The organism is Hoylesella shahii, from assembly GCF_937990675.1.
In the GTDB taxonomy this organism is placed as follows: Bacteria; Bacteroidota; Bacteroidia; order Bacteroidales; family Bacteroidaceae; genus Prevotella; species Prevotella shahii.
In genome coordinates this window covers 1-52,802 of record NZ_CALKQY010000062.1, presented here as the reverse complement: position 1 = coordinate 52,802, position 52,802 = coordinate 1, and the positions used below count along the sequence as shown (strand labels likewise).

General features: G+C 45.6%; 35 protein-coding genes, 1 tRNA gene and 1 pseudogene. 9 read left to right on the top strand and 28 right to left on the bottom strand.

Features of this window, described 5'->3' with window-relative positions; all coding sequences use genetic code 11:
• From QME03_RS11860 to QME03_RS09095, 9 genes and pseudogenes are all read right to left on the bottom strand, one after another.
• Positions 1–101, bottom strand: a pseudogene (locus QME03_RS11860) (IS982 family transposase); the annotation flags it as partial.
• Between the two features lie 162 nt (positions 102–263).
• On the bottom strand, positions 264–587 hold the full coding sequence (locus tag QME03_RS09130; protein WP_274947570.1) for a hypothetical protein: 324 nt from the start codon (positions 585–587) through the stop codon (positions 264–266).
• Between the two features lie 65 nt (positions 588–652).
• A complete protein-coding gene (locus QME03_RS09125; protein ID WP_274947569.1) occupies positions 653–1,594 on the bottom strand; it encodes an IS30 family transposase in 942 nt (313 codons plus the stop codon).
• Positions 1,595–3,153: 1,559 nt separating this feature from the next.
• Positions 3,154–4,512: a dihydrolipoyl dehydrogenase gene (lpdA, locus tag QME03_RS09120; protein ID WP_281724174.1), complete on the bottom strand. Its 1,359-nt coding sequence runs from the start codon at positions 4,510–4,512 to the stop codon at positions 3,154–3,156.
• Positions 4,499–5,980 (bottom strand): aminomethyl-transferring glycine dehydrogenase subunit GcvPB, encoded by a 1,482-nt coding sequence (gene gcvPB / locus QME03_RS09115; RefSeq protein ID WP_281724173.1) that lies wholly within the window; start codon positions 5,978–5,980, stop codon positions 4,499–4,501. The genes lpdA and gcvPB overlap by 14 nt, the downstream gene beginning before the upstream one ends.
• Before the next feature lie 13 nt (positions 5,981–5,993).
• Positions 5,994–7,316, bottom strand: coding sequence for an aminomethyl-transferring glycine dehydrogenase subunit GcvPA (gcvPA, locus tag QME03_RS09110; protein WP_273148229.1), 1,323 nt, complete (start codon positions 7,314–7,316; stop codon positions 5,994–5,996).
• Positions 7,317–7,337: 21 nt separating this feature from the next.
• Positions 7,338–7,718: a glycine cleavage system protein GcvH gene (gene gcvH / locus QME03_RS09105; protein ID WP_070721380.1), complete on the bottom strand. Its 381-nt coding sequence runs from the start codon at positions 7,716–7,718 to the stop codon at positions 7,338–7,340.
• A gap of 335 nt (positions 7,719–8,053) precedes the next feature.
• The gene (gcvT, locus tag QME03_RS09100; RefSeq protein ID WP_025815556.1) at positions 8,054–9,145 is read right to left on the bottom strand and encodes a glycine cleavage system aminomethyltransferase GcvT; all 1,092 of its coding nucleotides are present in this window, start codon (positions 9,143–9,145) and stop codon (positions 8,054–8,056) included.
• Positions 9,146–9,159: 14 nt separating this feature from the next.
• Positions 9,160–10,128 carry a lipoate--protein ligase gene (locus QME03_RS09095; protein ID WP_281724172.1) on the bottom strand — a complete coding sequence of 323 codons (969 nt, stop codon included), beginning with the start codon at positions 10,126–10,128 and terminating at the stop codon, positions 9,160–9,162.
• 717 nt (positions 10,129–10,845) lie between these two features.
• Here QME03_RS09095 and QME03_RS09090 point away from each other — a divergent pair.
• Both QME03_RS09090 and QME03_RS09085 read left to right on the top strand, forming a co-directional pair.
• A complete protein-coding gene (locus tag QME03_RS09090; protein WP_281724171.1) occupies positions 10,846–12,081 on the top strand; it encodes an anaerobic sulfatase-maturation protein in 1,236 nt (411 codons plus the stop codon).
• A 65-nt stretch (positions 12,082–12,146) separates the two neighbouring features.
• On the top strand, positions 12,147–12,923 hold the full coding sequence (locus QME03_RS09085; RefSeq protein WP_025815554.1) for a hypothetical protein: 777 nt from the start codon (positions 12,147–12,149) through the stop codon (positions 12,921–12,923).
• 394 nt (positions 12,924–13,317) lie between these two features.
• On the opposite strand, the gene QME03_RS09080 is transcribed toward QME03_RS09085, so the two are convergent.
• From QME03_RS09080 to QME03_RS09010, 15 genes are all read right to left on the bottom strand, one after another.
• Positions 13,318–15,252 carry a family 20 glycosylhydrolase gene (locus QME03_RS09080; protein WP_281724170.1) on the bottom strand — a complete coding sequence of 645 codons (1,935 nt, stop codon included), beginning with the start codon at positions 15,250–15,252 and terminating at the stop codon, positions 13,318–13,320.
• A 557-nt stretch (positions 15,253–15,809) separates the two neighbouring features.
• Positions 15,810–16,463: a DUF3823 domain-containing protein gene (locus tag QME03_RS09075; protein ID WP_273112388.1), complete on the bottom strand. Its 654-nt coding sequence runs from the start codon at positions 16,461–16,463 to the stop codon at positions 15,810–15,812.
• A 12-nt stretch (positions 16,464–16,475) separates the two neighbouring features.
• On the bottom strand, positions 16,476–18,260 hold the full coding sequence (locus QME03_RS09070; RefSeq protein ID WP_281724169.1) for a RagB/SusD family nutrient uptake outer membrane protein: 1,785 nt from the start codon (positions 18,258–18,260) through the stop codon (positions 16,476–16,478).
• A gap of 27 nt (positions 18,261–18,287) precedes the next feature.
• Complete coding sequence (locus QME03_RS09065) at positions 18,288–21,626, bottom strand: TonB-dependent receptor (RefSeq protein ID WP_281724168.1); 3,339 nt, start codon at positions 21,624–21,626, stop codon at positions 18,288–18,290.
• 68 nt (positions 21,627–21,694) lie between these two features.
• On the bottom strand, positions 21,695–22,699 hold the full coding sequence (locus QME03_RS09060) for a FecR family protein (protein ID WP_281724167.1): 1,005 nt from the start codon (positions 22,697–22,699) through the stop codon (positions 21,695–21,697).
• Between the two features lie 217 nt (positions 22,700–22,916).
• A complete protein-coding gene (locus QME03_RS09055; protein WP_273112395.1) occupies positions 22,917–23,504 on the bottom strand; it encodes an RNA polymerase sigma-70 factor in 588 nt (195 codons plus the stop codon).
• Positions 23,505–24,901: 1,397 nt separating this feature from the next.
• A complete protein-coding gene (trpS, locus tag QME03_RS09050; RefSeq protein ID WP_025815538.1) occupies positions 24,902–25,885 on the bottom strand; it encodes a tryptophan--tRNA ligase in 984 nt (327 codons plus the stop codon).
• A gap of 115 nt (positions 25,886–26,000) precedes the next feature.
• Positions 26,001–26,075: transfer RNA gene (locus QME03_RS09045), tRNA-Val, on the bottom strand.
• 212 nt (positions 26,076–26,287) lie between these two features.
• Positions 26,288–28,477, bottom strand: a complete 2,190-nt coding sequence (locus QME03_RS09040; protein WP_281724175.1) for a peptidase domain-containing ABC transporter — start codon at positions 28,475–28,477, stop codon at positions 26,288–26,290.
• A gap of 4 nt (positions 28,478–28,481) precedes the next feature.
• Positions 28,482–29,789, bottom strand: coding sequence for an HlyD family efflux transporter periplasmic adaptor subunit (locus QME03_RS09035; RefSeq protein ID WP_281724166.1), 1,308 nt, complete (start codon positions 29,787–29,789; stop codon positions 28,482–28,484).
• On the bottom strand, positions 29,761–30,438 hold the full coding sequence (locus QME03_RS09030) for a glycosyltransferase family 25 protein (RefSeq protein WP_281724165.1): 678 nt from the start codon (positions 30,436–30,438) through the stop codon (positions 29,761–29,763). Before QME03_RS09030 ends, QME03_RS09035 begins: the two co-directional genes overlap by 29 nt.
• The gene (locus tag QME03_RS09025) at positions 30,425–31,243 is read right to left on the bottom strand and encodes a glycosyltransferase family 4 protein (protein ID WP_281724164.1); all 819 of its coding nucleotides are present in this window, start codon (positions 31,241–31,243) and stop codon (positions 30,425–30,427) included. The genes QME03_RS09030 and QME03_RS09025 overlap by 14 nt, the downstream gene beginning before the upstream one ends.
• A gap of 300 nt (positions 31,244–31,543) precedes the next feature.
• A complete protein-coding gene (locus tag QME03_RS09020; RefSeq protein WP_281724163.1) occupies positions 31,544–33,259 on the bottom strand; it encodes an erythromycin esterase family protein in 1,716 nt (571 codons plus the stop codon).
• Positions 33,260–33,716: 457 nt separating this feature from the next.
• Positions 33,717–34,508 carry a glycosyltransferase family 2 protein gene (locus QME03_RS09015; protein WP_281724162.1) on the bottom strand — a complete coding sequence of 264 codons (792 nt, stop codon included), beginning with the start codon at positions 34,506–34,508 and terminating at the stop codon, positions 33,717–33,719.
• Positions 34,505–35,779 (bottom strand): glycosyltransferase, encoded by a 1,275-nt coding sequence (locus tag QME03_RS09010; RefSeq protein ID WP_281724161.1) that lies wholly within the window; start codon positions 35,777–35,779, stop codon positions 34,505–34,507. The genes QME03_RS09015 and QME03_RS09010 overlap by 4 nt, the downstream gene beginning before the upstream one ends.
• Positions 35,780–36,564: 785 nt before the next feature.
• Here QME03_RS09010 and QME03_RS09005 point away from each other — a divergent pair.
• Complete coding sequence (locus tag QME03_RS09005) at positions 36,565–37,683, top strand: PCMD domain-containing protein (RefSeq protein WP_281724160.1); 1,119 nt, start codon at positions 36,565–36,567, stop codon at positions 37,681–37,683.
• A 6-nt stretch (positions 37,684–37,689) separates the two neighbouring features.
• Positions 37,690–38,478: a porin family protein gene (locus QME03_RS09000; RefSeq protein WP_281724159.1), complete on the top strand. Its 789-nt coding sequence runs from the start codon at positions 37,690–37,692 to the stop codon at positions 38,476–38,478.
• Between the two features lie 344 nt (positions 38,479–38,822).
• On the opposite strand, the gene QME03_RS08995 is transcribed toward QME03_RS09000, so the two are convergent.
• The 4 genes from QME03_RS08995 to QME03_RS08980 all read right to left on the bottom strand — a co-directional run bounded on the left by QME03_RS08995 (position 38,823) and on the right by QME03_RS08980 (position 46,354).
• Positions 38,823–39,200, bottom strand: coding sequence for a hypothetical protein (locus QME03_RS08995; protein ID WP_281724158.1), 378 nt, complete (start codon positions 39,198–39,200; stop codon positions 38,823–38,825).
• A gap of 81 nt (positions 39,201–39,281) precedes the next feature.
• The gene (locus QME03_RS08990) at positions 39,282–44,177 is read right to left on the bottom strand and encodes a RecQ family ATP-dependent DNA helicase (protein ID WP_281724157.1); all 4,896 of its coding nucleotides are present in this window, start codon (positions 44,175–44,177) and stop codon (positions 39,282–39,284) included.
• Positions 44,178–44,390: 213 nt separating this feature from the next.
• Positions 44,391–45,515 carry an acyltransferase family protein gene (locus QME03_RS08985; RefSeq protein ID WP_281724156.1) on the bottom strand — a complete coding sequence of 375 codons (1,125 nt, stop codon included), beginning with the start codon at positions 45,513–45,515 and terminating at the stop codon, positions 44,391–44,393.
• 194 nt (positions 45,516–45,709) lie between these two features.
• Positions 45,710–46,354 carry an NAD(P)H-binding protein gene (locus tag QME03_RS08980; RefSeq protein ID WP_281724155.1) on the bottom strand — a complete coding sequence of 215 codons (645 nt, stop codon included), beginning with the start codon at positions 46,352–46,354 and terminating at the stop codon, positions 45,710–45,712.
• Between the two features lie 285 nt (positions 46,355–46,639).
• Here QME03_RS08980 and QME03_RS08975 point away from each other — a divergent pair, with 285 nt between their 5' ends.
• From QME03_RS08975 to QME03_RS08955, 5 genes are all read left to right on the top strand, one after another.
• Positions 46,640–49,843 carry a SusC/RagA family TonB-linked outer membrane protein gene (locus tag QME03_RS08975; protein ID WP_281724154.1) on the top strand — a complete coding sequence of 1,068 codons (3,204 nt, stop codon included), beginning with the start codon at positions 46,640–46,642 and terminating at the stop codon, positions 49,841–49,843.
• Between the two features lie 28 nt (positions 49,844–49,871).
• On the top strand, positions 49,872–51,635 hold the full coding sequence (locus tag QME03_RS08970) for a RagB/SusD family nutrient uptake outer membrane protein (protein ID WP_273148455.1): 1,764 nt from the start codon (positions 49,872–49,874) through the stop codon (positions 51,633–51,635).
• Positions 51,636–51,904: 269 nt separating this feature from the next.
• Complete coding sequence (locus QME03_RS08965; protein WP_281724153.1) at positions 51,905–52,123, top strand: SGNH/GDSL hydrolase N-terminal domain-containing protein; 219 nt, start codon at positions 51,905–51,907, stop codon at positions 52,121–52,123.
• Positions 52,124–52,382: 259 nt separating this feature from the next.
• Entirely contained in the window at positions 52,383–52,544 is a 162-nt protein-coding gene (locus QME03_RS08960; protein ID WP_273264334.1) for a helix-turn-helix domain-containing protein, read from the top strand.
• Between the two features lie 51 nt (positions 52,545–52,595).
• A partial coding sequence (locus tag QME03_RS08955; protein ID WP_281724152.1) for a hypothetical protein occupies positions 52,596–52,802 on the top strand: 207 nt, incomplete at its 3' end.

Genomic DNA, 52,802 nt, shown 5'->3' with positions numbered 1-52,802 from the left:
AATTTTGTGTATAAGTTGCACATACGAGGATTTGTACTTAATGGTTTTGACTTCAATAAGTTGCTAAAAATCAACGATATGTGCAACTTTTTGTATATCATTATAGCTACATTTTAATTCCGCCAACGGGTATACCTAAAATTCTACAAGTCTGCATTACTTGAAATCCATCTTGATAGGGGAAAAGCGCTATCATGTATTCCAAATTCCGCTAAGGCATAATAATTGTATATATGAGCTTCTCGTATATAATCAATCATAGCTCATTTAACGGGTACAAAACAATTAACCTCGCCCAACTTATTTTTCATAACGAGCGTATCCTTGCGAAATGAAATGTGTTGTACGATAGTGTTCCCCCAATAGTCTAGGGACATACTATCGCCTGCAAACTGATAAGATATCGCCACAATAGGATCTTCATCAATATAATACAAACTATCCTTATCGATTTGGAACACAGCAACCTCATCACCACATGCCGCCCAAGTACCAAATAATCGGGACTGCAGACTCTGTTGAGGCGAAGAGGCCATGCAAGACAGCATAATAAAAGCTGCTATTGAAATAAAACATTTTTTTTCCATATTTGGATACTTTATATAATATATATAATGCAATTATTACGTGAATTCAACAAGCAAGTGCAAATTTACTTAATTTGTTCGTAAAAGCACTTCTGTGGTGTTTTAAATTCTAATTTCTTTTTTGGTCTCATGTTATTTTTCTTTGTATACTTTGTAATTTGTTGATGGCTGACATGTTCAAATGTTTCTGTTTTTGACACGTATTGTCTAATCAGTCCGTTAGTATTTTCTATAGCGCCCTTCTGCCATGAAGCGTATGGATCGGTAAAATAGATGTTGACACCAAGGCTTTTGCCTATCATTTCGTGGCAAGCAAATTCAGTACCGTTGTCCGTTGTAATAGACTTGATATGCTCTTTGAATGGAGACAGCAAATGTATTACAGTGCGTGCCAGCTCTTTGGCATTCTTCCCCTTTTTGAGTTTTCTCATAAATAGCATGTTTGTGCTGCGCTCAATCTGTGTCACAATGACCCCATGATTTCCTTTTCCAACAATCGTGTACATCTCGAAGTCGCCAAAGCGCTTTCCGTCAACTTCAGTAGGTCTCTCACTGATGCTTGTTCTATTGGGTATGGATATGCGTCTGCCACCAACAAGCCTGGCGCGATGCTTTAGCTTGTGACGACAGTGTTTGTATAGTGTTCCACCTTCAGCCTTGTCCTTACGTATCATACGGTATATGGTTTCATGACTAATATGCTTGCCGTTCTTGGCCAACACACCAGATATTTGTTCAGGAGACCATTGCTCGGTAACAAGAAGGCGCTTTGCCTCTTCCAGGACATCCTTGTTGATTGAATGATTGCCTGGCTTTTTACGCTTTGTTTGTACTGCATTTGTTTGGGCTGTTTCCCAATTATAGCGTCCTCTGACTCCACTATTACGTCTTATCTCACGAGACACTCTACTTGCATTTATCGCTTTGGCAATCTCTTTTTGTTTCGTTCTGTTTTGGAGTAGTACAGAAATTGTGTACCTTTGCTCCGAGGTTAATTGTTTGTACATTGCAATGCAAAATTAATTAATCTTTGGGAGACGGAGGTCTCCCTTTTTTATTTTTAAGCATTGCTTGTTGATTTTCCACTCATGGGGGCTGCTCGCCCCCAAACCCCTCGGTGTTTTCTGGTATAGATTATTAAGCTAAACCTACACTCAGAATTGCAGTTCTATGTTGAACTTGCGGTATGTTTTATAAGCTCTATATCGTTCTTTTGATGTTCGTTTTCTACTTGATAATAGTTTGTATTCCGTCTTTCAAAAGCCTTTGAAAGGGATTTTTACGATTCAGTCCCTTACCTGCGATCTGTTTATCATGTTATTTGCTTACGTGGAATATAATATTATCTTTGCTGCTTTTTGTGAGGTGTTTAAATCCATGGAATTATGAAAAAGACACTTCCTACCTTGATCGTTCTTGCATTGTGTATTATTGTCGAGCAGATTGCCTGTGTTTGTAACGCAGGTATAGCGGGCTACACAAAGTTGTAAAGACACACAAGATGCCGACAAGAAAATAAAACATGGTAGGAAACAACTCTAAAACAAGAATTCTGGAAACATGGTGTGGACTTATTGACAATGCACTATACACAACCTCTATTTGCTTATCAAGTAATTATTCTTTACAAAACACACATTCCACAACCACTCCTTTTAGACGAGCAAACGGCAAAAACCGATATAAAACACACTAAAAAGAGAAATTTCAGGGTTCGTACAAGGGCATATTTCGAGCCTTATTTTGCAAAATACTATGAGTTTGCTTCTCTATTTATTGAAATTCTTCGGCGGATTGGTGTTTTCAACGATGCAAAAACGAGAACTTAAATGTGCGAAACTGTCGATAAAATGCAGCAAAACATCTCGCAATATGCAGCAAAACGCAGTGCTAAGTGGTGCTAAACGCAGTGCTATTTGCTGCGAAACGCGAGGTAAAATGCTGCAAAACGCAATTTTTAAAGCAGGAAAAGACATACCTAGCGCGTTGTTAATCGAATAAAACTACTGACTTACAGCGTGTTATCTAAATTTCAACAAAATATAATTCAAAGCAGTTTGATGTGCGTTTATTTATGCACAGCACTTCCTGTTATTCGGAAATTAAAGAGTATTTATACTGTTTATAATATAAACATCGGTAAATCAGCCTTTTACAGACTTAAGAAATACGCGCATTTATTCGCCCATCGCCCAGATTTTTTGCAACGAAGGCACTCACAATGTTAAAATTCAGTACAAATATTTTACACTTCATAGCGTTAACCATACAATAGCTGTACCCAAACGAGCGAATAAGCCAAGTTGTACGCCCCTCAGAGGTTAGACTGTTTACACCGATTTATAGTGCTTTTCATCGCCCACAGTTCGTCTTTCGTTGATTTGGTGGTTTATAACCAGTAGATTTCTCTTGTCGTAGAAAGTTAAGTTGCCCCCGCAAACATCGCAGCAGATTTCAGCAGACATAAAAAAGGCGGACTTTATAAGCCTGCAACAAGTGCAAGTTATAAAATCCGCCTTTGATAGAAAAGGTATGGTGATGCGAACACAATGGTTCGCCATCACTATTAAGGCATAAAAGCCATGTCTTGTAATATCTCGCTAAGTGTGGGATGCGTGTGAACAATTTCGCCCAACTGTGAAAGTGTTGCGCCAAAGTTCATCAGTACAGCCACCTCTTGTGCGATAAACGCAGCGTTCTCGCCATAGAGATGACAACCCAGGATGCGGTCGTTCTCGTCGGTCATCAACTTAATCATGCCTTCGGTGGCGTTGCCTGCATGGGCTTTACCATTAGAGCGATAATATCCCTTGCGGCATTTGTAAGCAATGCCCTGCTCCTTGCATTGGTCTTCGCTCAATCCCACGCTGCCCACTTCGGGATGCGTGAAGATGGCCGCAGGCACAATGTTGAACAAAATGCGGTCGGCATGTCCCACAATGTGGTTAACAGCCCTGAAACCTTGGAACGTAGCTGCATGCGCCAACATCTGTTTACCGTTCACATCGCCAATGGCATACACGCCAGGAACATTTGTTTGCATGTTCTCGTCAACGGTTATGCCAGCCTTAGTGTTGGCAATTTCGGTGTTTTCTAAGCCCAGCGAGCCTACATTTGCCGCACGTCCCGTGGCCATGAGCACCAGTTCGGCATCGGCAAAGGCGTCTTTGCCTTTCTTTTGATAGTGCACGCGCAGGACGTTGCCCTCCAGTTGTTCAATCTTGGTTACGCCCGATTGCAGCGCAAACTGCACACCGCGCTGTTCTAACTGCTTGCGAAGACGTTTAGCAATGTCGCTATCAAGGGCAGGAAGGCATTCTTTAAGAAATTCAACCACCGTTACTTCGCAACCAAAACTGCGATAGATGCTGGCAAATTCCATACCAATAACACCCGCACCAATGATGCACAGACTGTGTGGAACATGGTCAAGGCAGAGCAGTTCGGTAGAAGTTATCACGCCCTTGAGTTGCGCGCCCTCAACCGGCAGCACCTTAGCCGACGAGCCAGAAGCGATAATAATATTATCGGCCGTGTATTCTTCGCCGTTGCACACCACCGTTTTGTTGGCAGTAAAGCGAGCTTCGCCCCTTACAAAGGTGATACCAGGCATAGCCATGAGCTGCTCAATGCCTTGGCGCAACTTCTCGGTAACTTCCTCTTTACGAGCAACAACAGCCTGCATATCAATATCAAAGGCAGCATTTTCAAGTTTTACGCCATATTGAGCAGCCTCTCTCACGGTGTCGGCCACTTCAGCATGTTTGCAAAGCGTCTTAGTAGGGATGCATCCGCTGTTAAGACAAGTACCTCCCGGCTGGTCTTTCTCAAACACAGCCACAGTTAGGCCCTTGCGTGCTGCATGTTCGGCAGTGCGATAGCCACCTGGTCCACTACCGATAATCAAGATATCAAACTTGTTCATCTAGGCTTTGTTTATAGGTGGTTATAGGTTGTTTGGCAGCCAGCACATCGTCAACGCGCCCGATAGGCGTGTTCAAAGGAGCATCTTTGAGACGTTGTGGGTCGGTTTCTGCATATTTAGCAATGAGCCTCATCACCTCAATAAAGCTGTCGATAGTGGTTTTGCTTTCGGTTTCTGTGGGTTCTATCATCATTGCCTCGTGGAAAAGCAAGGGGAAATAGATGGTTGGGGCATGATAGCCAAAGTCTAACAGAGCCTTAGCCACGTCCATTGTGCGTATGCCAGTATCTTTGTTTTTAAGACCATCAAACACAAATTCGTGTTTGCAGAGTACATCGATGGGCAGGTCGTACACATCTTTGAGCGACTCTTTGATGTAGTTGGCGTTCAAGGTAGCCAGTTTTCCCACATTCTTAAGATTTTCTTTACCCAGCGTTAGGATGTAAGTTAGGGCACGCATCAGCACGGCAAAGTTGCCGAAGAAGGTGCCCACATTCATCGTTGGCGCATCGGGTGCAAAGCCAAAAGCATTTTCTACAATCTCGTAGCGTTCGCCATTGCGCACCACATGTGGCGAGGGCAGGAATTGTTCCAAGCCTTTACGCACGCCAACAGGGCCTGCACCAGGACCGCCACCGCCGTGAGGCGTTGAGAAAGTTTTGTGTAGATTGATGTGCATCACGTCGAAACCCATGTCGCCAGGGCGGCATTCGCCCAGCAAGGGGTTAAGGTTAGCCCCATCGTAGTACATCAGTCCGCCACAATCGTGTACCATTTTGGTAATGGCGGGTATGTCTTTCTCGAACAATCCCAAGGTATTGGGGTTGGTCATCATCATGGCAGCCACGTCGTCGCCCAGCAATTGTTTCAGATGTTCGGTGTCGACAGTGCCCTCGGGGGTGCTTTTCACCTCCACAACATCCAGTCCGCACACGGCGGCCGAAGCAGGATTGGTACCATGAGCCGAGTCGGGAACAATCACTTTGATGCGTTTCGTATCGTTGTTTGCCTGATGATAGGCGCGTATAACCATCAAACCCGTGAACTCACCCTGTGCGCCAGCAAAGGGATTGAGGGTAAACTCGTGCAAACCCGATATTTCGGAGAGTGCCCTTTGCAGTTGATACAGTGCGGCCAACGCGCCTTGGCAGGTGTCGGCAGGCTGTGCAGGGTGCAAACCAGCGAAGGCTGGCATACCCGCAACCTCTTCGTTGATAACGGGATTATACTTCATTGTGCAGCTACCCAAGGGATAGAAGCCGTTGTCTACGCCGAAGTTGTTGCCACTGTGGTTGGTGTAATGTCTCACAACGGTTACTTCGTCGCATTCGGGCAGTTGCGCATCGTTGGCCCTTTTCAGTTCATTAGTTATAGGATAGTTCCCGAAAGGGTTGTCTGGCAAGTGAAAGCCGCGGCATCCAGGTCGCGAAAGCTCGAATATCAGTTTGCCATATAGTTTGTTATTCATCTTGTTTTCGGGTTTATTGGGTTACTAAACTTACCAGAAGGTCAACCTCTTCTTTGGTTCTTTTCTCTGTTACGGCCAGCATCAGCATATCATCGGCCATCTTAATTCCGCCCAAAATGCCGTTGTCGAGCAAACGTTGTTGCAGTTGGTCGAGGTCTCCGCCAACATATTTTACGCAGAATTCGTTGAAGAAAGGCTGACTGAATGCAGGTTTAAACTTACCCGATTGGATGAGTTTGTCGTATAGATAGTGTGCACCATCCACCGACCTTTGCGCGGCTTCTTTCACACCCTCTTTACCCATCACGCTGAGATAGATGGTTGCCCACAATGCCATCAAGCTTTGGTTAGAACAGATATTCGACGTAGCTTTTTCGCGGCGGATGTGCTGTTCGCGTGCTTGCAAGGTGAGAACGAAGACGCGTTGTCCGCGGTTGTCTCGTGTTTGGCCCACAATTCGTCCTGGCATTTTGCGCATAAGCTTCTCGGTACAGCATAGATAGCCCACCGAAGGACCGCCGAATTGCATGGGCAAGCCCAGCGACTGGCCATCTCCCACAGCTATATCGGCCCCCAATTCGCCCGGCGATTTAAGCAAAGCGAGGTCGGCCGCAACACTGTTCATAACGAAGAGCGCCTTTTGTTGGTGGCAGTCATCAGCAAAGCCATCATAGTTTTCAATGATGCCGTACTTATTAGGTTGCTGCACAATCATGCCAGCCACGCCCCCTTGTTGCAATTTTTCTTGCATGGCGGTGCGCGATGTGATGCCGTCTTCGGCAGGAACCACCTCAATTTGCACGCCTTGAAAATGGGTATAGGTGCGTATTACGGCCAAAATTTTGTCGTCGACGGTTTCGGAAACCAACACCTTATTGGCTTTTTTGCCCGATGCAACAGCCATAATAGCCGCTTCGGCAGTGGCAGTGCTACCATCGTACATCGACGCATTGGCAATGGGAAGGCCAGTAAGTTCGGCCATCATGCTTTGAAATTCGAAGATGTAATGCAGTGTGCCTTGCGATATTTCGGCCTGATAAGGCGTGTAGCTAGTGAGAAACTCGGAGCGCGAAACGAGGTATGGCACGATAGACGGCGTGTAATGGTCGTACACACCGCCACCAGCAAACACCGTTAGCTGCTTGTTTTGTTTACCCAAGTTACCAAAGAGATTTCTTATTTCTATTTCGCTCTTTGCACTGGGCAGGTCGTAGTCGCGTCGGAAGCGTATTTCTTCGGGTACCTCAGCAAAGAGTGCATCTAGCGAAGGCACACCAATTTTATCAAGCATCAGCTTGATATCTTCTTCCGTATGCGGAAAAAACTTATATTGCATAGCGTTAGGATTATTGGGGGCTTACTTGTTGCAGAACGCCTCGTAAGCTTTGGCGTCCATCAGATTGTCCAATTCGGTTGTGTCGGCCAGTTTCACCTTCATAATCCAGTTTGCAAATGCGTCCTTATTAATCAGTTCGGGTTCGTCTTCGAGCGCCTCATTGGTTTCTACCACCACACCGCTAACAGGCGAAGTGAGGTCGCTAGCAGCCTTAACGCTTTCTACTGCGCCGAAATCTTCGCCAGCTTCAATCTCGTCGTCCACTTCGGGAAGGTCAACATATACCACATTTCCCAATGCGTTTTGCGCATAGTCGGTGATGCCAATGTATGCAAATTCTCCCTCTACACGTACATATTCGTGCGACTCGCTATAATAGAGTCCTTCAATAAATTTTGCCATAGTGTTGTATTTTAAGTTTTTTAGTTATTGAGTTTTTGGAAAGGAGTTGAGGGGGATGATAAAGGAGTTTAAGGAGTTAAGCCAAATGCTTAATTGCAGAGCGGACGGAAATCCTTGTCAATTCGTTAACTGGTAAACCAGTCAACTTGTAAACTGGTCAACTCGTAAACTGGTCAACTCGTCAACTGCCCAACTTGTCAACTCGTCAGCTCGCCAACTCGTCAACTGGTTAACTCGTTAACAGGTTAACTTGTCAACTAATAAGACATACCACTCCCCTCTCCCCTTGGAGAGGGGTTGGGGGTGAGGCCTTATCAACCCATCAACTTGATGATTTACTTCTTATAATGCTTATCGTAAAAGCGTTTCTTCACCACAGTTCCAGGGAACGTTTTCTTTCGAATTTGTATTTCGAGTTCGTTGCCCAGCTTAGCGTATTGGCTATCAACGAGAGCCATACACACGCTCTTGTCTACCGAGATGCAGTGGTATCCAGTGGTTACTTCGCCCACTTTAACGCCGTCTTTCACCACGTCGTAGCCGTGTCTAGGTATGGCTTTATCTTTCAGTTCAATGCCCACCACTTTCTTTTCTACGCCGTCGGCCTTTTGTTTTGCCACAGCCTCTTTGCCGATAAACTCTTCTTTATCGAGTTTACAGAACATGCTAAAGCCAGCCATTACAGGCGAAATATCGTTGCTAAGTTCGTCGCCGTAGAGTGGCAAGCCCACTTCGAAGCGCAGGGTGTCGCGACAACCCAGACCGCAAGGCACGCAGCGTTTGCTTGCCATCAGCTTATCCCACTGTTCGACGATAAATTCGTGTGGCCCATAAATTTCAAAACCGTCTTCTCCGGTGTATCCAGTGCGGCTCACAACGATATTGCGCCCCTCTTGTGCAATGGTCTTAGCGGTATAAAACTCTAGTTCTTTGCAAGCCAATCCCAGCACTTCTTCCATCACTTGTTCGGCTTCAGGACCCTGAACAGCCAATTGTGCGTAGTAATCCGAGCAGTGGTCTATGGCCACATCATAGCCTTCGGCATTCTGTCTCATCCAATCCACGTCCTTATCGATGTTTGCGGCATTGATAACGAGGAAGAATTCGTTTTCGCCAAGCTTATAAACCAACAAGTCGTCTACCGTTCCCCCATTGGGATAAAGCATCATTCCGTAGAACACTTTTCCATCAGGAGCGCCAGCGATGTCGTTGGTAAAGATGTGGTTTACGTATTTTTCGGCATCGTTTCCCGTGATATAAACTTCGCCCATGTGCGACACATCAAACACGCCGCAATGGTTGCGCACTGCGTTATGTTCGTCGGTAATAGACGAATACTGTATGGGCATATCGTAGCCCGCAAAAGGTTGCATCAGTGCACCTAGTGCAACGTGCCTGTCGTGTAGGCAAGTCTTCTTATATTCCATGTTGTTTAGGACGTTTATATGATAAGTTTGATAAAGTCTTCCTTGCTCAGGTTCATGATGATATCGTCTACCCTATCGGGTAAAGCTTGCCTAATGGCCTCTTCGGTGTAGGGGATGTTCTTGAGTTTGGCCAACAATCGGTTGTCGATGTCGCCCGTTAAAAAGAAGTCGCCCATGATGTTCACCTGCTTCACGATATTATTTTTCATCTCAATTCTCACCTCAAACTCTCCCACATTCTCAATTCTTTTTTTCTTAATCGAGGTATATCGTGGATTGTTTCCGTAGATAAATTCGGGTGTTAGATATTCTTTTTCTATCTCTTCAATGGCCAGCACATCGTCTAGGCTTAGTTTGTGCGTTTGGTTACAAAGTTCTTGGCGCACAAAGTTCTTGAATTGAGGCAACGTGATATTGGTGTGGTCTTTGAGTAAGGCTATATGTTGCCTCACGCTTTGCACGCCTTTGCTCACCAATTTAGCGTTTGTGGGTGTGATACTGCCCACCATGTGCTGCATATTGGTGTCGTAGAGCATTGTTCCATGCACGATACTTCGTCCTGGAACGTGATAGAAAGCCGTGCCCGAGACCTTTTTTCCGTGAATCAGGATATCGTTTCGCCCACTTGCTTCGGCCTCAACACCCAGTTTTCTCAACGTATTTGTCACCATTGTGAGGTAACGACAGAAGGTGAGACTCACGTTATCGTCTTTCGTTATGTAGGAAAACATCACGTTACTCATATCAGCATAGACACATCCGCCTCCGCTTTTACGCCTGAATGCTTGAATGTTATGCTTTCTACAGTAGTCTAGGTTCACCTCGTTTTCTATGAGTTGGTTTCTCCCAAACAACACCGTAGGTTCCACCTGCCACATAAAAAAGCATTCGTCAAGGTCGAGTTTTCGAGCCACAAATTCCTCCATGGCCAGGTAAAACGTGATTTGTCGTGTGTGGTTGATAGGCAATTCAATGTATATCATCTGTGGTAGTGTAGCAATTTAGGTGACTTAGGTTTGTATTCTTTCGGCTTTTGCCGTTGGGTTAGTGCGCACCTGCGATGCGCTTTGTGCTCGGTTGGCTGCTTGGTTCACGGCATCTGCTGTTGCGCCTTCCGGTGTTCGATGGCAAAAGTACAACAAAATTGACAGAACAACGAAACTTTTTGGGGGCTATTCTGCGCCCATCCCTAAAGATTTAACATTTTATTAGTGTTCCTTCACACTATCCACCAACGTAGCGAACTAAGCTATTTTGGCTTGTTGACGTGTTAATGTGTTAGCAGGTTACAACTTTTCGGTTTTGTATCTTCCACAGATTACAAGTTGAAAGATTTAATGCACAATGCGTTACTTGTTGTTTGATACCTTGTATTCATCGCCCCACTTCACATTGTTGCTATCGCTGAAACACTAAAGGGCCTACAATGTGAGGTGGATAGAGGAGAGTGGAGTGAACTACAATCATCGTTTATAGGTTATTCGCATGGCCATCTGCGTTGAAATCGCTGTTTTGGTTGTGTTTTCTTCCATAAAGTTGGTTGTTATTTGGGGCAATGAGGCCACATCGACTATGCGTTTTACCTATTTCAGAAATATTTTACTTACCTTTGAAGGCATGTTCTGTTAGTCTGCAATGTGTAAACGCATTATAAAAGGCTTCATCGAATCGCGCTAAATCCTCAATTCCACAAGTTAGCTATGGCAACAATCAATCCGTTCGGCCGCCCCATGTACATCATGCTGAAGCCGGCAGGTTCGCTTTGCAACCTTCGTTGCGAGTATTGTTATTATCTCGAGAAACAACAATTATACACTAATTGCCCCAATCATATCATCTCCGACCAGATGTTGGAGAAGTTCATCCGCGAGTACATCGAGGCGCAAACCACGCCCGAAGTGCTCTTTACATGGCATGGTGGCGAAACGTTGATGCGCCCAATATCTTTTTATAAGCGTGCATTGCAGTTGCAACGCACCTACGCTCGCGGCCGACAGGTGGATAATTGCATACAAACTAATGGCACGTTGCTTAACGATGAGTGGTGCCAATTCTTTAAGGAGAACAACTTTCTAGTGGGTGTTTCTATCGACGGACCGCAAGAGTTTCACGACGAATATCGCAAAACGGCATCGGGCAAACCTTCGTTTCACAAGGTGATGCAGGGCATAAGGCTACTTAATAAGCATGGTGTGGAATGGAACGCACTGGCCGTGGTGAACGATTTTAATGCCGATTATCCACTGGATTTTTACCATTTCTTTAAGGAGATAAAGTGCCGTTACATTCAGTTTACGCCCATTGTAGAACGTATTGTAACGCGCAACGACGGACTGAAACTTGCACCAGGCATGTACGAAGGTGGCCAGTTGGCCGACTTTTCGGTAACACCCGAACAGTGGGGCAACTTTCTTTGCACCATCTTCGACGAGTGGGTGCGCAATGATGTGGGCGAATATTACGTGCAACTATTCGATGCCACGCTGGCCAACTGGGTGGGTGTGGCTCCTGGTGTGTGCACCATGGCGGCCGAATGTGGGCATGCGGGCGTGATGGAATTTAACGGCGACGTGTATGCTTGCGACCATTTTGTGTATCCAGAGTATAAGCTTGGCAATCTGAAAGACAAGACCATCTACGAGATGATGCACTCGCCACGACAGCAGGAGTTTGCCAAATTGAAGAACGCGCTTTTGCCCCAGCAGTGTAAGGAGTGCCGTTTCCGCTTTGCTTGTCATGGCGAATGTCCCAAAAATCGTTTTGTTCGCGACCGCTATAACCAACCTGGCCTTAACTATCTTTGCAAGGGTTATTACCAGTTTTTTGAGCATGCCGCCCCTTATTTCGAGTTTATGAAACGCGAATTGCAGGCGCAACGCCCACCGGCTAACATCATGGAGGAGATTAGGAAGGGGCAAAAATTAGGACTAGGTTAGGTTGACTAGTCCGACAAGTCCGACAAGTCTGATATTCTTAAGATAGTATTAAAACCTTTATTGCGATGAAGAAAATAGCTTTTATATTGTTGCTTTTAATGGGCAAAACCGCCTTGGGTTATGCCCAAGACATTGACGAATACTATACCAAAGAGATTAGTACACGTGGCATAAAGCAAATAACGGAAAAATCGTTACGCGGGTGGAAAACAGTGAGCCATTACGACGAACAAGGATATTTACGGCTCGTTGAATATTTTAAAAGGGGGCGTAAACGGTCGGAGGAGACGTATGACTACACCATAACCGACTCGCTTCTAGAGGTGAGAACACTATCGGGGCAGAAGAAAGGCAGCCCTGTTCGTTGTATTGATAAGTACTTTTACGATGAGCAGGGGCGGTGTCGTAGGCAGGAAAGGCGTTTAATGGGTTCAGGCAAGTCTGTTTGGTTCATGGCTGTAGAGGATAGTTTCGTCTACAATGGCCCCCAGCTAATGGCTTATACCCGATACCTTTCAACGGGAAAGGTGGATAAGAGGTTTGTTTACACCTACGATGCACAAGGCCGAAAGACAATGATGAAGAGTATATATCCGGATGGTAACACAACATATCACCAGTTTAGGTATAACGATAAGGGGCAATTGACGGATTATATACGCGAATCTAGCGACCCAAACGACTGTTTTTCGTGTGTACCTCTGTGGTCGGAAAGCAAACACAACAAGGTGCATGAGCGGTATTGCAACTTCGATAAGCATGGCAATTGGACCAAGCACTATTTCATAACAGAGCGCAGTAAGGTGTTGTGGTCTAAACGCAAGCTGGTGTATTGGCATTAAGGGGTGGGGTGTGCGTTGGCAGAATGCTGTTAGTTTGTAGTGAATCATTTACGTTGTCTGTCCACACACATTATACACCTTATTATATATAGGCTGCATTTGTATTAGAAAAGGTATGATGTGGGAATTTGAAAGGAGGACACCCTAAGTGCATTTTGTTAGGCTATGGCATACCACCATTCACCCTTCTCGCGTGGCTTGATGCGGGTTGAGAGTAACAACGAATAGCCGTTGAAGTGATATAGCTATCTGGAAATGCAGTTACAGCTGACATGTTGCAATACAGATAACAAAAGCGCAGTCTTAACCCTAAGACTGCGCTTTTCTTATACATTGCTTTAGAGGCATGTTATACCCCATCCTTACTTGAAAAGAAAGGAGGTGGAAAGACCGTTTACTCCAAACTTTCTGCCTTTAAGTTGGTTATCTTACTCTTAAACGCGCCTGCTTGCTGCAACGGGAACACCAGTGTGCTGATGTAATACATATCGCCGCGCTTGCCAAAGTTCATCTTTCGCACGGGCAAATCGCTTACAAGGCGGCTGTTGATGTAAAGAGACGTCTTTTCTTTGTCGCCAACAACGGCCATGCGAACCTTTTCGCCAGGGAACAACTGGTAGTCGAACGTGTTGAGATAGCCGTCGCGTGAGAAACCAATCTTGCCTGCAATGGGGTCGGAGAGGTAAAAATGCGTGTCGCCAAACGAGAACAACACCGTGCCCTTTTCTTCTTGTTGCGCCTCGATGTCGAAACTAACACGATAGTTCCAGCCTATTTGGGGTATGTTTTGCACGGCATTGGGGGCAACGGTTGCCTCTTCCAGCACCACTCCAGCAGGATAATAACCAGCGTAGTTCAAACCAGGAGCTTCGCTCAAAGTCTGCAATTTACCCAAAAACTCTTCATAATTAAAGCTAGGTTTGGCGCCTGTCCACATCTTGGTGGCCATTGTTTGCAGCGCGGGCAGCACGCGATAATGCACATCCTTGTCGCTGATGCCATTGCCCACGATGTCGTTCCACACAGCAAACGCGCCTCCCTTTATTTGTTTATGGCGTTCGGGAAACTTCATTCCGTTGATGTTGGCGGGTGTCCACTCGTCGTAAAGCTTCTTCGTGTTGAGGTAATCGTAGTAATAGCCAGCCTTCGGCACGATGTAAACCTGACCATCGGGGATGCTCACAAGGTTATATCCCAACTTCATCATCTCGTCGGGCTTGGAGTAATCGTTAGACCACGAGAACATCAACACATCTTTCACCTTGATAGGTGTTGTGCCTTTGGCGTGCGTTTGTTGACCCCACACCACCGCCTTACGGTTGTATTTCTCCACCAAACGGATATAATGGTCGGTAAAAGCACGGAACTTCTCCACCACATTTTGGTCTTTGTTCGAGTATTCGTCTGTTCCCACATGCACGTATTTACCGCGGAACACGGGGTTTTTGCCTTCTAGATATTCGGTAAACACCGAGTCGCAGAAGGTAATGGTGTTAGGATTGAGCAAGTCAAGATGGTCGGGCGGATAATCCTTGCTCACCAAGTCGGGGCGAAAACGTGTCAAAGCCAAGCAGTGTGCAGGCACATCAATTTCGGGAAGTATCTCTACGCCCACGCTGTCGGCCAGCTCTTGCAGGGCAATAAAGTCTTTTTTGGTGTAATGACCGTCGCGAGCCGTGAGTCCAGGGAACCAATTACTCTCCATACGGAAAGCAGCAGGTGTGCGACTCCAGTCGCCATTATAGAACCAATGGAAAGCATTATCGTTGAGATGGATATGGAACACATTCATCTTATAATAAGCCATCATGCGCACATACTGGCGAAGCATATCCATCGAGAAGAACTTTCGACCGCAATCAAGCATAAAACCGCGGAACGGATAGTCGGGCATGTCACTGATAAATCCACATGGTAGCGCATGTTTTTCGTTCTGTTCGGCCAGTTGCAGCAGCGTTCTCGTACCCCAATAAAGTCCCTTGCGATTGGCAGCAGCAATATTAACCTGCCCCGTTATGTCCATGGTGTAGCCCTCTTCGCCTAGCGTTTTAGCCCCTTTAAGCGATAAAACGATGTCGCCTTTCTTGGCTTTTCCTTGGCTTACAGAAAGCGTAGTGCCGAACATCAGACGATAGTCGTCGGCCAATTGTTGCGCAACTTGTCTTTCTTCAGCACCATTGCACACGATGCGCCCCGAGAGAGCCAGTTCGCCCTCAGCCCCTTTCCATTGCTTAACCTCTGGAATGGTGAACGGTTTTTTGTTAATGGCGAATGCGGATAAGGCTGTGTTTGCCACTAGAAGTAATAACAGTAAAAGTTTCTTTTTCATTATTTCTTTTATGCTTTGTAAAATGCGATGAAGCTACTTGTCCTCTTGCTGCAGTGGCTAAGTAGATGTTTGCTAAATGTTCTATTGCTACAAAGATACGTTTATTTTCTCGTATCGCCATCTGTTTAGTGGCGAATTTAAAAGCTAGACGGATTAAATGGTGATGCAGGCACTGAATAGGTGCTATAAGCCAGAAATGGTTCTCAATTTAATGCTGTTTAATAAAAACAACTTTGCCTACTCCCCTATTCTAAACAGGACATAGTCCTTACTCACTTGACGTTTGTGAACTTTTAGAATTTACAGACCATTAGTGTTTAAATTTCTCTGCGTAGCGTTTCCCATTCGCATTGATATATAACACATAACGTCCTCGTGGAAGCGTACCATACCGCCCAACCCAACTAGGGTGTTGATTGGGTTTGACACTACCAAATTCATTCAGCTCTGAAAGACAAGTTGGCGAGTTCGCTTCCAGCATCTGGGGTAAAAGATATCCCGGTCGAGAAATTAAAGTCCTCAACCGGGATGCTATTCACTTTTTAAAGTCTAGTGTTTTATTTCAGCTTCAACAGTGTTGAGTAATTATAGTATGGCGTTTCCGACGTTTTAGCGGCCACGCGCACATAGATCGCATTTTTTGTATCTACGTTTTCAATCGTCACTTGATGCTGCGTTCCCAACGGTTGGTTGGTGGTACTAACAGTAACCTGTTTCTTAGCCGTGGTAGAACTAAGTCCGATGGTGTTGCCACACAATATTTTCACTTCGCTAACCGTACCCTCAGACTTGCTATTTTGGTTTACGGTGTAGGTCACCTCAATGTTATTACCCGTGAGTGTGGCCGTTGCCTTAATGCGCAAGTAAGGTTCAACCATCACCTTCACATCTGATGCAGGGATGTTAACAGCCTGTTCGGTAATCGTTGATGCCACAAACGGACCTTGCACCGTCAGTTTATACTTACCAGCAAACAGACGTGTGTTTTGGAATGTGCCATCGGGTTTGCACCAAAAGTTGGTTGGTTGTTGATAACCGTCTTGCACAATCTGCACTCGTGCGCCGTTGGGCGCCTGTGCGGGGATTAGCTCTTGTGTTTGACTATCGTATATTCCGCCCGATATTGCTGCATCAGGCTCATCGTAGTTATCGATGCTACAGCCAGCCAAGAGAGCCAGGCAGGCAGTAAGAGACAATAATATCTTTTTCATTTGCATGCTATTTTAGTAACCAGGATTTTGTGTGATGTTCGGGTTTGTTGATATGGCCTCTGCCGGAATACGCTCGTAATAGAGCTTAGGCAAGAAGGTTCGCGTGTTTTTTGGTGCGTCTTCAATCTTGAAGATATACTTCATTTGCTCCACTTTTTTACCATCTTCCCAAACCAAATAGGGGTTAAGGGCTTTGAACTGCGTTGCATTGAGCAGTTGGTCGGCTATGTGCCAACGTCTGATGTCCCACCAGCGATGGTTTTCAAAGGCCAATTCCACTCGGCGTTCGTGGCGCACTTGGTCGCGGTTGATGCTTGTGCGAGGAGCGATACCTGCGCGATTGCGTAGCTGGTTCACAGCTGCAAGAGCCTCGGCGTTGTCTCCTAGTTCCACGCAAGCTTCAGCAAAGTTAAGCAAAACTTCACCATAACGGAACACCATCCAGTTGGCTTCGCCTTTACCCCAGTCCACAACTTTGTTTGGTGTCATAAACTTTTTGATGTAGAAACCTGTCTTTGTTACGTCGGTTGAGGTGAGTGTACCATCCTTTGCTGCGATGGTTACGTTGGTTCCTTCATATTTGTCGCCCAGCGAACTAGCGGTAACAACAGTTCCATCAGGTTTAACAATACCCTTACGAACCTCTACCTTACCTCCTTGCCATGGGCAGAAGGGGTAGAGAATAGAACCCAACATGCGGGGGTCTTTATCCTTAAACAAGTCGGTTGGGTCGTTATACTTAATGGGATTACCGCTACCATCCTTCACTTTCAATGCACCGTCCGAGCCATCAACATACTCAAAGTCGGCCACGAAGTCGGCTGTGGGATTGGTCACACAGCCATAATCAAGCTTAAAGCTTTGGGGCGCATTAAAGTAATCAAACGAGTTACCTTTATCGCTAGCATCGAAAGCCTTGGTAAATATTTGCTCGGTGTTGGCCGAAGTCTCATCAAGGAAGAGGTATTGAAAGTTTTCTGCCTTATCGCTTTTTGCGCTATAGAGTGCAAATTTGCCCGAGTCGATAATCTTCTTTGCTGCGGCTTTGGCATCTTTAAAATAGCCTTCGGCTTTGTCGGCGGGTATTCCCACCAGTCCATCAAGCTGCACATTACCATATTTTGCTTCGGTGCCTGCATAGAGCATGGCTCTACATTCCAGTGCATTCACAGCATAGCGCGTAGCGCGATATTGCTCATTGTCTGCGCGTTTTTCGGGAAGAAGGCTTTCGATAGCCTGGCATTCGGCCTTGATAAAGTCGTAAATTTCGTACTCTTTATTTCTAGGCAGTCGCAATGTTTCGACATCTACGCCTTCCAGTCTTTGCACCTTCGTCACCAAAGGCACACCACCATAGCGCTTAACCATGGCAAAATAGCCAAATGCGCGACAGAAACGTGCCTCGGCTTCATACATTTTGCGCTGGCTTTCGGTTAGCATCGAAGCCGTTCCAATACTTTCTAAAAACAGGTTGATGTTTCTTATCTGTACATAACCCCACCAGCCGTATATACCTTCGGGTATCAATTGCTGGTTGGCACTACCCCATGTGTAGGCTCTCACGGCCTCATCGGTAAGCGTAGAGAGGTATTGTCCGTCGGTACCTGGTTGATATTCAAAGTCTTCAACCTGCATTTCGTCGTATAGTTGTCCTAGATAGGCATCTATAGCATCTTTGCTAGACCACACCTTCTCGTTGGTTAGAATTTTCGTCGACGACGTTTCCAAGATGTCGTTACACGAAAAAACGAGCGCAGCGGTGCACAATAAGCAGATATATGATTTCAGATTTTTCATTTTTAAGCTATTTAATGAGGTTTGAGATTATAACTTAACATTAAATCCAAGCGAGATAACCTTCTGTTGTGGATAGTATCTGCCAGGGCCACCAGCAGCCTCGGGGTCGAGCAAATCCATACCTGTGAAGGTGAAAAGGTTGAAACCGGAAACGAAAACGCGAACATTCTCTAGTCCGATGTGCTGTATCAGGCTCTTTGGAAGGGTGTAACCCAATTGAAATTCTTTCAAACGAAGGTAGCTAGCGTTTTGCAACCAGAACGACGATACATAACGGTTGTTTTGTTTTCCGCTAGCGTATGTTGAGGGATATTTGCCCGGTATCCATGGCGAAGACGTGTCGTAGAGGTCTTCATGATGCCAACGGTCTAGGAAGGCTGTGGGGGTGTTCGAGCCGTTATACAAGGGATGTGCCATATCATTGGTTAGCAATGCATTGAAATTGGCTGCTCCCTGGAAGAACACGGTTAGGTCGAAGCCTTTCCATTGGCCCGAAAGTGTTAGTCCATACATTATTTCGGGCGTTGTACCACGTCCTATTAGCTGCACGTCGTTACCATCAATCACACCGTCGTTGTTAAAGTCTTCGTACTTAAGGTCACCTGGCACGAGGGTTAGGTTACCGTTACCGTCTTGCACGGGCGACGAAGCTATCTCGGCCTCCGATTGGAATTGTCCGATATATTTATATCCCCACCAGATATTTTTATAACGATTGTTGGTGTTGTTTCTCCAATTATCGTTGTCGTTTAGCGATGCATTGCGCTCCACATGGTTGTACATGGCACGCGTATACGACACGTTACCCGATATATCGTAGCTTAGTTCGCCAATTTTATTATGGTGCGACAGCTGCACTTCAAATCCTCTATTGCTATCAGAGTTGAGGTTTTCTTGTGGCAGTTTAGCACCAAACGTTGAGGGCAACGACTCGGCACGGGTGGCCAACAAGCCATCGCGATGGCGATAGAACAATTCTACCGTACCCGAAAGTTTACCATGCCACAAGTCGAAATCTAATCCAAAGTTGTAGATATCCGATGTGTACCAGGTGATGTTTCTATTGGCTAGACCCTTTGGCACAACCGTGCGGATAACCTCCGACCCAAGGATGTACGAGCTATAAGGATAGGTGTAACCCTCTAGATATTGGAAACCTTCAACCGCCTCATCGTCGCCAAGGCGTCCCCATGATGCACGAAGCTTCAGGTTATCCAGCACGTTGCTATACTTTTTCATGAATGCCTCTTCGCTAATGCGCCATCCTGCCGACACCGAGGGGAAGAAGCCCCAGCGTTTTTCTTTAGCAAACTTGGATGAGCCATCGTAACGGAAGCTAAATTCAACAAGATAACGACCAGCATAGTCGTAGTCAACACGGCCCACATAGCCTATACGACCTTCTTGCCAACTATTGCCACCGTTGGTTTTATTCTTATCATTACCATTGTCTAGTTCGGGAATGGCATCGATAGCAAATTCGCGGAAGCCATCCAGTTCGCGGTAGTTCTCCTTGGTTGTTTCAGAGAGCAACAAACCTTTTACATGGTGCAAGTTACCAAATGTTCTCTCGTAGTTGATTGAAGCTTGCATCATATAGGTTTCAAGGTTCCACACTGCGCGCTTTAGATTTGAGGGGTTAAAGCCCGTGTACACCACATTATATTGGTCGGCTGCTTTATCGTAAGCATAGTAATGATATTTCTTTTGGAACAAATCCCTAAAGTTGTCTTCATTACGATAGTAGAACAAACCCTTCATCGACAGCCCTTTAATGTTTTGGAAAGCATAGTTTAGCGATGCTGTACCCTCAAAACGCTTGTTCTGCACCTTGTCAAAACCCATCACGCTGGGGTCGGTAACCGCCTTCACGTTACGCGCCGAAATATTGGTTACGGCGTAATAGTCGGGGTTGTTGTTGGCATAGGGATGCGATGTGGGGAATGTTTGTTGTATAGATGCCATGATATAGAAGGGATTCCATGGCGAAGAGTGGCGCTGTTCTTTTTGTCCCGAGAGCGACAACGATGCCGAAAGGGCGTCGGTAATCTTCACATCCATGTTAGAACGGAAGTTGAAACGCTGGAAGTTAGAACTGTTTGTGCGCCACATACCACCCTCGTTGAGATAGCCCAGCGATGCAAAATAGCTTGCTTTCTCTGTTCCACCGCGCACGTTAAGGTTGTATTGTTGTTGCGGAGCCCATGGTCTTACCACCTCATCATACCAGTCGGTGCTTTCGTAGCCCTCGCCACCAGCGCGCCATTTTTCAAGGTTTTCGCGTCCGTAAGTGGGTTGTTTGCCACGGTTAACCAGGTCTTCATCGGTTAGTTCCACAAATTGTGCAGCGTTACACAGTTCGGGATAGATGGTTGGGCGTTGCCAACTAAAGGTTGAGTTCAGCTCAATCTTGGTTGCTTGCGTTCCTCCGCGCTTAGTGGTAACCAATATCACACCATTGGCGGCCCGAATACCATACACTGCTGCCGATGCGTCTTTTAGGATGGTTACGCTTTCTATTTCATTGGGGTCTATCTGGCCTAAACTGCCAGGCATACCATCGACAATCACCAGCGCTTTGCCATATCCGCGAATGTCAATATTACTTGCATCGTTGCCAGGTTCGCCCGAACGCTGAACCACGCGCAAGCCTGCTAGCTTTCCACCGATAGAGTTGGTGAGGTTGGCCATTGGCGAACGCGCAATGTCTTTACCCGTTACCGAGGCGATAGAGCCAGTAACGTCTACTTTCTTCTGACTACCGTAGCCCACCACAACCACATCGCTCAGCAATTGGGTGTTGGGTTTGAGTTGCACGTTCATGTTTGCCGTGGCCTTCAGCTTAAAGTCGTTATAGCCCACATAGCTAATGGTGAGTTCGGTACCAGGCACAAGGTCGACAGAGAAGTTACCATCCAGGTCGGTTACCGTTCCGGTGTTGGTTGCTTTGTCCACAACCGATGCGCCCGTGATGGGTTGTCCCATCTCGTCCACCACCTTTCCTTGCATTTTTTGTTTCTTGTCGTTTGCTTTTTGCGTGCGTGCGGTTTCCTTGGGTTCGCTTTTGTGTTGGCTCACCACGATGGTTTTGCCATTTACTTCGTAGTCCACATCTTGTCCTGCAAGAATTTGTCCCACCACATTAGCCACCTTTTCGTTGCGTGCATCAACGCTAACCCGGCGGTTCATGTCCACGTCTTTGGCATAAATCACAACCGAGTAGCCTGTGTTTTTTTGCAAGTCAACGATGGCTTGCTTCACAGTGACGTTCCTCAGCGTCATCGTTACCGTGCTCGCCTGTACCGTAACCTCCATTGAAAGCGCTAGGAAGGTTGCGAGCAGAAACTTTTTTGTCAATGGTCTCATGTCGAAATGAATTAGTTAGAAATTGTTTAGAGATTGATAAGCATTAGGTAATGTGGCCTGAGGCTTTGCTAATAGAGGCGGTAACGCCCGTTGGCCATATTGTATTTGATTTGGCCTGTTTGGGCCATTATTTGTAATATCTGGTCGATGTTGCTTATTTGCTTGTTGAATATTAGGTAAAATCGTTTGCTGCGCACGCTCTTGGCCACGTCTATCAGCACATCAAAGCTGCGGGCAAGCACAGGCGCTATTTCTTCTAGTGGCAAGTTATCAAAGTACAAGGTGTTCATGCTGGCTCCTTCTTCTTTGGTTTCCTTGATGTTCTCGCGCTGTAGTTTACCCGTGTTTTTGTCCACCACCATGCGCTGTCCGGGGTTCAAAGCCAAGGCTTTGCGTTGTGATATAAGATTGTCAACGCTTAGTCTTCCTTCGTAAAGGCTAACCATCACGCGGCGGTCTTCTTTATAATTGCTCACCTTGAAGGCCGTGCCCTGGTCGTGCAACACCACATCTTTGGTTATCACCATCATGGGCAAACGCTCGTTGTGCCTTACATTGAAAAAGCCTTCGCCTTGTAAATGTATCTCGCGCTGGGATATACCGAAGCCTTGCGAGTAGCTAATGGTTGAACCCGAATTGAGTTTCACCTCACTGCCATCGGGCAAAATGGTGGTTACTTGCGACCCGTTGGGGGCTGTGGTGGCTATCATGGCAAAGCGTTTGGTGGCATTGTGCCAACCTGCGAAATAGGCCACCACGGGCAAAAACATCACTAACACCATCGCGGCCACCTTTGCCTGTCGCCTTATTCGTTGGCGTTGGGCCTGCTTTTTTTGCTTTGCCACCTGGCGCACATGGGCATGAAATCGCTGCAAGGCTTGCTCCACATCGAAGGTGTGATGGGGTTTGGTGCATTCGTCGTAGAAAACCATCTCGCGCATACTTAGCACATACTGCCGATTTTCATCGTTTTGCTCGATAAAATCGTTCAGCTCGCGCAGTTGGCTGGCGTCTATTTCGCCCTGCACATAGCGGCTAATTAGGTTATTGATATGTTGATTGTAGGCTTTCATACGCTGTTCGCTCTATAAGGAAAGAGTATTTTTGATGGTTGTTGGGGTAGTGAAAAAGCGAGAAATATGTGCAATCGCACTCGGTTTTAAGTTTTTTTATTAATTGCAACGTTTGGGCTAGCGGTGTGCTTTGCCCAGCCCTGCACCCTATATATTGCAGAGGGCAACCACGCGTGTATTGGCGCAGTGCTCTGCAAAAGCCACCAGTGGCAAACCGCTACCAACTTTGCGCCATCAGCATCAGCGTGCAAGCTGTGCCAGTAGACAGACTAGAAGAGAGTATTTTGAGGGCATTTTTAATGTGATATTTCACGGTGTTGACCGATATACCCAGCTCTTGGGCTATCTCTGCATGCTTTTTGCCATGATAACGACTTAGTTCGAACACCTGTCGGCACTCGTGGGGCAACTGGTTTACTACCTCTTGGGCATGGTTTTGCATTTCTTCTTCGATGAGCCACCCTAGGGGATGTTCGGCATCCGACAGGTTATCGTGTACGCGCAGCAATTCATTATCAAGACTTAGGGTTAGCCTTCCATGCCGAAAGGCACGCGAGCGACACACTTTCTCGCTGTTGTTGCGCACGGCACGAAAGAGATAAGCCTGCAACGAGTCTACTTCTAGTTCACTGCGATGATGCCAAAGGTAGAAAAAAAGGTCGTCGACAATTTCCTCAGCCAATTGATGACTGTGGGTTATTGTTGCTGCTAACTTGCACAAAACGTCATAATAGGTTCTGTATAATTGTTCGAAAGCGGCAAGATCGACACCCCTTAGGCTAGGCGTTGTGTCACTGTCTAACATATTAATAAGGCTGTTTAACTATAGATTGTTTAACGTGTGGCACAACTTTTAAAGATTACGTTCTGCTTACCGAAAACGTTCTTTTCGTTTTTCGAAAAGTGCGTTTATTGACGCATTTTTTTAGCCATACCATCAATATCAGCAAAGTTAATGATTTTTTCTGTTTCGCCATGTGTTTTGTATTATTTTATAGATAACATATTCTATAGGTGCAACACACAAGTCTTATTAATGTAAAGTTTTGTGCGTGAAATTTAACACAAAAACAGGGCTTGAAAGTCACCAACTGTTCGCCTTGCTCCAAATTTTCAATTCTCGCGAGGGTTATTTTGGATGTAAAAGCGATGTGAGTACAACCTGCACTTTTTGCTTTTACTACGCATAAAAATGTGTTTTGCACGCTATATCGTGCTATTTGCTGCTAAATGCAAGGCTAAATGGTGCTAAACGCACGGCTATTTGCTGCTAAACGCAGGCCTATTTGCTGCAAAACGCAAGGATAAATGCTGCAAAACACGAGGTTATTTGCTGCTAAACGCAGCGTTAAATGCATCATCTTGCACACCTCTTGTATGAATTTACAATTTTAGAATGTTGAAAAAAGCATGTTTTCTTGGTAAAATAAACCATTAAACGTGTATTTTTAGCCACTAAAAGCTGTTTTTGGGGAGAGAAAAAATGCGGAGTTTTCGTCTTCTAGAAAAGCAAAAAGGTACAAAACACTTCTGAAATGCCAAAAAATAGACGAAAAATAAAATTGGATAAGGCAAAAACAGCAACTTTTTGCCTACTTTGAGTCGCTTTTTTCGCTAGAATGCGTTTGCCTGCAGCACGTGTTTTGTAAAGTATTTTAAACGCGATTAACAAATAAAGAAAAAAGCACGATTAAGCCCAATTGCGGTCATTAGAGACTAAACAGATATTGTTTTATTGTCGAGCAGATTGGCTGTTTTTGTTATGCAGGCGTAGCGGGCTACGTAAATTTAGAAAGACAAGCAAGATGCCGACATGAAAATAAAAGATGTTAGGAAACAACACTAAAACAAGAATTCTGGAAACGTTGTGGTATAATAACCGATTGGGGTTAAAACTCACCCCTAAATCAATGCACTTTTGCGCCCTAGCCTCGACATACCACAGTTTGCTATGATTGCATAACATTGTCAATATGACCAAAACTTATTGATGGCACAATGCCTTTGTGGGCTATTGCAGTGCCACACACACCCCACTCCATGCCAACACACAACAAGCCTGCCCCGCACAGCAAGTATAGCACCACGAAGGGCTTATGCATTGGCAGGCAGGGCAGGCTTGTTAATTGCGCGCGAAGTTAAGTTCTGTGGCGCATAGTATGGGTTTTAGCAGCGTAAAAGCACTGCAAAGAACGCGTATTTTTAACGGAAACCGATAATCTTACGCACCTCTTTAAGCGTGGCACTGGCGCTAGCGCGCGCCACTTCGGCACCCTCTTGAGCGATGCGATCGAGCAGTTGGGTGTTAGAACGATATTCCATAATGCGCTCGCGAATGGGCGTTACGGTTTTGATAATATCTTCAGCAATCTGCTTTTTCAAGTCGCCATAACGTATAGAGCAATCGTTCCATTTCTCGTCGAAGTAGTTATACGTTTCCTCGTCCGAGCAGATACGCAAGAAAGTAAAGAGATTTTCAATAACATCGGGCTTCACGCTATTGGGGGCTTCGGGCCCAGAGTCGGTCACAGCCTTCATCACCTTTTTTCGTATAGCCGCATCCTCTTCGTAAAGATAGATGCAATTGCCATCACTCTTCCCCATTTTTCCGCTGCCATCCAGTCCAGGAACCTTCACGGCTTGCGTGTTAAAGTAGAAGTTTTGAGGTTCGGGGAAAAGGTCAACACCATAGATATGATTAAAGCGTCGCGCACATTTGCGGGCCATCTCCATGTTTTGCTCTTGGTCTTTGCCCACAGGCACTTTGTGCGCACGATGCTGCAGAATGTCGGCAGCCATCAAAGTGGGGTAAGTAAGCAGTCCGGCGTTAACATTATCGGGCTGTTGTCGTGCCTTATCCTTAAAGGTGGTAACGCGTTCCAGTTCGCCCAGGTACATATTCATATTAAAGAAGAGGTACAATTCGAGCGTCTCTTTCACGTCGCTCTGTACATATATCTTGGCTTTTTGTGGGTCGATGCCACAGGCAAGATACTCAGCAAGGATTACACGAGCACTACGTTGAATGTCCTCGGGTTTCGGACTGGTGGTAAGCGAGTGCCAATCGGCAATGAAGAACAGGCTTTCGTACTCGTCTTGCATCTTCACGAAACTCTTTACCGCTCCGAAATAGTTGCCCAAGTGAAGATTTCCAGTGGGCCTAATTCCGCTTACTACTTTTTCCATTTTGATGTTTGTTTATGCTGTTAGCTATCTTTTGTTATATACATGCATGCAACAACGATGTTCGTTGCTAAAAAAAAATCCCGCAACCATGTTAGATTGCGGGACTTTTGCGTTGTGGGCGTTGACGGATTCGAACCGCCGACCCTCTGCTTGTAAGGCAGATGCTCTAAACCAGCTGAGCTAAACGCCCGTGCTTTGTTTCTAAAAGCGATGCAAAGGTACGCCTTTTTTCGAGAACCACCAAACAAAATGCGAAAAAAATGTTGATGAATGGCATTTTTCTCTTCTATGCATTAACAAGAAGATTAATCATTAGGTATATAATAACAAAGAAAGAATTCGTCTACAAATTAAATCGTTATCCTTAAGGATACAAATGGAACCACAGATTGGTCTATTGACCTAAGCCAACGTCTGTGTTTGCGAGGAAACCAATTCATAGTACCGTTTCTTATTTTCCATCAGCGTTTTGTGTGTTCCAACTTCTACGATATGTCCTTTGTCAAGCACTACAATTTGGTCTGCGTTTTGAATAGTACTAAGCCGGTGTGCAATCACGACAACTGTACGATGTTCGAAAGCATTGTTTAGTGCATCTACAATTTTACGCTCGTTGATGGTGTCTAAAGCATTAGTAGCTTCATCAAGGAACAACATTTTAGGGTTTCTGTATAGGGCACGTGCAATGAGCAGACGTTGCTTCTGTCCTCCACTAAGTCCTCGGCCAGTTTCGCCTACCGTTGTGTCGAATCCATTAGGCATGGCGTTTATCTCTTCTTCCAGTTGGGCAATCTTACAAACCTCATGCAGACGGTCGTAGTCTATGTGGTCGTCATCTAGCACGATATTGTTAATGATGGTGTCGCTAAACACCTTTCCGTCTTGCATCACCACCCCACACAAGTTTCGCCATTGACGCAAATTGATGGCTTCCACGTTCATCGTGTCCATCTTGATATCTCCGAATGTTGGTTTATACAGTCTAACGAGAAGTTTTAGCAACGTAGACTTTCCACAACCACTGCCTCCGACAATTGCCGTAACCTTATTTTCAGGAATGTGCAGGTAGATACCTTTCAGCACGAAAGGCGAGTTAGCCGAATATTGGAAGTGTACGTTAGACAAGGTTATCGATTTTTCGTTGGGTAATATGCATGTGTTACCAACCGAGAGTAGCTCTTCCTCATCTTCAAGTTGACGAATTTCGTTGATGCGCAGAAAGCTTATCTTGGCATATTGAGCACCCATAACAAAGCTGATGAATTGGGATAAAGGACCATTTAACATGCCGATAATGAACTGTGTGGAAATCATTACCCCAAAGGTTATATCGCCATTGATAACGGCTACTGCGCAAAAGAACACGATACCCATATTTTTTATGCTTTCAATAAACTGTGCCCCCAAGTTTTGCATGTTTGTTATAGCGAGCACGCGCTTGTTGACATGATATAGCCGTGCCTGTATCTCTTCCCATTTCCAGCGGCGTTGCTTTTCGTAATTGTTTATTTTCACATCCTGAATGGCAGAAACCGTCTCCACCCAATAGCTTTGATTCCTTGAAAGGAGTTCGAAATATTCCCAGTCTAACTTTTTCCTAACATTTAGGAAAAGTAAAACCCAGCCCACATAAAGTGCAGAACCTGCCAAGAATATAAGAAAGATAACCACATTGTATATCAGTAATATAATGGCAAATACCACAAAGGTAAGCATAGAAAAAATGAGAGACAGAGAATTGTTCATGATGAAACTGCGAATGCGTTCGTGGTCTTGCGCACGCTGCAGGATGTCACCCATCAGTTTGTTTTCAAAGAAGGTGACGGGCAAGTTCATCAATTTTATCAGATAATCGGATATTAGTGCAATGTTAACGCGTGCAGTGATATGCAACAAGATCCAATCTCTGAGCACATTGAAAACCATTACGCTCAACAGAATACTAATGTTGCCAATGAGTATCATGTTGATAAAGTTAACGTCGGATGTTTTAATGCCTACGTCAATCACCGCTTTTGAGATAAAAGGTAGCACACCTTGCAATGCCGTAACAATAAACATGATCACGAAAATCAAAGCAAACGAGCGCGAGTATGGGGTGAAATACTTTAGAATGCTTAGAAAACTATTCCGTTTTTGCTCTTTTTCGGCCTTGGTTTCCTTAAAATCGACTGTGGGTTCAACGGCTAGCAACACGCCTTGGTTTTCGCCCCTCTGATACCAACCTTGTTTGAACGTTTCGTGCGAATATTTTACGCGTCCTCTTGCGGGATCAGAAATATAAATATATTTTTTATCAGCATGGTATACCACTACAAAATGATTATTGTTCCAAAATATGATAGCGGGGAAAGGAACACTATTAATAACCTCGTTGACATCACATTTTACTGCCAACGTTCGAAGCCCAATATTTTCTGCTCCAACACTAATATCGTGTAACGACACGCCTTCTTTGGTGATACCGCAACGGTCGCGGAGATACTGCAACGAGTAATATTTGCCAAAATGTTTGGCAATGATTTTAAGTGAGGCTGGTCCACAATCATGTGAATCCATCTGATATTCTACAGGAAATCGACAAAACTTCATCATCTTATTTTTCGCCTTTGGCTTTGAGGTTATCGAACAGCCTTTCTATTAGTCGTTTTCTTTTCGTTATAATCTCGGCAGTTCCGTTGCTTTCAAAATCGAGCGGAAGGCGTTTGCCGAAATTGGTAAGCGTGCCGTGTGGAAAAGAAATCAACACGAGATAGGCGTCCACTTCCTTATCTTGTACCTTTATCTTGTGGCTAATACGCGAAATAGATTTTACAACACCCTTTAGTTGTCCGTATTCGTCGTAGGGAAAATTACTTATTTTAACGTTTACATTTTGCCCTATAGCCACTTTTCCCACACCAAAAGACGGGATGGTGACTTCGCCCAAGATGTTATTTCTGCTCGGTATGATAGAAAACAGCTCCTGTCCATTCTGAACAAAGCGGTTGTTTCGCCAAAATCCAAGGTATTCTAGATGACCTGCAACAGGTGCGTATTGCAAGTATCGTTCTTTCCAAATATTGATGGCGTTAGACAGTTCGTTCTTTCTTGTAACGAAATCTGTATATACCTTATCCTTAGATTCAGACTCTTCTAAGAGAATGCGCTGTATCTCCATCTGGTTGTGGTTTACTTCTGATTGCTTCATCATCTGGGTACTTTGCAAGTTGAGCAAAGCTTCTTGTAACGATAGATGTGCAGCATGCTGTTGTTGAAATTCTTGCTCACTGATTACTTTGGCAGCAAGTAACACACTGTCTTTCTTAAGCTGATTTGCAGAAACGTGAAGCAATTGACATTTAAGCGCCACTTCATTGTTGATGTTGGCAATTACAGATTTATCCGAAGTTATCTGTTGCCGTAGGTTTTTATGCATCGTGCCATAGATGTTAGACGACAACACGCGTCGATATTGCATGTAGGCCAGCATAAACGCATTGTAGGCCGAACTCACTTCACCCAATATGAGCGTATCGGGAAGATCTATGGCGGCTTGCATGCTCTTGTTAAGGTTGCTTAGCAAGCCTTCCACTTTCAGGATGTGTCGATAGTTGGCTCCACTTTCAAGATAAGATATAACTTCGCCTTTCTTCACCCTGGTCTTATTTGCTTTTAGCAAGTATATGCGTCCGTTGCCGTTTGCCACCAAACGCACCGGTGCAGTGTTAGCGGTAACAGATATGGGACCGTCTACAGTGTCGGGGTATTGGATGAGAAATCCAAGCAAAACGACAATAGCCATCAGCACGCCAACACACAGAGCTACCCATTTAACCCACTCCGTGGGCATGCGTTCCACTATGGCTTGCACCTCCTCCGACCTTTCATTGCGTTTATTGTCTTCCATGAGCAGTTCTTCCATATTTGTGCGCAACCTGCTGAACGATGCGCAAACGTAAGGCAGAGCGCAAGAAAAGTTGGTCTACCAATCCCACGCTGTCGTTATTGGTGCGTGTAACATCCGAGTAACCAAAGTCTGTTTGAATGGAGATAAAAGGATACATGGTCGCTTTGTCCATCGTAAGTACCGACAGCACACCATCTGCCGTATCGGTATCCTTAAAATCGTACTCTAGTATTCGTTTAAACAAAGGCTTGAAAACAATGATAAACTGTGTGCTCCAAAACCAGTCTACCCAATAGCGATTGTCTGCAACGGGTACAGCCATGCCGAACCCCCCAATACCTCCTGATAGCAATTCGATACCTTGTGTCTCTGCTTCGAGAATGTTACGAAAGAGATATTCCTTATTGTATGCGGGCGTGAAGGTATGGTCGTCTTCACAAATAATAATGATATCGTCTTCGTTTTCCTCAGCCTTTCGTATCGCTTGCACCATGCTTTTCCATAGCCCAACTGCGCCAATAGGGTGCTTTACAGCCTTTATCCAAGTAAGTTCGAACTCCGTTCTGTCACTGAATTGTTCCTCAATATGCTGCCGGCGTTCTGTGCGCTCCTCTAGATTGATAACATAAACAGGCAGATAAAACCCAACACTATTGTTTTCCATGCGTTTTTTGATGGTTTATAACGGTTTGTTCCAATATGTAATTCACTTTCTTTGCCCATACGTCCCAGTTCAATCGGGTTTCGTATTCCTTACGCGACGACTGTCTTAATGCGATGTATTTGTCCTTGTCGCAGAATATCGAGTGTATCTTTTGGGCATAATCAATTGCCGTAGCCGTGGGTGGGAGCAAGAAACCGTTTTTGCCTTCGCAGATGGGTTGCCCCGTTCCTTGCACATTTGCAGCCACACTTGGCACACCGTAGGCCGAGGCTTCGCAAAACACGATGCCGAAAGCGTCGAACTGAGTGGGGAGAATGAGGAAATGCGCGTTGCGAAGTATGGAGCATAATTTAGACAGATGAGTAGGTTTGGACTTGTCGAGGAAGGGATAAACCACAACACTCTCGTCTTCTACGCAAGGAGGTTGGCAGCCAACGATGGTCAGTGTGCAGTTCATTCCCATAGCTTTTAGCTCCCTATATGTCCCCAAAGCCTTGTCGCCACCTTTCTTTTCCCAGTTTCGTCCAATAAACACCAAGTTGCAAACACTTGTGTCGATGTTTATTTGGTAATCGCAGGGATGAGGAATGTTCGCGCCAAACTCAACCACATGTATCTTCGACGGTTCGATGCCGTAATAGCTAACTGCGCTTTGTTTCGCCCACTCTGAGCTATATACAATGGTGTTGTATTGGTTTAAGAGTTTGAACTCCGCATCTTCTGTTTGTTTTATTTCCTCAGGTTTGCTGTCGTTGTGCATGTAGTCTTTGAATGCGTGATAGGTAACGTCGCTTAAATGAACCATGGGAATATTTGTATCAAGGAATGGACTAAGATATAAATCGCCAAAGAACACAAGGTCACAATTTGCCACTTCTTTAGCACACAATTTTCCAAAGACAGGAGAATATTCTCGCATATCTCGTTTGGGGGATATGTTTCCTTTTACAAAGTTCAATGCTTGCGCAAGCATATTTTGCCCAACTATTTTCACATCATGGCTCTTGAGTAAGGTTTGCAAGATATGATATAAAGCTTCCTACCTATGTATTAACGTCTTCGGGATTGAGTGTTGTTAAGAATGCAATCTTCATATCGTGGTTATTTACATGGCTTTCATTTTGCCTAGTGCCTCCTGGTAAGCTTTAAACATTCGTTTGGTTCCTTCTTGCCATTCTTTTATAATTCGTTCACTCTTTATCACTGGGTCTACATTGCGAACAAAGAGCACACCATCTACTCTTGCTTGAGGATAGCCATAGATGAATTGCACCTTTATACTTCCATTCCCTGCCATACGCATTTGCAAAGCTTCGCTAGATTGAAGTTTACTCATAGGTAGGTAAACCGAGTCTACACCCAGCTGTCCCAACTGGTATTCAATGCTGCGTTGTGGTACGGCAGCAAGCTTGCTACCAGCATAAGCACCATACTTGTCACTTACGATTGTTGCACCTTGATAAGTGACAATGTCGATGCAACGATAGTTTTCACCATACTTCTCTTTTAGGTAATGCCCAGCACTATAATAATTGAGATGTGCTGGTTCTATTGTCTGAGAGTAATTTAAATGTCCAGTGTGCGCATACATTGTAACAACTGTTTCTTTTGGAAAGACGCTATCGATGGCAAATTGAACGAACTGCGCCATCAACGTGTCTCGTTGTCCGAAACGCATACGGTGTTTTGCGAACCATTGCATCAGCCTTACGCCCTTACGCACCAACATCAGTTCATCTTTTTGGAGGCAGTTTTTTACAACATCGCTACTATCGATTAAGGCTGCGACATCCCTTTTCGAAAAAGGGTCCATATCATAAAGCACTGCCTCACAGATTTTTTTCATTTCAGGAGACTTCTTTCCATCGTTAAGCGTATAGAAGAAATTAAAAAGATTGATTTGGCTTTGCACCCATTCTAAATTGGTATCGAAGCCCAGGAGCGACACGCTGTTATCGTGGGTGGCATTATATTGCTTAAGCCACTCGATGAAAGCCTTTGTGGGTTCGCCCAGCAAAGAGTTGTCAATGTAGTTCGATATGTAAGAGTACTTAAAACGTGGGTCGTTTCTTACATACCTGTTTATATAGAAGGCTGCATCCATGGGCAGTTCTAACAGCACCAGTCTGCATTGGTGTTTTAGTATGCGTTCTTTCATGATGTCCATGGCTACAGCATTCATCGTCTTTGTGCCGTGTACAGTCTCACCAACAGCAAGGATAGGACTGTTCATACATGGGAGGTTTTCATAGTTTCCGAACGTCCAATTAAGCAAGTCGCTACGCTGAAACAATGGTGCAACCGCTGCATCAGGCACATCATCACTTAGTTTCTTGCCGTCTGCGTATAGGCCAAAATCGGCAAGTTGAATTGTTCCTAGCGTATCTTTTTTCCCCGTAGCCTCTAATGTAACAGATAATAGGTCGGCATGCTTTAAGTGCAGTTGACTTGTGGCTTCTGCCCAATTGGGCGATGCGGGTAGCATTATCGTGTCACGACGAGCCACACGCGCCCCATTAATTAAGGAGTTGAGCGTTACGTAAAAGTGCTGTACATCTTTCGATTTGTATTTCACCCTTACCGTAATATCATTTGTTTCGCCACGAAGCTGATATGTAGGCAACAGCGTACCCCAAACACCTTTGAGTGGAGCTATGATATCCAGACCCAGTACGGGTTGGTTATTGAGTGTATCTAGTTGAAGCCGAAAGTATGGATGCTGATAATGAGGCCACCAGCTGTATCCAAAGAGTTTAGATTGATCGCTGGCTTTCGCAAAGAGCGAAGAGAAAAGTAAGTAAAATAAAAATATAAAGCGCATTAGCTTATAGAGTTTTCGGATTAATATTTCGCTACACATTTATTTTGTGGTTACAGTTAAAGCACACCGTCCATAAAGCAAGCTCTTTTATCATGTACTTTTACATTTGATTGGGGAAGCTTAGGTTGTGCACATTTAGGTTTCGTATTACAAAAGTAGGCAAAGTATAAGAGGCAATAATTGTTTTTATCTATTTTAACTCAAAAAAAGTCACACTGTTCTTTGCAGTGTAACCGCTGCTAAAGTTAAACCCCAATCGTTAAGGGCAAACTCTAAAAATCACCTTTGCTGAATTATTAGCTATTAGCTGAGCAGGTTTAACTTACCCCCTTGAACGAGCAAAATGCTCAATGCGACTGAAAACGTAAGCGAAAGATACCTGATAAAAGCAAAAAGACAATAAAGAGCAATACAAAGAACAACCTTTGAGCCTTTGCAGGAAGTGTTGAGAACAAGCCTAAGCACCTTTATTGAGTTTATGCCCCACGGCCCGCAACACAAACCAAGCATGCATTACCAAGGTGAGCGGTAGGCCATAATGCGAGCGCATAACGGCAAAACGCTCTTTAAGCGATGCGCGATGGTTTTTAACCGTCATGCCACCATCGAGGTAATTGGCCACAACGGCTTGCACGTTTTTCAGGGGCAAACCAGCTGCTTTGCCCGCTTTCATCACACGGATGCACCAATCCACATCGGCCGAGAAACGATAATGAAGGTTGTAAGGCGTTTGTTGGGCCAACGAGGTGAGGGCATAAAAAGCCTGATGGCACACCAACATGCCACGACTAAACGACCGCCACGAGAGACCTTGACGCGGAACAGGGCGACGATGGCGCAAGAAACGCCCCTCGGCATCAACAATATCGGTGTCGCCATAAAGCACTGCAGGTAGCGTTTCGGCCTCGCCCACGGCGCTGGCCACTGTTTCGAGCGTGCTTGGAGAGGGGAACACATCGCCGGCATTTATAAAAACAAGATAGGTGCCAGTGGCCATTGCGATGCCCTTGTTCATGGCGTCGTATAGTCCAGCATCGCGTTCGCTGGTTACTTTAATGGTGTGTAAGCTCTCGGTTTGGGCCATTTCGGCCACATATTGTTGGATAAGAGCAGGCGTAGCATCGGCAGATAGTCCGTCGATGAGCAAGTGTTCAACGTGCGGATAGGTTTGTTCGGCCACGCTTTTGAGCGTTCGGGGCAGCTCGGCAGCAGCATTATAGGTGCAGGTGATAACCGAAAAGCTAATCATAACATACATTTTTTAAAGGCTAGCGCCTGGTTATACACCTCTATATATTGCAGAGCCACGGTCTGTTGCGAATAGTTGGCCTGTACTTTTTTCACGGCTTGGGTTGCCAGTTGGTCGTAATCGGCCTCGAAAAGCACCCAATGGATGCCCTTAGCCAGGTCGGCTGCATCGCGATACCGTGCCACATAGCCATTTCGTCGATGGTCAATCTCTTCGGGAATACCGCCCACGTTGAACCCCACACACGGCACCCCGCAGGCCATTGCCTCCATAATGGTGTTGGGAAGGTTCTCGGATAGCGACGGCAGCACAAAGGCATGCACCGCATTATAAAGGGCAATGAGGGTTGCGATGTCGCTAACATAGTCGATGGGAATAACAGGCAGTGCCAGTTCGGCCACCGCTTGGTTGGCCTTTCCGCCTAGCACCACGAGGGCCGTGTTGTCTTTCATGTCGGGATATTGCTGGGCCAGCATGTTACAAGCCTCAACCAGATAGGCCAAACCCTTATTAACATTGGTGGCTCGCTGGGCAGCAAATAGGATGAGACGTTTGTTGGCAGGCAAACTCATGAGTTCGGCACACTCCACTTTATTTTTTGGAGCAAAGACACGGGTGTCAATGGGGTTGGGAATGGCGCACACATGTAGGTCGCGAAGCAGCCGACTCTGCCTAGCTTGGTCGGCCAGCCATCGGCTACAAGCCACAAAATGGATGTCGCTTTTCTCGTAGATGCGTTTCTTTTTATGCCAAACGGCAGTTGAAAGGTCTTTATCGCTGCCCCCACCGGGTAGGTATTTGCACCGTCGGCATATCTGCTTAAAATTGTTGCACCCCAGGGTTAGGTGGCAAATGGCCGTTGCGGGCCAGATGTCGTGCATGGTCCACACCACAGGTTTGCCACTATTCACAATTTTTTTTATGCTATTGAGCGATAGCATACCTTGATTAATCCACGAGAGGTGTATCACATCGGCCAGTTTAAATTCGGGCAAGGAAGTAATATCAGCACCAGCATTGGCCACATCAATAGCAAAAAGGTTGTGCTTAGTGAAGTGCAAATGCCAGAAGATGGTCCACCGTTCCCAAAGAAAACGCCATCTACTGAAGAGTGTTTTGGGCAATTCGGACACCATGGGATTAGACGTTTGCCGGTCGTTCACCAACAATCGAGCCTGCACGCCGCTATTGTTTAGCGCTGCAACAAGCCTTGAAGCCGCAACGGCAGCCCCTCCATTTAGTTCGCTGGTGTTAACAATCAATATTCGCATCTTCTATTATATATAAGGTGTAAGGGTATATATAAGGTGGCCTTGCAGCCCCTGGGGCAGTTAAGGCCAACCCAACGACACTGCAAACTTAATGAAAATAATTCAAACCTCAAAGACTAAACGACGCTTCTAAGCCCCAAAAAGCAGCGTATTGTTGTTGTTAAGAGCCATAATGCCGAAAACAAGGGCTGCAAATCCTATAAAACAACGACAAAAAGAAAGCAAACCATGCATATATTTGACATATAGTTGGCTGTGTTCGGACACACAGTGTTGACTTACATCAAGAATAACGCGATTTTATATCAAAAGTTTGTGCTAACTATTGCGTAAATGTAGAAATGGTTGTAACTTTGCAATGTCAAAAGGTTAATAGATTGTTTAGGTTAGTAATAATAGATTTAGGTTTTTAGTTATTAGATTAAGGTAGATTGTTAGATTGTTTAACGGATGACAATGGAAACCGTGAGGCTTTCATTTGTTTAGAAAGAATTTTTAGTTAAACATAAATGATACGCTGCATCTCGTTGAGAGAGGCAGCGTGTTTCGTTTATGTAGTTTGTTCAAAAAAGATGGTCGGCGCCTTGCTATTTTGCCTATTAGTCTGAGCAAACGTAGCTTCGCACACCCCTACTTTGTGCTCCCTTGGGTGGATTATCTCACTGAAAGCCACACTTTTTTAAAATAATAGTCGTACATTTGCAACGTGTTTTTGCCTTTTGTCGCACGCTATAACATGTGCAATGAGTGCCTAACACCACAAAAAACAACAAAACAGTAGATTTATGATTATTCTAAAACCATTTAAAGCCTTTGTTGCTACACTCGCGTTGGCCACTATTTCTACGGCTTGCATACGCGAAGAGGCACTCAACGCCGAGGCAGACATCACCGCTTTTCAACTGGATGGCGACTTACTGATACGCGAACCAGTGATTACCAACAACGAAGTGAAGCTATATATCAATGGATGGGAAGACAGAAGTAAGCTGGCTCCACGCTTTGAACTGACACCTGGCGCTACTATCTCGCCTGCTAGTGGCACGCTAAGAGATTTTACTAAACCGCAAACCTACGTTGTTACATCGCAAGATGGACAATGGAAGAAAACCTACACCGTAAGTTTCGAGGTTAACGACGTGCCTACGGAATATCACTTTGAGGGCTTAGACTACTATATCTTTAAGGACAACGACACGGGAGAGGAGCACAAGAAGTTTGAAAAGATTTATGAGAAACTGCCCGATGGTTCTAAAACAGAATGGAACAGTGGCAATGCGGGATTTATGATAACCAATGGAACCGCAGGTTTGAAGGATTATCCCACCATGCAAGACGATAATGGATATATTGGGAAATGCGTAAAACTGGTGACAAGAAGCACCGGACCAATGGGAATTGCATTCGGTGCACCCATCGCTGCAGGCAATTTGTTCTTGGGAGAGTTTCAAATAGATATTCTCAACATGGCTAAGTCCACCCGATTTGGTTTGCCATATCGCAACACACCCGTTGCCATATCGGGCTATTACAAATATCAACCAGGGGCAAAGTTCACCGATAAAACCAACACTGTGCTGGAAAACGCGCGCGACACGTTTGATATTTACGCCGTGATGTACGAAAGTACCACCGAAACACCTTTCCTCGACGGCACCAACATCAAGACTCATCCCAGCATTGTAATGATGGCACAGTTCAAAGAACGTAAACCCACCGATGCTTGGACACATTTTTCAATGACCTTTGAACCAGTGGCGGGTCGCACGCTCGACCCCGAAAAGCTTCGCAAAGGCCAATATAACCTGGCCATTGTGATGTCGTCTAGTCAGGGAGGTGCTTTCTTCCGTGGAGCTGTTGGTAGCACATTGTGGGTTGACGAGTTGCAATTGTTTCACGAATAAAGCTTAATGATGAAAAGAATACACACACTTTTGGCCCTCGCCACCCTTGTTTTTGGACTGCCTTCAACGGTTTTTGCACAAGACGAACGCAATCAAAGCTTGGTGCAATCTGAAAAAAATGGTTGGGAATACGAAGTACGCGCCGGCGTAAACATCGGCGGTGCGAGTCCGATGCCCTTACCCAAAGAGATTAGGAAGATTAATAGCTATAGCCCAAAGCTTAATGGAAGCATTGCGGGCATGATGACCAAATGGCTTAATTGCAACCGACAACTGGGTATAACACTTGGTTTAAGATTGGAAGAAAAGGGCATGGAAACTGGTGCTACGGTGAAAAACTATGGTATGGAGATTATAGACGGCGGACAACGTGTGGCCGGAAACTGGACGGGTAAGGTGAACACGGTGTACAAAAGCTCGTTTGTGACACTGCCCGTGCTTGGTGCTTATCGTATAAACGACAGATGGAAACTGCGCGCAGGGCCTTATGTCTCGTACAGAATGGATGGCGAATTTTCGGGATTTGTTAGCGATGGATACTTAAGAAGTGGGTCGCCCGTTGGCGAAAAGGTTAACTTCACCGACGATAAAACGGCGGTCTACGATTTTAATAGCAACCTTCGCCGCTGGCTTTGGGGCTTTCAGGCTGGTGGTTCGTGGCGTGCTTTTAAGCATTTCACCGTTAATGCAGACCTCACTTATGGGATTAACAACATTTTCTCAAGCGACTTCCACACCATCACCTTCACCATGTACCCCATATACATGAACATTGGGTTTGGCTACGTGTTCTAACATAGCCTTTCACCCAACGCCGTTTTACTATCCCCTAGTCCCAATGCAGAGCAAAGGCCTTTAACACAAATCGGTGATTAGAGTCTAAACAGATTTTGTTTTATTGTCGAGCAGATTGCCTGTCTTTGTAACGCAGGCGTAGCGGTCTACGTCAACTTGCAAAGACAGGCAAGATGCCGACAAGAAACAAAAGATGTTAGGAAACAACACCAAAACAAGACTCCTGGAAACATTGTGGCCTAATTACCGATTGGGGTTTGATTGACCTACAAAACAGAACCACTCAAAGGGCAAGAACAAAGAGGAATGATAAGCAACGCGGTTGTTACGACCATTAGCAAAGGCTATTGGGGCAGTACAACCGCGTTGTTGGTTGAGTCAGTGGGTGTTGTTGGTTGTTGATAAACCGAGTCGGTTTGTTCTATCAGCATTGGTCTTCGTGGGCAACCACAAGCAAGTACAGATAAGACAAACAATGCAGCGCCCACAATAGCCGACAATGTAATAAGCACAACAACGACAAGCGACGTCCACAAATGGCCCGCCCGCACTGCTTTTATTAAGAAATACAACTGCATCAACAAGGCCACACCAGCCCCAATCAGCAGCGTTAGGGATAGCCACTCCCCACAATTGTCGCGCACAGACCAGCCTGCAAACAAGCTACAAGCCAATGTTGCCACCACAGATAGGATATAAATCATCAACTGTTTTGTATTCATACACTTATTATTTTTACACATTTCACACAGCATCTATTAAAAAAAGAAACTTTACCAACGAGCATCGGCATCGTAGAAGCTTCATTCTTGATGCGAAGAACGGGCCATTAACCGCAAATCTACCAGTGCCACAGCCGTTTCTTCCTCATCTCTTTCAGCATCCTTTGGTCGCCAAGCCACCACAAATCGCACTTTTGCACCACGCACATCATAACCTTTATCCTTCCACATTCGCACTGTTTCGTTCATGGCTTTAGACAACATCGCCACAGGTTTTTGTCCATCTAGCGTGTACAACACATTGTCTTTAGCCATCAATTCATCGCCAGCACGCAGCGCCAAAACATCCGCTTTGCACTGTTTAAAATAATTCAGATACATGTCTTTATGCGATAATTGCAGCACCACTTCATTGGGCATAGCATATTCTTGCTTGTCGGTAATACGCACATCTGTAGGTAAACCGTCAAAAACAGGTGCGTTGGTGTGCACATACAACCTACTTTTGGCACGGGTGATAGCCACATAATAACGGCGCAACAGACTGGAGTCTTTGGGATAAGAGCCAGCAATAAGCAGATAAACGTTATCAAACTCTTTACCTTTAGCCTTATGAATGGTGCTCACAACAACATCAGCACGCGACACATCGCAGAAATCTTCCACCGCCGACTCGAAAACAAACTCCTTAAAATCGGTTGCATACTTCTCTTTATTGGTGAGTTCAAACACTTCTATGCATCGTTTCAAGTAAACAAGACTTTCACTATTAGCGTAAGTAGCATATGTTATCTGTTTAGCTTCTTGCCAAATATCATCAGGAATAATCACCGTTCGACCACGTTTTTCAAGCTTTCGCAAGAAATATCTGGTCTCTGCCATGTTCCAAAACCTAAATCCATCCATCGATTGTATAAGCTTTGCATTGATGCCCTTTCGCCTTAACAAAGCCAACATCATAACCGCCTCTTCGTTGGTTTGGGTTAACAAGCACGTTGTTCCTTCATCGTTGCGGCTCACCAACTCGTCTGCCACAGGCTGATAAAGATATTTAGCCCGATGTTGAACCACCTCAACCCATCCATTTTGGTTGCGTATAGCAGTGATTGGCGTTGTTTTCATACGTCCATGTAGGGCTTTCACAAAATTATTTGCAAAAGCCACGGGGTGGATATCGCTTCGGTAGTTGTCTGTCATCTCTATGAGTTTGCTTCCCTCAGCCTGTGCTAAGCGTTGCATGTAGACCGAATTAGAACCTCTGAACTCGTAGATATTCTGGTCGTCATCGCCAACAGCAATCACACGCATCTCTTCATTCTGTGCCATTAAGGCCTCAACCAAGGCATATTCGGCCTCTCCCATGTCTTGAGCTTCATCTATCACCAACACGGCCTTACCAATTTTGTTTGGTTCAACCTCACCTTCGTTAATCATTTGGGCAGCTCGTTTCACCACGTTTTTGGCGTCTTCTAGATTACCAATACGCCCAAGCAAGTCGAAACAATAGGCATGAAAGGTTTTAATCTCCACAAAATGAGCGGCATTGCCCACCAATTGTAACAGTCGTTGTTTAAACTCTGTGGCAGCTGCTCGCGAGAAAGTGAGCATCAACAGTTGCTCGTGCTTCACGTCTTCAAGTAGCAACAGCGATGCCAATTTGTGCACCAGCACGCGCGTTTTACCACTCCCTGGTCCTGCTGCCACAACAATGCAACGTGTTTCCTTATCGGCAATGATTTGCTTTTGGCATGCCGACAGATGGCCAAACAGCTCTTTATGCTTCGCAGGGGTAAGGTTGCGCGATATTTCGTTCAGTCGTTCGCCCTTAAAATATTTGGTAACAAACCGGCGATAGTCCATTTGGAAATAGTCTTTAACAAACTGTTGCGCTGCATTGTAATCCTTCACCATCATATTGGCGTACTCGCCCACGATGTGTATCTGTTGTATTCGTTGTCGATAAAACTCGTCGAGCACGCGATAATCGTCTTTACTAAATCGTGCTCTATTGTCTTTCACACGCTTAATATGCATGGCATTGTATATCACAAGAAAGCCTCCATCCAGCTTAAGCGCACCTATTTTGGCCAGATAAAGCAACGCCTCTTTCACCTCTTCGAGCTGTAAGTCGGCAAACGAACTAAAGAGCGACCCGCCTTGCGCCTTCATATCATGGAGCAAACCAACCACCGAGAAGGTCACTGGCTTGTTGGATGCACCATCATCACCTGACTTTTGTATCAACTTATAAAGCCATTCCACCGCAAAGCGACATATTTGCAGCCGTCTTTCAAAACGTTGCACCAGCACATCAGCCTCAAACATCCTACGCAACTCCACATAATGCGCAGCATTTTCTTTCTTTCGCATATAGCCCTTGATGGTTAAAAAGTAGAGCAATGTGCGTATATCTTTCTCTTTAGCTTCGTCGATGCCGTGGTGCACAGCGTTATCGTTAAGTTGTTTATAGGTTGTGAGCAGTGGGTCGTTGGGCAATTGCGTAAGGATGTGCCGTTCTAGTTTGGCAAACTTATCAAGCAGCACATTAGATTTGCGTTCGGTTTCGCCTGTGTCGCGCAAGTAAGCAATCATGTCTTCGGTGTCGGCAAGAAGGCCTTCTTGGCGCATACTCAACACCACCGACATCACTTCGGCCTTAGTTATGCCCAAGGTGTCGGCCAAATAGTCTATTCGTGCTTCGCCTTCAGCATCTCTCGACTTCACGGTATTCTTTCTCGAGATGAGCGATTTTATTACGCGCACTGCCTTTTCGGCCTCTGCTTCATCAAAGAGTATTGAGGCATCAATGCGCTTACGAGCCTCATCCATATTCTTAACGGTGATGCCCGAGGCAAAGACCTGCGGTACATTGCTTCCTCTCACCAAAAAACCTGCTTCTTCTAAAGCCGACAATGCTGTTCGCACGCGTGTCTCAACGTCGCTCACCGAGTCGTCCCAGCCTGCTTGTCGGGCTATTTCCAACGCCGAACAGTTCACTCCTTCGCGCATTTTAGTAAGATATTTCACTGCTTTCCACACCTGCTGTATTTCGCTGATGCTCAGTTTTGATTGGTTCAGCATTATAAAATGCTTCTCCAAATCGTTATCGCTATACAGCACGTAGCACTTTGCATTGAGACTAGGGTCGCGTCCGGCGCGTCCTGCTTCTTGACCATAATTCTCCAACGAGTCGGATATATTGTAATGCACCACCAATCCCACGTCTTTCTTATCTACGCCCATGCCAAACGCCGAGGTAGCAACAATGATGCGTACCCTATCGTTCATAAAGGCTTCTTGGTTTTCTGTCTTTTCGTCGGCGTCCATTTTGCCGTTAAAAGGCAGTGCGTCAAAACCGTCACGCGTTAGTCGTTGGGCAAGTTCTTTTGTGCGTTTTGTGCGCGACACATACACAATGGCAGGACAATTGCTAGCCGTCATCAGCGCGCGAAGCTTCAAATATTTGTCATTATCGTCTTCGGTGTGTATCACACTATACATCAAATTCGTTCTTGTTGCCGATGATGCATAGAGTTGCAGTTCCATATTGAGGGTCTCACGAAAGTAATCGCAGATGTCTTGCACCACTTTTTGCTTGGCTGTTGCCGTGAAACACGAAATGGCTATGGGCTGTTGGTTGAGTCGTTGCTTTTGAAGCCAATTCACAAACTTACCGATATAGAGATAATCCACCCTAAATTCTTGTCCCCACGACGACAAACAGTGGGCTTCGTCTATCACAAAGCGCACCACATGGCGCATGCACAAAACGCGTTCTATGGTTTTTGAACGAAGCATCTCGGGCGAAATATACAGCAACGAGGCATCGCCATTCTGCACTCGCTCGATTGCCACGCTACGTTCTATGGGGTCGAGCAAGCCGTTTATGCTTACTGCATCGGTTATTCCACGCTCGGCAAGATTGTCTACTTGGTCTTTCATGAGCGACTGTAAGGGCGAAATAACCACCGTTAGTCCATGCACCGCAGCGCCGGCCATAAGTGCTGGTAACTGAAAAGTGAGCGACTTGCCACCTCCTGTGGGGAATATGGCCAACAACGACTGCCCTTTCATGGCTGCTTCTACTGCTTGTTGTTGTAGTGGTTCGCCCTCGTAAGTGCGAAAAGCGTTAAACCCAAAATGGGTTTCTAAACCTTTTATCGCATCCAGTTGCGCCTTGCAATATCGGCAACCCTGCTTACAAGGTGTGTTTCGCAAAAGCTTCATCACATATTCCACCTTTGGATAGGTGCATAACACCCAGCCTGGCGTAACCGAACGATGGTCGGTGGTGTCGATAAGTGCCAGTGCATAGGCCAGTTCGCAAGGATATTGGGCAATAATATCTGCCAATGGGGCGTTGCTGCAAATCTTTTCGCCATAGTGTTCCACTATCAGTTGCGACACATGGGCTTGCTTTGGCTCTGCATTCACCATGCGCAAAAAGCCCTCAAACTCGCGCTGCCCCCACAACAACGAGGCAAACACAAGGCGTTTGTGGCTTGGCAAGGCCTTCCAGTGGGCTATTTCGTCGTGAAGTAAGTCTTTTGTTTTCTCGCAATCGTTAACTGGATTATTCAGTTCTTCTACGATTAGCTTGTCGTCTTTCACTAACTTGTGGTAGGGACGTTCAGGGAAAAGCAACGGCGAGAGATAAAGTGTATCTACCAAATGCCATTGCTGTTGCTCGTCATGGGTAAAAAGATATTTGGCATCGTGATGCACAATGTTGTGCCCACATATAAAATCAACATCGCGAAGAAAGTTTAACAGTTCGGCTTTCGAGGCTTGATGAAAGATTGCACCATCACTTCGCAATGCGCCAATGTCGCGCACCTGATGGTTTTTTCCTCCTATTTCTGTATCCACAAAGGCATAACGCAGCGAGGTGTTGCTTGCTCCCACACCTTCGTTTCCAACAATATTTGCTTTATTATTGTTGTGTTTTGTTCCCCAAAGTCGGTTCCATATGGCCATAATCAAGTATGATGGTAACGGTTTGGGCCGTTTTTGGTGGCCGTTTTCTTGTGCATTACGCACAGCAATATGACCAACCGCCCTTATTCTTTGCTCTGCAATAGGGCAAATTTACGTATAATCACAATAACATCCAACTCTTTTTAGGCTTTTCGCTACATCTTTCTCACAAAAGGAGTTGCGCTCTACCTGCATTAAATCCTCTTTCTTCTCTCACGCCAACCGACGTTGCAACCATCGCCTCACTGGCACATCATAGTATTTTAGGCATAACCATGCTAGGGCTATGCAGGCAAAAATCAATGCCAGTATTTGCGGAAGGGTTTCGCAGAAAGGCATGTTGTTACGCTTGGCGTAAGCAAAACAGGTATAGAGAAGGGGGAAATGAGTGAGGTAAAGGGGATATGAAATGTTGCCAAGAAAGTTGCAAACGCGCGTAGAAAGGGCATCGGTGGTTTGCCCGGATGCCCCTAACCACACCATCAAGGGGAAAACCACTAGCACACAAAGGGCTTCGTAGAGTCCGTTTGCCCACAATTGCCCTTCTCCTCCTATGCGTGGAGCCATCGCAACTGCTGCAATGGCCATGGCACACCACCAGAAAGCACCTCGTATATTGCACTTGCACGACACACGAGAGAGCAACAAACCTGCTGGGAATGCAAACATCACGCGAAGCATTCCTCCCCAAAATCCTCCGTTGGCAAAGGTCCAACCCGCGCCTAAAGTGCCACTCTCGTTGGTTAAGGCATAGCCCAAAAGCGCTCCTGCCATAGCAAATACCAATAGGGCTAGTCGGTGGGTGCTGAGTTTTCGGATAAACAACACATAGAGAAGATTGGCTATATACTCGAAAAACAACGACCATGCTGGTCCGTTTAAGGGGAATATCTCGCCAAATCCGCGCACCTCTACCCCACTCCACGCTGGCACTAACAGCATATTTAGCAGCGTGGCAAATGCCAAAAGGGCTAAGGGTACGCTTTGCACATTTAAGTATTCGCTACCCTGACCGTAAAACATCACTGCGCCAAACAGTGCGCCTACTATCACCATGGGATGCAAACGTATTACTCGCCGCTTTATAAAGCTGCCTACACTCATGCTGTTGCGACGGTCGTCGTAGGCATATCCTATTACAAAACCCGACAGCATAAAAAAGAAATCCACGGCCAAATAACCATGACTAAAATAATGTGTGAGGCTGTTTGTGGCAAAGTCTTCGCCTATGTGGAAACAAATCACCACAAGGGCTGCCACTCCGCGCAGTCCGTCGAGCAAATGATAGTGGGGCTTGGTGTCGGCAAATGCGCCGGCCGAGATGGGGCTGGGGTTCATTTGTGGGTTGGGATTAAGGATTTATAAGTCAATATGATAAGGGAATGCTGCTCTTTTGGGCTCCTTCCTTCGCGCTACTCCTAGCTCAAAGACGTGCTCTCGCGCTTGCTTACAACGCTCAATGGGGCACGTAGCACAACAAGTTTGCTTTGTTGCTCGTGCATACATCTTTCAAATATTACCACTTGGTATGCCTATTTATCTCCTTCGGCCCAAATTTCTGCTGGTTCGAGTGTTCCTACACAACCGTTTTTTGCCACGGCCACCATGCATTGCGCAACGATGTGTGTGGGCATGGGGCGCTGTTGTTTGAACAATCCCAAAGCATTAAAGAAGGACAGAACGGCATTGGCGATTTTCTCGTTCAACCTATCTGTTCCCTTTCGGATGAGCAAAGGCGGACGAACAATGCACAATTGCTTAAAACCTAGCTGCGCTACTGCCACTTCTAATTCGCCTTTTATGCGCATATAAAACAAGCGCGACTGCGCATTGGCCTTGGCTGCCGACAGCAACACGAGGGCTGGCACTTGGTTGCGAGCTGCTGCTTCGGCAAAATTAAACTGATAGGTATAATCTACGGTGTATTGTGCTGCTTGGCTTCCTGCTGCCTTTAGGGTGGTGCCCATGCACGAAAACAGCACATCGCCCTGCACCAGGTGTTGCCAAGCTTGGGGCTGATTAAAGTCTACCACGTGGGTTACTAGCTTAGCTGGCGTGCCCAATTGTGGGTCGCGCCTAACAAAGATGTGTACTTGCTCAACGCTTTCGTCGGCCAAAAGCTGTTCCACCAAGTCTTTGCCCACTGCTCCTGTAGCGCCTATTACTATGGCTTTCATATTTAAATACTGAATGATGTTTGTGTTATTGCAAAGTTAATATTTTTAATATTCCTAACCAAATTCTTCGTTATGCTTTCGTTTTAACCTCATTGCAAGGGCAAAACTTCAGAGAATACTGTGTTTAAAATAAAGAAAAAGCCAAGTAAACTAGTGTTAGCACGTCTAAATTTTACAGAATTTTATGAACTAAGAAATGCTTGTTTAAAAAAATAATCGTTTATCTTTGCAGTCGTAAAAAAACAATCAAGCCCAAGAACTATAAACATTTTGACTTATATAAACATGAGAAAATTGATCTGCGAAGTGCAACAGATGCGTCTTTACCATCTATTGCGAAGCACCACATTTGTATGTGGCATGATGCTTTTGCCCGTTACTGCGGTAGGAGCACAAAAAAACGTAATTCAACAAACTAGACCAGTTGGGCTAATTAAAGGCTCAGTAACCAGCGATTCTGGCGAACCGCTCACCGGTGTTACGGTGAAAGTGTCTGGCGGAGGTAACGGAACGGTGACAGACATCGATGGAAATTTCTCGGTGAATGCTGCTCCCGGCTCGCTGCTCACATTCTCGTACACGGGCTTTAAGCCCCAAACGGTGAAAGCGCAAGAAGGCATGCAGGTGGTGTTGCAAAGCAGTGTGAACGACCTCAACGAGGTGGTTGTGGTGGGTTATGGCACACAAAAGAAAGCCAACCTTACGGGTGCTGTGGCATCGGTGAATGGTAGTGTGCTGGAAAACCGACCCATCAGCAACATCGGACAAGGTTTGCAGGGTGTTGTGCCCAACCTTAACGTATCCATGGGACACGGTGGCGCTCCTGGTGCTGGCGCTTCTTTCAACGTGCGTGGTACCACTTCGCTCAATGGTGGCGAACCACTGGTGCTGGTAGACAACGTGCAAATGGATGCCAACTTGGTGAACCCCGACGACATCGAGTCGATTTCGGTGCTCAAAGACGCGGCCTCGGCTGCCATCTATGGTGCTAGAGCTGCTTATGGTGTTATTCTTATCACCACCAAAAAGGGTAAACTCAACTCGCGACCAACGGTTCAATTCTCGGCTTCGGGATACTGGCAGAGTCCTGCTGTAGAAATGCACAACGTTAATTCGCTTGACTATCTCAAGATGATTGACATTGCTTATCAAAACAGTGGCGGTAGCGGACACTACTTTAACCCTCTGGTTTACGAGTATACAGAGAAATATGTTAACGGCACCTACGACCAACCTGTGTTCTTCGACAAATCTTATAGCGCCTTTAAATATGGCTATAACGGAAACACCGACTGGTGGAACGAATTGTATAAAACTTCGTTCTCGCAGATTTATAACGCTAGCATTAGTGGCGGTAGCCAAAAAACGCGCTACTATGTGTCGCTGGGGTCTAACAACCAAGGCGGTATCTTGAAGGCCACCGATGAAAAATACAATAAGTACAACGCCAACATCAACGTCACCTCTGAGCTTACTCCTTGGATGGAAGTATCGGCTAAGATTGCGCATACGTATACAACCGAGATGCACCCCACTGGTGGTACAACTGCAATGAACAACACTGCCTACTCGGGTTTGTCGGCTTATAGCGGTATGATGAAATCCGACCTTAGTCCGCTGATGCCCGTTAAACACCCCGACGGACATTATGCTGGTCAAGGAAACTTTACCAACCCCGTGGCTATTCAGGCGCAAGGCGGTAACGCTCGCTATCGCCAAAACGACCTTTGGATGACGGCTGGCGTGAAACTCACCCCCATTAAGGGACTTATTGTGAATGCCGACTACACCTGGAACTACTATGGATGGGCTTCTACTCAACACGTTCGCAACTTCTACGACTATACAGCTGTACCTGGAACAGAAAACTATTACCCCTGGACCAACCCCAGTAGTGTTACCCGATCTAACAGCGACGATTACTACTCCTCGTTTAATGCCTTTGCCGAATACAATCTCTCATTGGGCAACAACGACCATAACATGAAGTTTATGGTGGGCTATAACCAAGAAAAAAAACGCACACAATACTATTACGCTGGACGTAAAGACCTCATCGACCCCGAAAATCCTGCCATCAACCAAGCCATCGGCGATATGGCCATCGACGGAAACATGGGACAATGGGCTGTAAACGGCACTTTCGCTAGATTTAACTACGACTACAAAGGTAGATACTTGCTTGAACTCAACGGCCGTTACGATGGCTCGTCGAAGTTTAAAAAGGGACATCGCTACCAGTTCTTCCCCTCTATCTCGGCCGCTTGGCGCATCTCTGAAGAGAAATTCTTCGAAGGCGTTAAATCGTGGTGGGACAACATGAAGCTACGCGTTTCTTATGGTTCGCTGGGTAATCAAGCCGTTAATGGCAACTTCCCCTACCTCGCTACTTATGGCATCAACACCAAATATGGTGCTTTGCTGGGTGGCGGACGCCCCGTGGCTGTGTTTGCTCCTGGACTGGTTAGCTCGTCGTTTACCTGGGAAACGGTTAACCAAATAGACTTTGGCTTTGATGCTGCATTCCTGCGCAACCGCCTTAGTGCTTCGTTCGACTGGTATCGTCGCAACACCAAAGACATGCTTACCGATGGCGAAGTGCTGCCCGCAGTACTCGGAGCTAGTGTGCCACGCCAAAATGCAGCTAACTTGAAAACAGTGGGATGGGAACTTTCTTTGGAATGGAACGACAGATTGGCCAATGGCTTGTCTTATCACGTAAAGGGTGTATTGTCAGACTATCAGTCTACCATCACCAAATTTAATAACCCCACTGGACTGATTAGCCAATATTACGTTGGACGTAAAATGAACGAAATATGGGGATATGTATCTAATGGCTTGTTCCAAACCGAACAAGAGGCTAATGCACACGCTAACCAATCTTACCTCTATGGCGGTAAATGGACTGCTGGTGACGTGCGTTTTGAAGACCTTGACGGTAATAACAAAATTGACATTGGCGACAACACCCTGGCTAACCCTGGAGACAGAAAAATTATTGGTAACTCAACGCCTCGATTTGCATTCGGTATCACTGCCGGACTGGAATATAAAGGCATCGACTTTGAAATGTTCTGGCAAGGTATTGGTAAACGCGACTGGTTCCCTGGCAGTGGCTCGGCTGCTTACTGGGGCTTCACCAACGAATGGCAAACGCCACTTACCACTTCGCTCGACTACTGGACACCCGAAAACACCAACGCCTTCTTCCCACGTCTGGGATGGGCTAATGGCGGTAACCGCAACACGAGCACACGCTATCTGCAAAACGCTAGCTACTGCCGACTCAAGAATGTAACCCTGGGCTACACACTGCCAAGAAACATTCTCGACAAAATTGGCGTGTCGCGACTTAGAGTGTATGTAACAGGTGAAAACCTTCTCACCTTTACTTCGCTCATCAAGGCGTTCGACCCAGAGACCTTAAACAACATGACCTACCCCATTAACAGGAAAATTGCTGTAGGTTTGAATTTAACTTTCTGATGTGTAACCATCACAAACAACAATGATTATGAAATTTAAAAATTATATCGCACTGGCTCTACTCGCTGGAATGGCTGCTGCGTGTGATTATACAGACTTGTCTCCACTCGACTCGTTTACCGACCAAAGCTACTGGAAATCTTCCAAAGACCTCAAACTTTATGCCAACGGACTTTATGGATTGCTCAGCAGCCCCTCGGCTACGCTAGACAATACTAGCGACAACTTCGTTACGTCTAACTACAGCTCGTATCTCTTTGACGAAATGACCGTGCCCACCGAGGCTTCGGGAAACAATGGATGGGACTGGGGAAACATTAGATCGTGCAACTATTTCCTCTCTCGTTACCAAACTGCACAAGGTAGCGAAAACGAAATTAATAAGTATGTGGCCGAAGTGAGGTTCTTTAGAGGCTTGCTCTATTTCAGCAAAGTAAAAATGTTTGGAGACGTGCCTTTCTACGACAAAGACTTGCAAACCGACGACACCGAACAACTATACAAAGCTCGCGACCCGCAAGACGTGGTGATTGCAAAGGTGATAGACGACTTTAAATATGCCATTAAATGGCTACCCGAAAAGGCTTTGGCCGAATCGGGACGCTTAAACAAAGAGGCCGCACGCACGCAATTGGCACGCGTTTGCCTACATTTTGGTACGTATAAAAAATATCATAACCAAACTGGAACTGGCGCACTCTCGGCTAACGCACTGCTCAAAGAAGCTGTGGCACAAACCGACACGCTGATGAATTCGGGCAAATTCGAAATCGTTAAAGGCTCGGATGCTGGTTGCGACCAAATGCCTTTCAGCGGTTATCCCTTGTATTACTCTAACCAATTTACGCAAGAAGACCTCTCGGCCAATAAAGAATGCATCCTTGCTAGATTCTACGAACCTTCGGTGCTAACGCACGAACTGGGCAGACAGGTGCAAAATGGTGGCATGGGATTGTCGAAAGACTTCGTGGAATCGTTCCTTATGAAGGATGGCACGCCCATCTATAACACGGGCTCGGGCTATGCTGGAGATGATAACCTGGAGAAGGAAATTACCAACCGCGACCCGCGTCTATATCAAATTGTAGACAACAACCACAAACCCTACTATGTGAGAAATGGTGAACGCATACTGAACGAACCGGCTAACCGCGTGGGGGCAAGCAAAAGCGTAACGGGATACGACTGCGTGAAGTTCCACCACGCCAACACCGTGCAACAAGAAGCGCGCAACTCTACATTCGACTGGTTTGTGTATCGCTATGCCGAAGTGCTGCTCATCAACGCCGAAGCTAACGCCGAACTGGGCACTTGCACTCAAGACGTGCTGGATAAAACCATCAATAAACTGCGCGACCGCGTGGGTATGCCTCACCTAACCACTTCGCCCGTTGCCGATGCTAAACCCATTAACTATGGCTACTCGCTCTCTAACCTTATTTACGAGATTAGACGCGAACGACGCATCGAACTTGTGGCCGAAGGTTTTAGACTAGACGACTTGAAACGATGGAACGCTATGAAACTGATGGAGAACCCCAAAACGATGCTGGGCATTAAGATTACTCCGCTGTCTGTTAGCGAATTCCCCGCTGGTACGTTCGACGGACAAAACGGACGCCCAACCGTGAGCTACAATGGCGCTACGTACTTGTATCAATACAAGGCTGCTAAGCAACTCGACGACGCTGGTAGAAAATGGAAAGCCAACGACCGCCGTTTCCTCTATCCGCTGCCTAAGCAAGAATTGGTGCTTAACAAGGCCCTAACACAAAACCCCAACTGGGAATAAACACCATGCCTGATGTGTTAAATGCTTTGTACACATCGGCTGCGTAAAACCAATAAGCGAGCGAAACAAAGGCTAACCCCGGTTTCGCTCGCTTTTTTTTACGCCCATATTTCGACCATGTGCCTTATGGGTTTGCACGCGTAGGCTCAATAATTATTCGTGCGTTGCGCAACTTTTACAAATAGTTGTTGTAAATTTGCAACACTAAATGGTTGCACGCAACCTCAAAAACCGCATCTAAATAAACAATATCAACACAACTTAAAGGTATGCTGAAACTTATCCAAGCCACATTCTGCCTGCTGATTGGCCTTACTCTGCAAGCGCACGCCCAATCTTTTACATGGTATAACCCCATGGAAACCTCCCCAAGCTGCATCAGTGGCAGAGCATGGAACGAAGAGATAAAAGGCTCTTATGCCCGCATGCCCGAAAGGTTGCAACGCAATATGCCCGAAAAGATTCTATATTTTGTATCTTTCAGATAATCAACAAAATAAGAAAGAATAAAGGGTAAAAGGTTTACGATTTGGAAACGAGCGAGTTTCTTTCCCTTTCTTTATTCTGCAATGCTTCAAGGACCACTTATTTAATGTTGCAAAGATACATTATTGCCAACGAAAAACATTCAAAAAGAAGAAAATTATCATTGTACAGTAATAATATCCTTATTTGCTTGGAATTATGGCATTGAATGCTTAATTTTGTGTGTGATACTTTTAACAAACGATGAAAGAAAATTTACAGATGAAGGCAATAAATCGGATTAAATCCGTATTAGTGGGAAAGCAGGTTTCGGGCAAATGGTTAGCTAATCAAGTGGGACATACAGAGAATACAGTATCACGCTGGTGTTCAAATAAAGTACAGCCCTCTCTTGATAATCTTGTCAAGGTTGCCGAGGTATAGGAAGTAGATATTCGTGATTTGTTAAGACCTACATTAAAGAAGTAGAATGCTATGGGAAAATTCAATGAAGCAACCAGAGTACAGATGCCCGCAATGGTACATCTGACACGCTTAGGATATAAATATTGGGGAAGAATTCATGAAAGCGAAGCTGGTACAATATACGACCCAAACACCAATATTTTATTAGAAGTTTTTAAGGTTCAGTTTAAGAAACTAAATCCTGAATATGCAGGTGAATATGAACAAACATTGAAA

Coding starts and splice junctions, on each gene's coding strand:
- QME03_RS09055 (WP_273112395.1), bottom strand. CDS start 23,504: ATGTTAGACAGTGACACAACGCCTAGCCTAAGGGGTGTCGATCTTGCC.
- QME03_RS08975 (WP_281724154.1), top strand. CDS start 46,640: ATGAGAAAATTGATCTGCGAAGTGCAACAGATGCGTCTTTACCATCTA.
- QME03_RS08980 (WP_281724155.1), bottom strand. CDS start 46,354: ATGAAAGCCATAGTAATAGGCGCTACAGGAGCAGTGGGCAAAGACTTG.
- QME03_RS09095 (WP_281724172.1), bottom strand. CDS start 10,128: ATGATATACATTGAATTGCCTATCAACCACACACGACAAATCACGTTT.
- QME03_RS09010 (WP_281724161.1), bottom strand. CDS start 35,779: ATGCGAATATTGATTGTTAACACCAGCGAACTAAATGGAGGGGCTGCC.
- QME03_RS09040 (WP_281724175.1), bottom strand. CDS start 28,477: ATGAAGTTTTGTCGATTTCCTGTAGAATATCAGATGGATTCACATGAT.
- QME03_RS09065 (WP_281724168.1), bottom strand. CDS start 21,626: ATGAGACCATTGACAAAAAAGTTTCTGCTCGCAACCTTCCTAGCGCTT.
- QME03_RS09070 (WP_281724169.1), bottom strand. CDS start 18,260: ATGAAAAATCTGAAATCATATATCTGCTTATTGTGCACCGCTGCGCTC.
- trpS (WP_025815538.1), bottom strand. CDS start 25,885: ATGGAAAAAGTAGTAAGCGGAATTAGGCCCACTGGAAATCTTCACTTG.
- QME03_RS09035 (WP_281724166.1), bottom strand. CDS start 29,789: ATGGAAGAACTGCTCATGGAAGACAATAAACGCAATGAAAGGTCGGAG.
- QME03_RS09080 (WP_281724170.1), bottom strand. CDS start 15,252: ATGAAAAAGAAACTTTTACTGTTATTACTTCTAGTGGCAAACACAGCC.
- QME03_RS08965 (WP_281724153.1), top strand. CDS start 51,905: ATGCTGAAACTTATCCAAGCCACATTCTGCCTGCTGATTGGCCTTACT.
- QME03_RS09005 (WP_281724160.1), top strand. CDS start 36,565: ATGATTATTCTAAAACCATTTAAAGCCTTTGTTGCTACACTCGCGTTG.
- QME03_RS09075 (WP_273112388.1), bottom strand. CDS start 16,463: ATGAAAAAGATATTATTGTCTCTTACTGCCTGCCTGGCTCTCTTGGCT.
- QME03_RS08960 (WP_273264334.1), top strand. CDS start 52,383: ATGAAGGCAATAAATCGGATTAAATCCGTATTAGTGGGAAAGCAGGTT.
- QME03_RS09020 (WP_281724163.1), bottom strand. CDS start 33,259: ATGCGCTTTATATTTTTATTTTACTTACTTTTCTCTTCGCTCTTTGCG.
- QME03_RS09090 (WP_281724171.1), top strand. CDS start 10,846: ATGGCAACAATCAATCCGTTCGGCCGCCCCATGTACATCATGCTGAAG.
- QME03_RS09130 (WP_274947570.1), bottom strand. CDS start 587: ATGGAAAAAAAATGTTTTATTTCAATAGCAGCTTTTATTATGCTGTCT.
- gcvT (WP_025815556.1), bottom strand. CDS start 9,145: ATGGAATATAAGAAGACTTGCCTACACGACAGGCACGTTGCACTAGGT.
- QME03_RS09085 (WP_025815554.1), top strand. CDS start 12,147: ATGAAGAAAATAGCTTTTATATTGTTGCTTTTAATGGGCAAAACCGCC.
- QME03_RS09030 (WP_281724165.1), bottom strand. CDS start 30,438: ATGGAAAACAATAGTGTTGGGTTTTATCTGCCTGTTTATGTTATCAAT.
- QME03_RS09060 (WP_281724167.1), bottom strand. CDS start 22,699: ATGAAAGCCTACAATCAACATATCAATAACCTAATTAGCCGCTATGTG.
- QME03_RS08970 (WP_273148455.1), top strand. CDS start 49,872: ATGAAATTTAAAAATTATATCGCACTGGCTCTACTCGCTGGAATGGCT.
- gcvH (WP_070721380.1), bottom strand. CDS start 7,718: ATGGCAAAATTTATTGAAGGACTCTATTATAGCGAGTCGCACGAATAT.
- QME03_RS09025 (WP_281724164.1), bottom strand. CDS start 31,243: ATGGTTCATTTAAGCGACGTTACCTATCACGCATTCAAAGACTACATG.
- lpdA (WP_281724174.1), bottom strand. CDS start 4,512: ATGAACAAGTTTGATATCTTGATTATCGGTAGTGGACCAGGTGGCTAT.
- gcvPA (WP_273148229.1), bottom strand. CDS start 7,316: ATGCAATATAAGTTTTTTCCGCATACGGAAGAAGATATCAAGCTGATG.
- QME03_RS09000 (WP_281724159.1), top strand. CDS start 37,690: ATGATGAAAAGAATACACACACTTTTGGCCCTCGCCACCCTTGTTTTT.
- QME03_RS09125 (WP_274947569.1), bottom strand. CDS start 1,594: ATGTACAAACAATTAACCTCGGAGCAAAGGTACACAATTTCTGTACTA.
- QME03_RS08995 (WP_281724158.1), bottom strand. CDS start 39,200: ATGAATACAAAACAGTTGATGATTTATATCCTATCTGTGGTGGCAACA.
- QME03_RS08990 (WP_281724157.1), bottom strand. CDS start 44,177: ATGGCCATATGGAACCGACTTTGGGGAACAAAACACAACAATAATAAA.
- gcvPB (WP_281724173.1), bottom strand. CDS start 5,980: ATGAATAACAAACTATATGGCAAACTGATATTCGAGCTTTCGCGACCT.
- QME03_RS08985 (WP_281724156.1), bottom strand. CDS start 45,515: ATGAACCCCAGCCCCATCTCGGCCGGCGCATTTGCCGACACCAAGCCC.
- QME03_RS09015 (WP_281724162.1), bottom strand. CDS start 34,508: ATGATTAGCTTTTCGGTTATCACCTGCACCTATAATGCTGCTGCCGAG.